This is a genomic window from Methylobacterium sp. Leaf108, assembly GCF_001423265.1.
Taxonomy (GTDB): Bacteria; Pseudomonadota; Alphaproteobacteria; order Rhizobiales; family Beijerinckiaceae; genus Methylobacterium.
Genome location: NZ_LMND01000012.1, coordinates 402,015 through 456,699 on the forward strand (window position 1 = coordinate 402,015; position 54,685 = coordinate 456,699).

56 protein-coding genes (2 of these 56 only partly in view) are annotated in these 54,685 nt (G+C 71.2%); 30 read left to right on the plus strand and 26 right to left on the minus strand.

Going from position 1 to position 54,685, the window contains the following annotated elements:
* The 3 genes from ASF39_RS10080 to ASF39_RS10090 all read left to right on the plus strand — a co-directional run.
* Positions 1 to 167, plus strand: partial view of a hypothetical protein gene (locus ASF39_RS10080; protein WP_056283303.1) — the 3' portion only. It extends 616 nt beyond the left edge of the window; 167 of the gene's 783 nt are visible here — the last part of the coding sequence; its start codon lies off the left edge, out of view; the stop codon is at positions 165 to 167.
* 10 nt (positions 168 to 177) lie between these two features.
* Positions 178 to 1,506 carry a hypothetical protein gene (locus tag ASF39_RS10085; protein ID WP_056283307.1) on the plus strand — a complete coding sequence of 443 codons (1,329 nt, stop codon included), beginning with the start codon at positions 178 to 180 and terminating at the stop codon, positions 1,504 to 1,506.
* A gap of 109 nt (positions 1,507 to 1,615) precedes the next feature.
* Complete coding sequence (locus ASF39_RS10090) at positions 1,616 to 2,899, plus strand: MFS transporter (RefSeq protein WP_056283310.1); 1,284 nt, start codon at positions 1,616 to 1,618, stop codon at positions 2,897 to 2,899.
* A 109-nt stretch (positions 2,900 to 3,008) separates the two neighbouring features.
* Here ASF39_RS10090 and ASF39_RS10095 read toward each other — a convergent pair whose 3' ends face one another.
* The gene (locus ASF39_RS10095; RefSeq protein WP_056283314.1) at positions 3,009 to 3,584 is read right to left on the minus strand and encodes a L,D-transpeptidase family protein; all 576 of its coding nucleotides are present in this window, start codon (positions 3,582 to 3,584) and stop codon (positions 3,009 to 3,011) included.
* 383 nt (positions 3,585 to 3,967) lie between these two features.
* Here ASF39_RS10095 and ASF39_RS10100 point away from each other — a divergent pair, with 383 nt between their 5' ends.
* From ASF39_RS10100 to ASF39_RS10115, 4 genes are all read left to right on the plus strand, one after another.
* Positions 3,968 to 4,654 carry a response regulator transcription factor gene (locus ASF39_RS10100; RefSeq protein WP_055886899.1) on the plus strand — a complete coding sequence of 229 codons (687 nt, stop codon included), beginning with the start codon at positions 3,968 to 3,970 and terminating at the stop codon, positions 4,652 to 4,654.
* 110 nt (positions 4,655 to 4,764) lie between these two features.
* On the plus strand, positions 4,765 to 5,217 hold the full coding sequence (locus tag ASF39_RS10105) for a cyclic nucleotide-binding domain-containing protein (protein ID WP_056283580.1): 453 nt from the start codon (positions 4,765 to 4,767) through the stop codon (positions 5,215 to 5,217).
* 294 nt (positions 5,218 to 5,511) lie between these two features.
* Positions 5,512 to 6,366 carry a 2,3,4,5-tetrahydropyridine-2,6-dicarboxylate N-succinyltransferase gene (dapD, locus tag ASF39_RS10110; RefSeq protein ID WP_055886902.1) on the plus strand — a complete coding sequence of 285 codons (855 nt, stop codon included), beginning with the start codon at positions 5,512 to 5,514 and terminating at the stop codon, positions 6,364 to 6,366.
* 191 nt (positions 6,367 to 6,557) lie between these two features.
* Positions 6,558 to 7,436, plus strand: coding sequence for an alpha/beta hydrolase (locus ASF39_RS10115; protein WP_056283318.1), 879 nt, complete (start codon positions 6,558 to 6,560; stop codon positions 7,434 to 7,436).
* Between the two features lie 42 nt (positions 7,437 to 7,478).
* On the opposite strand, the gene ASF39_RS10120 is transcribed toward ASF39_RS10115, so the two are convergent.
* The gene (locus ASF39_RS10120) at positions 7,479 to 7,823 is read right to left on the minus strand and encodes a hypothetical protein (protein ID WP_244472341.1); all 345 of its coding nucleotides are present in this window, start codon (positions 7,821 to 7,823) and stop codon (positions 7,479 to 7,481) included.
* A 265-nt stretch (positions 7,824 to 8,088) separates the two neighbouring features.
* On the opposite strand from ASF39_RS10120, the gene ASF39_RS10125 reads away from it, so the two are divergent.
* The 7 genes from ASF39_RS10125 to ASF39_RS10155 all read left to right on the plus strand — a co-directional run bounded on the left by ASF39_RS10125 (position 8,089) and on the right by ASF39_RS10155 (position 14,480).
* On the plus strand, positions 8,089 to 8,556 hold the full coding sequence (locus tag ASF39_RS10125) for a DUF2948 family protein (protein ID WP_055886906.1): 468 nt from the start codon (positions 8,089 to 8,091) through the stop codon (positions 8,554 to 8,556).
* Complete coding sequence (gene hisD, locus ASF39_RS10130) at positions 8,553 to 9,848, plus strand: histidinol dehydrogenase (RefSeq protein WP_056283322.1); 1,296 nt, start codon at positions 8,553 to 8,555, stop codon at positions 9,846 to 9,848. Before ASF39_RS10125 ends, hisD begins: the two co-directional genes overlap by 4 nt.
* Positions 9,849 to 9,855: 7 nt before the next feature.
* Positions 9,856 to 10,380, plus strand: coding sequence for a UPF0262 family protein (locus ASF39_RS10135; RefSeq protein ID WP_244472342.1), 525 nt, complete (start codon positions 9,856 to 9,858; stop codon positions 10,378 to 10,380).
* 144 nt (positions 10,381 to 10,524) lie between these two features.
* Positions 10,525 to 10,989 carry a low molecular weight phosphatase family protein gene (locus ASF39_RS10140; RefSeq protein ID WP_055886911.1) on the plus strand — a complete coding sequence of 155 codons (465 nt, stop codon included), beginning with the start codon at positions 10,525 to 10,527 and terminating at the stop codon, positions 10,987 to 10,989.
* Positions 10,990 to 11,313: 324 nt separating this feature from the next.
* Complete coding sequence (locus tag ASF39_RS10145) at positions 11,314 to 12,495, plus strand: acetyl-CoA C-acetyltransferase (protein WP_055886914.1); 1,182 nt, start codon at positions 11,314 to 11,316, stop codon at positions 12,493 to 12,495.
* Positions 12,496 to 12,685: 190 nt separating this feature from the next.
* Entirely contained in the window at positions 12,686 to 13,414 is a 729-nt protein-coding gene (gene phbB, locus ASF39_RS10150) for an acetoacetyl-CoA reductase (protein ID WP_055886917.1), read from the plus strand.
* A gap of 148 nt (positions 13,415 to 13,562) precedes the next feature.
* On the plus strand, positions 13,563 to 14,480 hold the full coding sequence (locus tag ASF39_RS10155; protein WP_056283324.1) for an EamA family transporter: 918 nt from the start codon (positions 13,563 to 13,565) through the stop codon (positions 14,478 to 14,480).
* On the opposite strand, the gene ASF39_RS10160 is transcribed toward ASF39_RS10155, so the two are convergent.
* From ASF39_RS10160 to ASF39_RS10170, 3 genes are read right to left on the minus strand one after another with little or no spacing between them, the layout of a single operon-like run.
* On the minus strand, positions 14,422 to 14,862 hold the full coding sequence (locus ASF39_RS10160; protein ID WP_056283326.1) for a cupin domain-containing protein: 441 nt from the start codon (positions 14,860 to 14,862) through the stop codon (positions 14,422 to 14,424). The genes ASF39_RS10155 and ASF39_RS10160 overlap by 59 nt on opposite strands.
* Positions 14,863 to 14,876: 14 nt before the next feature.
* On the minus strand, positions 14,877 to 15,608 hold the full coding sequence (locus ASF39_RS10165; RefSeq protein WP_244472343.1) for a hypothetical protein: 732 nt from the start codon (positions 15,606 to 15,608) through the stop codon (positions 14,877 to 14,879).
* Complete coding sequence (locus ASF39_RS10170; RefSeq protein ID WP_055886925.1) at positions 15,605 to 15,895, minus strand: hypothetical protein; 291 nt, start codon at positions 15,893 to 15,895, stop codon at positions 15,605 to 15,607. The genes ASF39_RS10165 and ASF39_RS10170 overlap by 4 nt, the downstream gene beginning before the upstream one ends.
* 230 nt (positions 15,896 to 16,125) lie before the next feature.
* On the opposite strand from ASF39_RS10170, the gene ASF39_RS10175 reads away from it, so the two are divergent.
* The gene (locus ASF39_RS10175) at positions 16,126 to 19,014 is read left to right on the plus strand and encodes a phosphoenolpyruvate carboxylase (protein WP_056283329.1); all 2,889 of its coding nucleotides are present in this window, start codon (positions 16,126 to 16,128) and stop codon (positions 19,012 to 19,014) included.
* 433 nt (positions 19,015 to 19,447) lie between these two features.
* Here ASF39_RS10175 and ASF39_RS10180 read toward each other — a convergent pair whose 3' ends face one another.
* The 7 genes from ASF39_RS10180 to ASF39_RS10210 all read right to left on the minus strand — a co-directional run bounded on the left by ASF39_RS10180 (position 19,448) and on the right by ASF39_RS10210 (position 28,763).
* Complete coding sequence (locus ASF39_RS10180; protein WP_056283331.1) at positions 19,448 to 20,683, minus strand: HlyD family secretion protein; 1,236 nt, start codon at positions 20,681 to 20,683, stop codon at positions 19,448 to 19,450.
* 3 nt (positions 20,684 to 20,686) lie between these two features.
* Complete coding sequence (locus tag ASF39_RS10185; RefSeq protein WP_055886931.1) at positions 20,687 to 21,154, minus strand: hypothetical protein; 468 nt, start codon at positions 21,152 to 21,154, stop codon at positions 20,687 to 20,689.
* 383 nt (positions 21,155 to 21,537) lie between these two features.
* Positions 21,538 to 22,596, minus strand: a complete 1,059-nt coding sequence (locus tag ASF39_RS10190; protein WP_210168664.1) for a substrate-binding domain-containing protein — start codon at positions 22,594 to 22,596, stop codon at positions 21,538 to 21,540.
* An 844-nt stretch (positions 22,597 to 23,440) separates the two neighbouring features.
* Positions 23,441 to 25,810 (minus strand): EAL domain-containing protein, encoded by a 2,370-nt coding sequence (locus ASF39_RS10195; protein WP_056283334.1) that lies wholly within the window; start codon positions 25,808 to 25,810, stop codon positions 23,441 to 23,443.
* 421 nt (positions 25,811 to 26,231) lie between these two features.
* A complete protein-coding gene (locus ASF39_RS10200) occupies positions 26,232 to 26,666 on the minus strand; it encodes a SufE family protein (protein ID WP_056283336.1) in 435 nt (144 codons plus the stop codon).
* Positions 26,667 to 26,833: 167 nt separating this feature from the next.
* On the minus strand, positions 26,834 to 27,874 hold the full coding sequence (locus ASF39_RS10205) for a PAS domain S-box protein (RefSeq protein WP_056283339.1): 1,041 nt from the start codon (positions 27,872 to 27,874) through the stop codon (positions 26,834 to 26,836).
* Positions 27,875 to 28,187: 313 nt separating this feature from the next.
* Entirely contained in the window at positions 28,188 to 28,763 is a 576-nt protein-coding gene (locus ASF39_RS10210) for a glutathione peroxidase (protein WP_056283590.1), read from the minus strand.
* Positions 28,764 to 28,930: 167 nt separating this feature from the next.
* Between ASF39_RS10210 and ASF39_RS10215 the strand changes: the two genes are divergently transcribed.
* A complete protein-coding gene (locus ASF39_RS10215) occupies positions 28,931 to 29,485 on the plus strand; it encodes a PRC-barrel domain-containing protein (RefSeq protein WP_056283341.1) in 555 nt (184 codons plus the stop codon).
* Positions 29,486 to 29,605: 120 nt separating this feature from the next.
* Here the strand turns inward: ASF39_RS10215 and ASF39_RS10220 are convergent, their stop codons facing one another.
* A complete protein-coding gene (locus tag ASF39_RS10220; protein WP_055887424.1) occupies positions 29,606 to 30,043 on the minus strand; it encodes a hypothetical protein in 438 nt (145 codons plus the stop codon).
* A gap of 249 nt (positions 30,044 to 30,292) precedes the next feature.
* Here ASF39_RS10220 and argJ point away from each other — a divergent pair, with 249 nt between their 5' ends.
* The 3 genes from argJ (at position 30,293) to ASF39_RS10235 (ending at position 32,282) form a co-directional block, all read left to right on the plus strand.
* The gene (gene argJ, locus ASF39_RS10225) at positions 30,293 to 31,543 is read left to right on the plus strand and encodes a bifunctional glutamate N-acetyltransferase/amino-acid acetyltransferase ArgJ (RefSeq protein ID WP_056283345.1); all 1,251 of its coding nucleotides are present in this window, start codon (positions 30,293 to 30,295) and stop codon (positions 31,541 to 31,543) included.
* A 22-nt stretch (positions 31,544 to 31,565) separates the two neighbouring features.
* Positions 31,566 to 31,970, plus strand: a complete 405-nt coding sequence (locus tag ASF39_RS10230) for a (deoxy)nucleoside triphosphate pyrophosphohydrolase (RefSeq protein ID WP_056283348.1) — start codon at positions 31,566 to 31,568, stop codon at positions 31,968 to 31,970.
* Positions 31,971 to 32,084: 114 nt separating this feature from the next.
* Positions 32,085 to 32,282 (plus strand): DUF2283 domain-containing protein, encoded by a 198-nt coding sequence (locus ASF39_RS10235; RefSeq protein ID WP_056283351.1) that lies wholly within the window; start codon positions 32,085 to 32,087, stop codon positions 32,280 to 32,282.
* 63 nt (positions 32,283 to 32,345) lie between these two features.
* Here ASF39_RS10235 and ASF39_RS10240 read toward each other — a convergent pair whose 3' ends face one another.
* Both ASF39_RS10240 and ASF39_RS10245 read right to left on the minus strand, forming a co-directional pair.
* Positions 32,346 to 32,696, minus strand: coding sequence for a DUF427 domain-containing protein (locus ASF39_RS10240; RefSeq protein ID WP_055886947.1), 351 nt, complete (start codon positions 32,694 to 32,696; stop codon positions 32,346 to 32,348).
* Positions 32,693 to 33,592 (minus strand): methyltransferase domain-containing protein, encoded by a 900-nt coding sequence (locus tag ASF39_RS10245; RefSeq protein ID WP_056283355.1) that lies wholly within the window; start codon positions 33,590 to 33,592, stop codon positions 32,693 to 32,695. Before ASF39_RS10245 ends, ASF39_RS10240 begins: the two co-directional genes overlap by 4 nt.
* A gap of 124 nt (positions 33,593 to 33,716) precedes the next feature.
* Here ASF39_RS10245 and ASF39_RS10250 point away from each other — a divergent pair, with 124 nt between their 5' ends.
* The 11 genes from ASF39_RS10250 to ASF39_RS10300 all read left to right on the plus strand — a co-directional run bounded on the left by ASF39_RS10250 (position 33,717) and on the right by ASF39_RS10300 (position 42,890).
* Complete coding sequence (locus ASF39_RS10250; RefSeq protein ID WP_056283359.1) at positions 33,717 to 33,938, plus strand: hypothetical protein; 222 nt, start codon at positions 33,717 to 33,719, stop codon at positions 33,936 to 33,938.
* Between the two features lie 102 nt (positions 33,939 to 34,040).
* Positions 34,041 to 34,805 carry a ComF family protein gene (locus ASF39_RS10255; RefSeq protein ID WP_056283363.1) on the plus strand — a complete coding sequence of 255 codons (765 nt, stop codon included), beginning with the start codon at positions 34,041 to 34,043 and terminating at the stop codon, positions 34,803 to 34,805.
* A gap of 160 nt (positions 34,806 to 34,965) precedes the next feature.
* On the plus strand, positions 34,966 to 36,420 hold the full coding sequence (locus tag ASF39_RS10260) for an ATP-binding protein (RefSeq protein ID WP_082494472.1): 1,455 nt from the start codon (positions 34,966 to 34,968) through the stop codon (positions 36,418 to 36,420).
* Between the two features lie 88 nt (positions 36,421 to 36,508).
* Positions 36,509 to 37,381: a flagellar motor stator protein MotA gene (gene motA / locus ASF39_RS10265; protein ID WP_056283366.1), complete on the plus strand. Its 873-nt coding sequence runs from the start codon at positions 36,509 to 36,511 to the stop codon at positions 37,379 to 37,381.
* Positions 37,378 to 38,319, plus strand: a complete 942-nt coding sequence (locus ASF39_RS10270; RefSeq protein WP_056283369.1) for a FliM/FliN family flagellar motor switch protein — start codon at positions 37,378 to 37,380, stop codon at positions 38,317 to 38,319. Before motA ends, ASF39_RS10270 begins: the two co-directional genes overlap by 4 nt.
* Entirely contained in the window at positions 38,303 to 38,620 is a 318-nt protein-coding gene (locus ASF39_RS10275) for a hypothetical protein (RefSeq protein WP_055886960.1), read from the plus strand. The genes ASF39_RS10270 and ASF39_RS10275 overlap by 17 nt, the downstream gene beginning before the upstream one ends.
* 76 nt (positions 38,621 to 38,696) lie before the next feature.
* A complete protein-coding gene (fliN, locus tag ASF39_RS10280) occupies positions 38,697 to 39,068 on the plus strand; it encodes a flagellar motor switch protein FliN (protein ID WP_055886962.1) in 372 nt (123 codons plus the stop codon).
* Positions 39,069 to 39,084: 16 nt separating this feature from the next.
* Positions 39,085 to 40,131, plus strand: coding sequence for a flagellar motor switch protein FliG (locus tag ASF39_RS10285; RefSeq protein WP_055886965.1), 1,047 nt, complete (start codon positions 39,085 to 39,087; stop codon positions 40,129 to 40,131).
* 62 nt (positions 40,132 to 40,193) lie between these two features.
* Positions 40,194 to 41,261 carry a flagellar biosynthesis protein FlhB gene (gene flhB, locus ASF39_RS10290; protein ID WP_055886968.1) on the plus strand — a complete coding sequence of 356 codons (1,068 nt, stop codon included), beginning with the start codon at positions 40,194 to 40,196 and terminating at the stop codon, positions 41,259 to 41,261.
* On the plus strand, positions 41,258 to 41,758 hold the full coding sequence (locus ASF39_RS10295; protein WP_244472344.1) for a hypothetical protein: 501 nt from the start codon (positions 41,258 to 41,260) through the stop codon (positions 41,756 to 41,758). The genes flhB and ASF39_RS10295 overlap by 4 nt, the downstream gene beginning before the upstream one ends.
* 448 nt (positions 41,759 to 42,206) lie before the next feature.
* Complete coding sequence (locus ASF39_RS10300; RefSeq protein ID WP_056283374.1) at positions 42,207 to 42,890, plus strand: response regulator transcription factor; 684 nt, start codon at positions 42,207 to 42,209, stop codon at positions 42,888 to 42,890.
* Positions 42,891 to 42,896: 6 nt separating this feature from the next.
* On the opposite strand, the gene ASF39_RS10305 is transcribed toward ASF39_RS10300, so the two are convergent.
* From ASF39_RS10305 to flgI, 11 genes are all read right to left on the minus strand, one after another.
* Complete coding sequence (locus ASF39_RS10305) at positions 42,897 to 43,454, minus strand: transglycosylase SLT domain-containing protein (protein ID WP_055886974.1); 558 nt, start codon at positions 43,452 to 43,454, stop codon at positions 42,897 to 42,899.
* Positions 43,408 to 46,278 carry a flagellar hook-length control protein FliK gene (locus ASF39_RS10310; RefSeq protein ID WP_056283376.1) on the minus strand — a complete coding sequence of 957 codons (2,871 nt, stop codon included), beginning with the start codon at positions 46,276 to 46,278 and terminating at the stop codon, positions 43,408 to 43,410. Before ASF39_RS10310 ends, ASF39_RS10305 begins: the two co-directional genes overlap by 47 nt.
* The gene (locus tag ASF39_RS10315; protein WP_082494473.1) at positions 46,275 to 47,519 is read right to left on the minus strand and encodes a chemotaxis protein MotC; all 1,245 of its coding nucleotides are present in this window, start codon (positions 47,517 to 47,519) and stop codon (positions 46,275 to 46,277) included. Before ASF39_RS10315 ends, ASF39_RS10310 begins: the two co-directional genes overlap by 4 nt.
* Positions 47,516 to 48,883, minus strand: coding sequence for a MotB family protein (locus tag ASF39_RS10320; RefSeq protein WP_055886980.1), 1,368 nt, complete (start codon positions 48,881 to 48,883; stop codon positions 47,516 to 47,518). Before ASF39_RS10320 ends, ASF39_RS10315 begins: the two co-directional genes overlap by 4 nt.
* 1 nt (position 48,884) lies before the next feature.
* A complete protein-coding gene (locus tag ASF39_RS10325; protein WP_056283379.1) occupies positions 48,885 to 49,535 on the minus strand; it encodes a hypothetical protein in 651 nt (216 codons plus the stop codon).
* A complete protein-coding gene (gene fliF / locus ASF39_RS10330; RefSeq protein WP_056283382.1) occupies positions 49,535 to 51,208 on the minus strand; it encodes a flagellar basal-body MS-ring/collar protein FliF in 1,674 nt (557 codons plus the stop codon). The genes ASF39_RS10325 and fliF overlap by 1 nt, the downstream gene beginning before the upstream one ends.
* 164 nt (positions 51,209 to 51,372) lie before the next feature.
* Positions 51,373 to 52,143, minus strand: coding sequence for a flagellar type III secretion system pore protein FliP (fliP, locus tag ASF39_RS10335; protein ID WP_056283385.1), 771 nt, complete (start codon positions 52,141 to 52,143; stop codon positions 51,373 to 51,375).
* Positions 52,144 to 52,290: 147 nt separating this feature from the next.
* A complete protein-coding gene (locus ASF39_RS10340) occupies positions 52,291 to 52,782 on the minus strand; it encodes a flagellar basal body-associated FliL family protein (RefSeq protein WP_056283386.1) in 492 nt (163 codons plus the stop codon).
* A gap of 113 nt (positions 52,783 to 52,895) precedes the next feature.
* Positions 52,896 to 53,630, minus strand: coding sequence for a flagellar basal body L-ring protein FlgH (gene flgH / locus ASF39_RS10345; protein ID WP_056283390.1), 735 nt, complete (start codon positions 53,628 to 53,630; stop codon positions 52,896 to 52,898).
* The gene (locus tag ASF39_RS10350; protein WP_056283393.1) at positions 53,630 to 54,148 is read right to left on the minus strand and encodes a MotE family protein; all 519 of its coding nucleotides are present in this window, start codon (positions 54,146 to 54,148) and stop codon (positions 53,630 to 53,632) included. The genes flgH and ASF39_RS10350 overlap by 1 nt, the downstream gene beginning before the upstream one ends.
* Positions 54,145 to 54,685, minus strand: the 3' portion of a protein-coding gene (flgI, locus tag ASF39_RS10355) for a flagellar basal body P-ring protein FlgI (protein ID WP_056283395.1). 560 nt of this gene lie beyond the right edge of the window; only the last 541 of its 1,101 coding nucleotides appear in the window; the start codon falls outside the window, past its right edge; its stop codon occupies positions 54,145 to 54,147. The genes ASF39_RS10350 and flgI overlap by 4 nt, the downstream gene beginning before the upstream one ends.

A 54,685-nucleotide genomic window follows, 5' to 3' on the forward strand; every position in this document is an offset into this window, starting at 1 on the left:
GCGCCCGCAATCCCGCCCGCGGCACCCGCACGCAGGGGGTCGGCGAACTGGTGCTGGAGATCAGCTTCGCCGACGACCGTCCGGTGATCGTGTCGGAATCGGGCCGCGTCCTGCGCCGGGCGGCCTCCGCGTCGCTGGTTGACGCGCGAACCAAAGCCGGCGCCTAAGACGGGGCTCATGTCCCTCGACGCCAACGACCCGGCCGACACCCGTCCCACCGACCCGCTCCTGCCGGAGCGGGATGCCGCTTGGGACGCCGACAGGGCCGCGCTTCGCGCGCGGATCGCGGCGGCGGTCGGTAACGCCCGCCCCCACCCCATCGCCCGCCATACCCTCGCGCTGCTGGTGGAGGCGCAACTCGCCCACGCCCCCGTACCGGCGGATGGTTCAGACGCGCACGACGGCAGTGTCGAGGTGGCCCTGGCGGCGATGCGCTCGCGCCACCCCGACCTGTTCCTGCCGCCCGAGCCCGAACCCGTACCGATCGCCGTCGAACCTACCGTGGCGGCGAAGGCGCCCGGCCCATCGATGCTGTCTTCGCTCGCGCCGTCCCCGGCCAGGCTCGCCGCCATGACGGAACGGGGCCGGGCGCTCGCCACGGCCGCCCGGAGCCGTCTCCTGACGATGGGTGCCGCGGCCAGGACGCGCCTGTCCCGCGAACGCCCCGCCCGGATGGGTCCGGAAGCGGCATCGGCCGAGCCGCCGTCGGTGGCTGCGGCGATGGCGGCCTCCACGGAGGTCTCGCCTTCGGCGATGTCGGCGCCCGCCCCGGCCGTGCCCCCGGTATCCTTGCCGTTGGCGGATCGCAGCCGGCGCCGGGGCGCGGGCGACCTCTCCGTCCGCGCGGCCGATCGCGGCCGCCGGACCTGGTACGGCCTGCGCGACGGCCTCGGCGATGCGGTCGGGCCCGGCGGAAGCCTGCGCCGCCCGTCCGCCGTCATGGCGCTTGCCGCCGTCGCCTGTGCCGGCCTCCTCGTCGTCCTGCTGCGGGGGGACGGCGACCGGCCTTCCCCGGCCCCGGCGGCGACGCCGTCCGTGCAGACGCCCGCCGCCGAGACTCCACCCGCCGCCGCGCAGACGCCGCCGGCCTCGCAGCCGCCCTCCGCTTCGGCCCGCCCCCAGGCCGCCCCGCCCGACGACGAGCCCGCCCCCGACGACGCGCCGATGCAGGCCGACGTGGTGCCCCAGGCCGGCGAGATCACCGGCCCGGCGGAGGTCGTCGACACCGCCACCCTGAAGATCGGCGGCCGGGTGGTGCGGCTGTTCGGCGTCGCCTTCGTACGCGGCGGCCAGACCGAGGAGCTGACCCGCTACCTCGGCAAGCGTTCGGTCACCTGCCGGCCCGTGGCGGGCAGCGAAGCGCACCTCTGCGCGGTGGACGGACGCGACCTCTCCGAGGTCGTCCTGTTCAACGGCGGCGGCCGCGCCTCGCCCGAGGCCACCCCCGACCTCGTGGCGGCCGAGGACAGGGCCCGCACCGAGCGCCTCGGCGTCTGGGCGCGCTGACGGCGGCCGGCCGCTCCTGCGCGATGGGTTCGTGCCGGGTCCGCTTGCGCCGGTCCGGTTCGGCGCTTACGCCCCTTGCGCTCAAGCCCGGCCGCGAGGCGCGATATCGATGACCGCTGCGTCCCCCTCCACCGCGCTCGCCGCGACGCTGGCCCGGCGCGGCGTGCACTACGGATGGGTGGTGGCCGCGGTCACCTTCCTCACGATGCTGGTGACCGCGGGCGCCGTCGGCGCGCCGGGGGTGCTGATCCTGCCGCTGCAGCGCGAGTTCGGCTGGGACACCGCCACGATCTCGGCGGCCCTGGCGATCCGCCTCGTCCTGTTCGGGCTGATGGGGCCGTTCGCCGCCGTCCTGATGAACCGATACGGGCCGCGCCGGATCGTGTTGTGCGCGCTCCTCCTCATCGCCGGCGGGATGCTGCTGTCGCTGGGGATGAGCCAGGTCTGGCAGCTGGTCCTCCTGTGGGGTGTGGCGGTGGGCGTCGGCACCGGGCTCACCGCCCTGGTGCTCGGCGCCACCGTGGCGACGCGCTGGTTCACGGCGCGGCGCGGCCTCGTGGTCGGCCTCCTCACCGCCAGTTCGGCCACCGGCCAGCTCGTGGTGCTGCCGGTGCTCGCCGCCCTCACCGAACATTGGGGCTGGCGCGCCGCCCTCCTCCTCGTCTGCAGCCTGCTGGTGCTCACGGGTCTGGCCGTCCTGCTCCTGATGCGCGACCGGCCCGAGGACCTCGATCTGGCACCCTACGGCGAGGCAGCAGCGGCCGGGGCGGCGCTCGCCCCCGTCGATGCCGGCGGGGCCATCGCCGCCCTGCGCGAGGCGGCGCGCACGCGGGTGTTCTGGGTGCTGTTCGCGACCTTCTTCATCTGCGGGGCCAGCACCAACGGCCTCATCCAGACCCACTTCATCCCCCTGTGCGCCGACTACGGCATCAGCCCGATCCAGGGTGCCGGGGTGCTGGCGGCCATGGGCGCCTTCGATTTCATCGGCACCGTCGCCTCGGGCTGGCTGTCGGACCGCTACGACAACCGCTGGCTCCTGTTCTGGTACTACGGCCTGCGCGGCATCGCCCTGATGTGCCTGCCGTTCTCGGATTTCACGCTGATCGGCCTGTCGCTGTTCGCGGTCCTCTACGGCCTCGACTGGATCGCCACGGTGCCCCCCACCGTGCGGCTCACCGCGGCCCGGTTCGGGCGCGAGAAGGCCAACCTCGTGTTCGGGTGGATCTTCTGCGGGCACCAGCTCGGGGCGGCCGGCGCCGCCTACGGCGCCGGCCTGTCGCGCGACGTCCTGGCGAGCTACCTGCCGGCCTTCTTCACGGCCGGAGCCCTGTGCCTGTTCGCCGCCGCCGCCATCATGACCCTCGACCGGGCGAGGCCCGCGAGCGCCCGGTAGGCCTCAACCCATTTCCGGTTGATCACGTCGTGATGCGGACATGGGCTTCGCTCAGGCGCCGCGCGGGCTCGGTGATACGGTCCACGCTTGATCCAAGCGGCAAACCGTATCAGCCGATGCGCAGCCGGGTCCTGGGGCCGAGCCGGCGCAACAGGCGCAGGAGGTCGGCCCGGGCCAGGGCGACGCAGCCCTCGGTGGGCGGATAGCCCGGCCGGGCCACGTGCATGAAGATCGCCGAGCCGCGGCCGGGGCGGATCGGCCCGCGGTTGTAGTCGATGTCGACGACGAGGTCGTAGAGCCCGTCGCCGCGCCACATCTCCTCGGCGCTCACCCCCGGACAGGGCAGCGTCAACGGCCGGTTGTAGCGGCGGTGGGACGGAGCATCGCACCAGCCGTCGTGCGAGCGCGTCGCGCGGATCGGCAGCAGGGTGGCCGGACGCACCGTGAGACGGTCGGGCCGGTACGCGGCCGCACGCAGGCGGAACCGCCCGCGCGGCGAGGCGCCGTCGCCTTCGCGCTTGACGGTGCCGATCCCGCTCCGGCCCAGGGCGCAGGGAATGACCGAGGGGCCCACCAGCAGGTGGCCGCGGCGGCGGTCGCCGACGAGCGGACGCACCCGGATCACGGCGAGGGCGACGGCGCGGACGGCCTTCGGGTGCGGGATCGACCGGACAGGAGGGGACATGACGCGTCGGAGTGCCATCGGGGCCGGATTGCGGGGCGGCCGGGCGGTTGAAACTTGCACCCGGCCGTTCACGTATGGAAGACAACGAAGGCTGTGGGCAACCGCTGCGCTCGACGCATCCGGGATGATTTCCTGCTGGGCGAAACGCGCTAGTGTGGGATGCGTCGAGGGGTCCGTGAGGCGGGGCGGCACCCTTGGGCAGGGCATCTACCCTGGGCGGGGCATCTCCCTCGAGCGGGGTGACACGCCCGGCCAGGATGTCCGACCCCGGCTCGTTGTCGTCGTCGCGGCCGTTCGGCCCGGCCATTTTCGATCGACCCGTCCTCGCGCCCCGTTCCGTGCGCGGATCTTCGCCTGTCGCGTGTGGAAGAGTGTTGCAGCCGATGCCGAACGCCTATCGCCTCCTGGTCTGCGACGACGACGCCTCGCTGCGGGAGACGCTCACCGAGCAGCTCGACCTGTCCGAGGAATTCGTGGTGCTACCCGAGGCCGACGGGGCGGGCGCCATCGCCAGGGTCGCCTCGGACCGGATCGATCTTGCGGTGATGGACGTGCGGCTGCCGGACATGGACGGACGCGAAGCGGTCCGGGCGATGCGGCGCAACGGCTATCGCGGGCCGGTGATCATGCTCACCGCCCAGGTCTCTGAGGAGGATACCGTCGAGGGGCTCGAGGCGGGGGCCAACGACTACGTCACCAAGCCGTTCAAGTTCGCCGTGCTGCTCGCGCGCATCCGCGCCCACCTGCGCAGCCACGAGGCGAGCGAGGACGCGGTCTTCCAGATCGGCCCCTACACCTTCCGCCCCGGCGCCAAGCTCCTGGTGGGCGACCGCGGCTCCAAGCTCAAGCTCACCGAGAAGGAGACCGCGATCCTGCGTTTTCTCTACAGGGCGGGCCGCGAGGTCGTGGGCCGCGAGACGCTGCTCGCCGAGGTCTGGGGTTACAACGCGCAGGTCACGACCCATACGCTGGAGACGCATATCTACCGCCTGCGCCAGAAGATCGAACCCAACCCGGCCCTGGCCGCGATCCTCGTGACGGAATCCGGCGGCTACAAACTGTTGCCTTGACGTTTGCACACGGTCCCGGACCTTCGCGCGTGGCGGTCCCCATCGCGGTGCGGAATGGGCGGGGCGGCGAGATCGGCCTGCGGGCGAGACGGTGAAGGGACCGCGTGACGGTGGGACTCGACGACGACATCGCGATCCTGTCCGCCGCCCCGCTGTTCCGGTTCATGGGCCGGGATGCCCTGCGGCTGCTGTGCTTTGCGGCCGAACGGCGCAGCCTGGCCGCGGGCGACGTTCTCTACGCCCGCGACGAGCGCGCCGACGGCGGCTTCGTGGTGCTGGCCGGTGCCATCGCGGTGGCGCCCCGCCGGGCCGGCGGCGAGCCGGTGGTGGCCGGCCCCTCGGCGCTGATCGGGCGCCTTTCCCTGTTCCTGCGCGGCGAGCGGCCGAGCGAGGCGCGGGCGAGCGTGCCCTCGGAGGTCCTGCGCATCACGCCGACGCTGATGCGCCGGGTGCTCCAGGAGTTCCCCGACGCCGCCGCCGCCATCGAGGCCGACCTCACCGAGGATCTCGTCGCCTTCACGCGGGACCTCGACGGGGTGCGGCCGCGGTTCGAGGGGCCTTGAGACGCGTCCCATGCCTGGAGACGCGTCCAGGACAATCGGGTGAAACACGATTGTCGACCCTCCGGGCGCGAAGAGCGCCCCGCGGAGCGGGCTTTGCAGGACATCCGTCCTGCAAAGCATCGAGCGGAGCGATAGCCAAGGCCGCGGAGGCGGCCGCCGGCGCTTGAGGCCCGGCAAAAACACAGGGCCATCGGGTTCACCCGATTGGCCTGGAGACGCCTCCTGCGGCGGGTGACAGGGCCGACCGGCTTTTGTAAGCACGGGCTCGTCTGCCGCCACCCGGAAAATCCCGACATGTCCGCCCCCAGCGCCCACGCCGACCTCGCCGCCACCATCGAGACCGCCTGGGAGGACCGGGCCGGGATCGACGCGGGCACCAAGGGTGCCGTGCGCGACGCCGTGGAGACGGCCCTCGAACTCCTCGATTCCGGCAAGGCGCGGGTGGCCGAGAAGGCCGGCGAGGAATGGCACGTCAACCAGTGGCTCAAGAAGGCGGTGCTGCTGTCGTTCCGCCTCAACGACATGGAGATCATCCACGGCGGCCCCGACGGCGCCAACTGGTGGGACAAGGTGCCCTCCAAGTTCGAGGGCTGGAAGAAGAAGCAGTTCCGCGAGGCCGGCCTGCGGGCGGTGCCCGGGGCGATCGCCCGGCGCGGCGCCTACATCGCGTCCGGCGTCGTGCTGATGCCCTCCTTCGTCAACCTCGGCGCCTATGTGGACGAGGGCACCATGGTCGACACCTGGGCCAGCGTCGGCTCCTGCGCGCAGATCGGCAAGCACGTCCACCTCTCGGGCGGCGTCGGCATCGGCGGCGTCCTGGAGCCGATGCAGGCGAGCCCCACCATCATCGAGGACAACTGCTTCATCGGCGCCCGCTCCGAGGTGGTCGAGGGCGTCGTCGTCGGCGAGGGCAGCGTGCTCTCCATGGGCGTCTACATCGGCGCCTCGACGAAGATCGTCGACCGCACCACCGGCGAGGTCTTCTACGGCCGGGTGCCGCCCTATTCGGTGGTCGTCTCGGGCACCATGCCCGGCAAGAAGCTCCCGGACGGCTCGGCCGGCCCCGGGCTATACTGCGCGGTGATCGTCAAGCGCGTCGATGCGGGCACCCGCGCCAAGACCGCGATCAACGAACTCCTGCGGACCTGACGGGACGCCGGCCGCCCCGCGCCTCGGCGCGGGACTGTCCGGGGATCGCGGACGGGCCTGCGATCCCTTTCGACGGAATCGTCGTGACCGACCTCGCGACTGTCCGCCGACGCTGTCGACGATCGCTTCGTCATTCATCCCGCCAACCGAATGCCGCGTCGCGGACCGGTGCCTCAGCCATCCGAGGGGTCATGATCGAGCCGGCACGTTCCGCCCGCAGCTTCAGCCTGACCATCGACGGGCGCACCCTGTCGATGCCCTGCGACGTGGTCGGCAGCGGCCCCGACGCCCTGCTCCTGCCCGCCCTGTCGTCGATCTCGGCCCGCTCCGAGATGTGGCCGCTGGCGCGCGACCTCGGGCACGACTACCGCTGCCTGATCCCCGACTGGCCAGGGTTCGGCAACCAGGCCCGCGTACCGCTGCCCATGAACCCGGGCACGATGCACGCCTTCCTCGACGCGTTGTTCGTGGCCAAGCCCGGCCCCTACGCGCTCGCCGTGGCGGCGGGCCATGCCGGCCCCTACCTCATGGCGGCGGCCCGCCGGCATCCCGGCCTGTTCAAGCGCATCGTCCTGGTCGGACCGACCTGGCGCGGGCCGCTGCCCACCGCCATGGGCCAGGAGCGGCGCGGCCTGTTCAAGGCCCTGCGCCGCCTCGTCGAGGTACCCCTCGTCGGCGACGCGATCTACCGCATCAACATCAGCCGGCCGGTGATCGGGCGGATGATGCGCGCCCACGTCTATGCCGACCCGGACCACGTCACCCCCGGCGTCATCGCCGACAAGCACGCCATCACCCGGCAGATCGGCGCCCGCTTCGGCACCGCCGCCTTCGTCACCGGCGGGCTCGACCCCTGCGCGAGCCGCGAGGCCTTCCTGTCGCTGTTCGAGGGGCCCGGCCTGCCGCCGGTGCTGGTGCTGCGGCCCGAGCGGGCGCCGCGCCGCTCGGGCGCGGAGATGGACGCCCTCATCGCCACCGGCCGGGTCAGCCGCGAGACGGTCCCGGGGGCGCTCAGCGCCCACGAGGAATATGCCGGCGAGGTCGCCGAGGCGATCCGCGGGATCGGGTGAGGCGGGATCGGGGCAGCTCCTCTCCGCCGGACCGCGTCGGCCTCAGCCGCCGATGGCGCCGCGCTTGAACCCGAACCCCGGGACCTCGCAGCCGCAGGGCGCATTGATCGGCGCCGGCCGCGTCATGCAATTGCCGCGGGCGGTGACGCAGATGCCGCCGCCGCGCGGAGCCCGGTCGAACCGATCGTCGTCGTAGCGCGACCGGCGCCGCTCGTAGCGATCCTCCTCGTAGCGCGGACGGCGGCGCTCGTAGCGGTCCTCGTCGGAGCGCCGCTCTTCGTAGCGGCGGGGCCGGTCGTCGTCGTAGCCCCCGCCGTACTGGGCCTGGGCGCTCACGCCGCCGGCGAGGGTCAGGGCCGTCGTGGCCGCCAGGAGGATGCGCTTCACCGTCGTCGTCTCCGGATCTCGTCGGCGGGTCTCGCCGCCGTATGTCGACGGTCACGGTGGTAGCGCGGGCGAGATGAACGCGTGATGAGGCCGCCGGGCGGCACCACATGGGGTCAGCCCCCCGCGCCCCGGCGAACCATGACGGTTGCCGTGGGCGGGTGGCCTCGCTACCTACCATGGCCGTCATCGGCGCGGCCCCTCGTCCCGTACACCCGCGTCGTCCCGAAAATCCCATCGACTTTTGCAAGAGCGCGACACCCCCGCCATGGAGCTTCTCAAGCTCGCTGCCCTCGACACCGAGGACCTCGCGGTCGTCTCGGCCCACCTCCAGGATGCGATCCTGCGCTCGGGCGACCTCGCCTATCTGGCGGGCGCGCATCGCTTCGTGCTGGTGGCGCGCCGGTTCGACTGGTCGGCGGCGCCCGGCGAGGCGCCGCGCCGGCGGCTGACGGGGGTGCATTTCGAGCGGGTGTTGGGCGTGCGCGGCCGCGGGATCGTACCGGGCGCGGATTCGGACGCGACCCTGAGCCTGCTCGCCGTCACCTTCGAACCGGGCGAGGCGCCTTCCGGCACCGTGACCCTGGTCTTTGCCGGCGGCGCCGCGATCCGGCTCGACGTCGAATGCATCGAGGTGCGGATGAAGGACCTTGGCCCGGTCTGGGAGGCGGAAGGGCGCCCCGACCACGAGGCGGCCGAGGCCGGCCGCGCCGCCATCGAAGGACGCACCCCATGATCCGCCTCGATTCGTCCCAGGACGGGTTCGCCGAGGAGTTCCGGCGCCTGCTCAGCGTCAAGCGCGAGATCTCCGAGGAGGTCGACGACACCGTGCGGGCCATCATCGCCGGCGTGGTGGCCAGTGGCGACGACGCGCTCGTCGACTACACCCGCCGCTTCGACCGGCGCGGCGAGGAGTTCACCGCCGCCTCCCTGCGCGTCACGCCCGCCGAGGTCGATGCGGCGATCGCCGCCTGCCCGGCCGAGACCCTCGACGCCCTGGCCCTCGCGGCGGAGCGGATCGAGACCTTCCACCGTCGCCAGGTGCCGCAGGACCACCGCTCCACCGACGAACTCGGGGTGATGTCGGGCTGGCGCTGGACGGCCCTCGAATCGGTCGGCCTCTACGTACCCGGCGGCACCGCGAGCTATCCCTCCTCCGTCCTGATGAACGCCATCCCCGCCCGCGTCGCCGGGGTGCCCCGCGTGGTCATGGTGGTGCCGATGCCCGAAGGGCAGATGAACCCGCTGGTGCTGGCCGCCGCCAGGCTGGCCGGCGTCGACGAGATCTACCGAGTCGGCGGCGCGCAGGCGGTGGCGGCGCTGGCCTACGGCACCCCGACCGTCGCGCCCGTGGCCAAGATCGTGGGGCCCGGCAACGCCTGGGTCGCGGCCGCCAAGCGCCGGGTGTTCGGGCAGGTCGGCATCGACATGATCGCCGGCCCCTCCGAGGTGCTGATCCTGGCCGATGCCCACGCCAATCCGGACTGGATCGCGGCCGACCTGCTGGCCCAGGCCGAGCACGACGTCGCGGCGCAGGCGATCCTGATCACGGATTCCGCCGGCCTCGCCGATGCCGTGGAGAACGCGGTGGAGCGCGCGCTCGTCACCCTGCCGCGCGCCGGGATCGCCCGGGCGAGCTGGCGCGACTACGGCGCCATCCTCGTGGTGCGCGACTTTGACGAGGCGGTGCCGCTGGTCGACCGCCTCGCCCCCGAGCACCTGGAGATCGAGACGCAAGACGCCGAGGCCCTGGCGGACCGCATCCGCAACGCGGGCGCGATCTTCCTCGGCAGCCACACCCCGGAGGCGATCGGCGATTATGTCGGCGGCCCCAACCACGTGCTGCCCACCGCCCGCTCGGCGCGGTTCTCCTCGGGCCTCGGCGTCCTCGACTTCATGAAGCGCACCACGATCCTGCGCTGCGACGCCGCCGCCCTGCGGGCGCTGGGCCCCGCCGCCATCGCGCTCGGACGCTCGGAGGGCCTCGACGGCCATGCCCGCTCCGTCGCCATCCGTCTGAACCTGTGAGGCGGCCATGTCGGACGAAGCCAAGGTGGCGCAAGAGCGCGACGATGCCCGTGACCGCAAGACCAAGGGTCTCGACCGCCTCGCGTCGGTGACCCTCGACGAGGATTCGATCGGTCGAGGCAACCCCGACCAGGAGCACGAGCGCGCCATCGCGATCTTCGACATCCTGGAGGACAACCACTTCTCGATTCCCGGACGCGAGGGCCCCTTCGCCCTCACCCTCGGCCTCGTCGAGAACAAGCTCTCCTTCGCGATCCGCCACGAGAGCGGCGGCCCGGCGATGACCCACCTCCTGTCGCTGACCCCGTTCCGGCGGGTGATCCGCGACTACGAGATGATCTGCGAGAGCTACTTCAACGCCATCAAGACCGCCTCGCCGACCCAGATCGAGGCGATCGACATGGGCCGGCGCGGCCTCCACAACGAGGCCTCCGAGCTGCTGCGCCAGCGCCTCGAAGGCAAGGTCGACCTCGACCACGACACCGCGCGCCGGCTGTTCACCCTGGTCTTCGCCTTGCACTGGAAGGCTTGAAGGCGAGGCCCTCGACCGCACACGGTCGAGGGCCTCGCCCACGCGCGTGGCGACGCACAGTCGCGCTTTGCACCCGCGTCGACCGTCGGGGTCGTCGGCTCACAAGGACCGGTCTCCCCATCGAGACCCAAGGCAAGGCAGCGGATGGCGGACGAGGGCGGCCCGGGCAAGAAGAAGCGCGTGCAGTCGGTGCTGTTCATGTGCAACTACAACGCTGTGCGCTCGCTGGCCGCCGAGGCGATCGCCCGCCACTACTTCGGCAAGTCGACCTACGTGCAGTCGGCCGGGGTGCGCACCGGCGAGCCGGCCGATCCGTTCATGGTGGCGGCGCTGGACGAGATCGGCATCGACGCCTCGCGCCACAAGCCGCGCACCCTCGAACAGCTCGAGGAGTGGGAGGGGCTGAACTTCGACCTCATCATCACCCTGGCGCCCGAAGCCCACCACGCCGCGCTGGAGCTCACCCGCACCAACGCCGTCGAGGTGGAATACTGGCCGACCCCCGACCCGACCATCCTGCAGGAAGCCTCGCGCGACCAGCGTCTCGACGCCTATCGCGATGTCCGCGACGGGCTGATCTATCGGATCAAGACGAGGCTGAAGCCATGAGGGCCCTCCCGCGACGGGCGATGGCGACACCCTCGTGGCAACGAGCCATGGCTTTGCAGAGATGTCCTGTGAGGTGTTCATAATACCAGCGGCCTTCGACCAAGATCGGTTGCAAGATCGATCGAAGGAATGCGTCACCCGCTGGACGTGCCGCCGTGCCTGGACCAGTGGCGAACCGACAAAAGAGTCGACGACGACGACTGCTGGTCGGTGCAGGCGCTTGACTTCAACAGGTCGAGGCCTTTCATCCGAGGAGACGGCACAAGCGCGCACGCCCTCGACGGCGGCCAGGCATTGCCGACAGGCATCGAGGAGACACGCACCATGGCAGCAGAAGACATCGTCATCGTCGGCGCGGCGCGCACCGCCGTCGGCTCGTTCGGCGGGGCCTTCAACACGGTCCCGGCCCACGACCTCGGCGCCGTGGCGATCAAGGCGGCCCTGGAGCGGGCCGGCGTCTCCCCCGACGACGTGGACGAGGTCATCTTCGGCCAGGTCCTCACCGCCGGCGCGGGCCAGAACCCGGCCCGCCAGGCCGCCATCAAGGCCGGCATCCCCGAGAAGGCCACGGCCTGGGGCCTCAACCAGGTGTGCGGCTCAGGGCTTCGCACCGTCGCCATCGGCATGCAGCAGATCGCCAACGGCGACGCCACCGTCATCGTGGCCGGCGGCCAGGAGTCGATGTCGCTCTCCCCCCACGCGCAGTACCTGCGCGGCGGCCAGAAGATGGGCGACGTCAAGCTCGTCGACACCATGATCAAGGACGGCCTGTGGGACGCCTTCAACGGCTACCACATGGGCACCACCGCCGAGAACGTGGCCCAGGCCTTCCAGCTCACCCGCGAGCAGCAGGACGCGTTCGCGACGGCCTCGCAGAACAAGGCCGAGGCCGCCCGCAAGGAAGGCCGCTTCAAGGACGAGATCGTCCCCGTCACGGTGCCGGGCCGCAAGGGCGACACCATCGTCGACACCGACGAGTACATCCGTGACGGCGCCACCGTCGAGGCCATGGCCAAGCTGAAGCCGGCCTTCTCGAAGGACGGCACCGTCACCGCCGCCAACGCGTCTGGCCTCAACGACGGCGCGGCCGCCATCGTGCTGATGTCGGCCTCGGAAGCCGAGCGCCGGGGCATCACGCCGCTGGCCCGCATCGTCTCCTGGGCCACCGCCGGCGTCGACCCCAAGGTGATGGGCACCGGCCCGATCCCCGCCTCCCGCAAGGCGCTCGACAAGGCCGGCTGGAAGGCGTCCGACCTCGACCTGATCGAGGCCAACGAGGCCTTCGCCGCCCAGGCGCTCGCCGTGAACAAGGACATGGGCTGGGACACCGACAAGGTGAACGTCAACGGCGGCGCCATCGCCATCGGCCACCCCATCGGTGCCTCCGGCGCCCGCGTCCTCGTCACCCTGCTGCACGAGCTCAAGCGCCGCGACGGCAAGAAGGGCCTCGCCACCCTCTGCATCGGCGGCGGCATGGGTGTCGCCATGTGCATCGAGCGGGTCTGAGCCACCCGCCAAGGCCACCCGCCAAGGCCACCCGCCAAGTCGCGGCGCCGGTTCGGGAATTCTTGACGGCGCCGCAAATTTAAATGGGTCGCGTGACGGCTGCCTCGCCCGCTAAAGCCCCACGCGACACCGGCTTTCATCAGCCTGCCAACTTCATAAACCTGCCAAGAAACAACAATCGGAGGATATCATGGCTCAGGAACGCGTCGCCCTCGTCACGGGTGGAACGCGCGGCATCGGCGCCGCGATCTCGAACGGCCTCAAGGCCAAGGGCTACAAGGTCGCCGCCAACTACGGCGGCAACGACGAGGCGGCCGCCGCCTTCAAGGCCGAGACCGGCATCCCGGTGTTCAAGTTCGACGTCGGCGACGCCGCCGCCTGCGAGGCCGGCATCAAACAGGTGGAGGCCGAGGTCGGCCCCATCGACGTGCTGGTCAACAACGCCGGCATCACCCGCGACGGCGCCTTCCACAAGATGACCTTCGACAAGTGGCAGGCGGTCATCAAGACCAACCTCGACTCGATGTTCACCTGCACCCGCCCCGTCATCGAGGGCATGCGCACGCGCGGGTTCGGCCGCATCATCCTGATCTCGTCGATCAACGGCCAGAAGGGCCAGGCCGGCCAGACCAACTACTCGGCCGCCAAGGCCGGCGTCATCGGCTTCGCCAAGGCGCTCGCCCAGGAAAGCGCCTCCAAGGGCATCACCGTCAACGTGATCGCGCCGGGCTACATCGCCACCGACATGGTGATGGCGGTGCCGGAGGACATCCGCAACAAGATCATCGCCACGATCCCGGTCGGCCGTCTCGGCGAAGCCGAGGAGATCGCCCGCGCGGTGGAATACCTCGCCGCCGAGGACTCGGGCTTCATCACCGGCTCGACCCTGACCATCAACGGCGCGCAGTACATCGCGTGATCGCGCAGTGCGGGGCGGCTGCGCCGCCTCGCACCCTGACACGAGACAGGACATCGAAGGCGGCGACCAAGGGCGCCACCGCGGCGGTCATCGGCATCGTCGATGACACCGCGCCGTTGTTCCGGGGCGCCGGCGTAGTCGGCCACGGATGACCTTAGCCTCCGCCACCCTCGTCGGCTCGGGTGCGATCCTGCTGTGGTCGCTGCTGGCCCTGTTCACGGCCGCATCGGGCGATGTCCCCCCGTTCCAGCTCGCGGCGATGACCTTCGCCATCGGCGGGCTCCTCGGTTGCGCAAGCTGGCTCGTGCGGCCGTCCGGGCTGAAGGCCCTGGTGCAGCCCTGGCCGGTCTGGCTGCTCGGGGTCGGCGGCCTGTTCGGCTATCACGCCCTCTATTTTACCGCCCTGCGGCTGGCCCCGCCGGCCGAGGCGGGGCTGCTCAACTACCTGTGGCCGCTCCTCATCGTCCTGTTCTCGTCCGGACTGCCCGGCGAGGCGGGCCTGCGCCGTGGTCATGTGGTCGGCGCCCTCCTCGGGCTTTCGGGGGTGGCCGCCCTTTTCGCCGGGCGGGGCGACCTGCAGTTTCCGGCCGGCGCCCTGCCGGGCTATGCCGCCTCCTTCGCCTGCGCCTTCGTCTGGGCCGGATATTCGGTGCTGTCGCGCCGGTTCGGGGCCGTTCCCACAGATGCGGTGGCCGGGTTCTGCCTCGCGACCGCGGCCTTGAGCCTCGCCTGCCACCTGGCCTTGGAGCGCACGGTGTGGCCGGCGGGTGCGGGACAATGGGCGGCGCTCGTCGCCCTCGGGCTCGGGCCCGTGGGCGCAGCCTTCTACCTGTGGGACGTCGGCATGAAGCGGGGCGACATCCGGCTTCTGGGCGTCTGCTCCTACGCCGCGCCGGTCCTGTCGACGCTGATCCTCGTGGCCACCGGATATGCCGATGCGACGCCGGCGCTGGGCCTCGCCTGCCTCCTCATCGTCGCCGGCGCCGTCGTGGCGGCGCGGGCCGCCGTCACCCCCGCGGCGTCGGGCGCCAGTCCGGCGGGGCCATCTCGAACCCCTCGAAGGTGAAGGCCGGGGCGACGGTGCAGCTCACCAGGGTCCAGGCGCCGAGACTCGTCGCGGTCTGCCAATGGCCCTTGGGCACCACGATCTGCGGATGCTGGCCGCGGGCGAGGTCGGGACCGAGGTGGCGCGCCTCGGCGTCATGGCCGTTGGGGCTCACCGTGATCACCATCGGCGCGCCCGCGTGCCAGAACCAGATCTCGGCGGCATCGACCCGGTGCCAGGCCGAGGTCTCGCCGACATCGAGCAGGTAGTAGATCGCGCTGCCCACCGCGCGTCCCCCCACGGCCTCGGCATCGCGAAACGTCTCGCGGTAATGGCCGCCCTCGGGATGCGGCGCGAGGCCGAGCCGGGCGATCACCTCGGCGGCGGCGAGCGTTGACGTCATGACCTTGGTCGCTCCTATGGATTGCCGGGGATCGCCCCTTGCGGGATCTGCAAGCCCTTGGGTGCCGTGGCTTCGCCCTCGGGCTTCGCCCGACGCGGCTTCGGGGGGGATTTCGACGCGGGCTTGGCCGTGACCGGATCGGCCTTCACGGCGGGCGCCTCGGCGCAGTCCTTGAACGGCAGGCGGGCGACCGTCTCGCCGGCCTCGGAGACGACGACGAAGGCATCCGGCAGGAGCGGCAGCACCTCGTCCCAGCGGATCGCGGCGCCCAGACGCGCCTCCAGCGAGGCCGGCGTGCCGCCCCGGCGCAGGGCGGCGAGATCGGGGCCGTAGGCGGTCGCCGCCCGGTCGCCGACCACCACCTGCAGCACCCGCGTCGTGTCCGGGGTCAGCGGCCGCAGCGGGTTGTCCACCGAGACGACGCCCGAGCGCGTCACCCACACCGCCGCGCCGGTATCGGCCGTGTAGCGGGCGGATTTTCCTTCGCACAGCACCGTGAGGTTGGGCGGGGCCGCCGGTTCCGGCATGGGCTGGGCCGCCATCGGCGTCGCGGGTTCGGCCGGCACGGGAGCCGGCTTCGCCGCCGCCGGCTTGCGCCGCGGCTTCTTGGGCACGGGCGTATCCTGGCCGGGCGCCTCGGGCTGTGTCGCCGGCTCGCCATCCTGCGCCGGCACCGGAGCCGGCCGAGCGAGCACGAATCCCCCGACGAGGACCGCGAGGGCGGCCGTCCGTATCCGATCGATCATCGCTCGGCGTCGTCCCGGCGTCGCGGCGCCTCGGCCCGCCGGGAGGCCGCGATCTGCAGCTGCGACTCGATCGGCTCGAGGTCGAGCACGGCGCCGCTGCGCCGGTCGATCGGGCTCGGCAGGGGTGCTTCGATGTCGTCCATCAGCCCGTCGTCGCTGGCCTGTTCGATCCTGTGCTCGTTCGGCAGGCGCAAGGGCGGGCGGCGAGAGCGTGCCGCCATCGCCCCCACCGTCACGCCGGAAATGGCAAGGGCCACGACGGCGACGAGGATCAGAACCGTTTCCATGCCGGGGACAGCGTTACCCCAGGACAGCGTCCGTTGCACGCACGGAACCGCAAGCGGCCGAACCCGACCGCCCGGCGCGCGGCGGAACGGTCCTTGCGTCACGCAGGCCTCGGGTCGGGCCGTCGCCGGGGTCGCCACACGGATGTCGCCGACGCCGTTCCATGGTTCCCGTCGCGTTCCGGCCCCGCTCACCCTATGCGTGGTGACGACGCTCTCTTCCAAGGTTCTCGATGCGCATGCTCGACCGCAGCCCAGCCGCCCCGCACGCCCCCGACGCGCTGGAGCGGGACCTCCTCGCCCTCATCGAGGATTCCCGCGAGCAGGCCAGCGACGATCCCTTCCGCAACCCGGTCCTGGCGGTGACCCTGGCGATCACCCGGATGCTCGACCGGGACGAGATCGGCGAGGCCGACCTCGACGGGTTGTTCGCCCGCCTGCGCGAGCAGTCCCTGGCCGAGCGCGCCGCCCGCCTGCGCGGCTACGTCGGGCTCGACCGCCACGCTTCGGATGCCGGCATGCCGGCCCGGATCGTCGGCGCCGTCCCCAGGGGCGCGAACGATTTCGAGACCCTGCGCGGCCTCGTGGGCCGCACCGCTTTCGCGGTGGTGTTCACGGCCCATCCCACCTTCGGCATGCCCAAGGCCGTGGCCGGCCTGATCGCCAGGGCCGCCTCCGAGCCCGATGCCGGCGCGCGCAGGCCCCTGGTGGCCGAGGCCGCCGCCCTCTCGACCCGACCCGACGCCAGGATCAGCCTCGACGACGAGTTCGAGCAGGCCTGCATCGCCGCCAACCACGGCCGCGAGGCGCTGGACGCCTTCAACGGCGCGCTGCTCGACGCCGCCCGGGCGCGCTGGCCCGACCGCTGGACCGAACTCGTGCCCAAGCCCTTCGCCATCGCGAGCTGGGTCGGCTGCGACACCGACGGGCGCACCGACATCGGCTGGTGGGACACCCTGCGCTACCGCATCGAATCCAAGCGCATGCAGCTCGACCGGCTGATGCGCGACCTGCCCGACGTGCCGGCCACCAAGGTGGTACGGACCCTGGCCCAGGGCGCGCTGGCCGCCGTCAACCGCCAGCTCGCGGTGGCGCCGCGGCTGGGCACCAAGCCGACCCTGGAGGCGGTCCACCGCTTCGCCCTCGCCCTCATCATCGAGCGCGAACGCGCCCAGACCGATGCCGGGCCGATCCTGGCGGGGCTCGCCGGCGCCGTCACCGTGGCCGAGAGCGACGCGGACCGGCGCGCCATCGCGGTGCTGCGCTCGGGCATCGCCGCGCACGGGCTCTCGAACGCCCTGCCCCACTTCCGGCTCAACGCCAGCCAGATCCACAACGCCGTGCGCCGGGTGATCGACCTCGAGGGCGAGCCCACCGACGCCGCCCAGCGCCGGTCGCACCTCGCCACCATCCACGCGCTGCTCAACGACGTGCAGCCGGTCGACGTGGACTTCGGGGCGCTGGCCGCCGAGCGCGCCTCGGCCGCCCGGCTGATGATGACGATCACCCAGATCCTCAAGCACGTCGACGGCACCCACCCGGTGCGCTTCCTCATCGCCGAGACCGAGACCGGCTACACCCTGCTCGCCGCCCTCTGGCTCGCCCGCCACTACGGGATCGCCGACAAGGTCGAGATCACGCCGCTGTTCGAAACGGCGAGCGCACTGGAACAGGGCATCCGCGTCCTCGACGACGCCCTGCGCAATCCCCATTGGCGCCAGTACCTCAAGCGCATCGGGCGGCTGACGGTGCAGTTCGGCTACTCCGATTCCGGCCGCTACGTCGGCCAGCTCGCCGCGAGCTTCTGGATCGAGCGGCTGCGGCTTCGCCTGTCCGAACTCATGGCGCAGAACGATCTCTCCGGCATCGAGCTCGCGATCTTCGACACCCACGGCGAATCGATCGGCCGGGGCGCACACCCGAGCTCCCTGCGCGACCGCCTCGCCTATCTCGCCCCCGAGGACGCGCGCCGGCGCAACCGGGCCAACGGCATCAGGGTGCGCCTCGAATCGAGCTTCCAGGGGTCGGACGGCTACCTGATGTTCGGCACCCCGCCGCTGGCGCAGGCCACGGTGGAGCGCATCGCCGAGCACGTCTTCGCCCTCGACATCGCCGACGAGGACGCGTTTGCCGACTACGTCCTCAGCGATGCCCCCGACGGCGCCGACGAGACCGACGACCCGATCTACGCCGAGGCCGATTTCGCCACCGAGTTCTTCACGGTGGTGCGCCAGGACATGGAGACCCTCGTCGACGACACCGGCTACGCGGCGCTGCTGGGCACCTTCGGCCCCAGCCTCCTCGACCGTACCGGCTCGCGCCCGGTGGCCCGCCAGAGCGACGGCGGCGGGCCGGCCATGATCACGCATCCGCGCCAGATGCGGGCGATCCCCAACAACGCGATCCTGCACCAGCTCGGGTTCCTCGCCAATTCGCTGCACGGCATGGGCCGCGCCGCGGGCCGGGCGCCGGACCTGTTCCGCGACATGCGCCGCGATTCGGTGCGCTTCTCGCGTGCCTTCCGCATGGTCCAGCACGCGGCCGCGGTCAGCGACCTCGACGTGCTGCGCGCCTACATCGACACCCTCGACCCGGCCGTGTGGCTGGAGCGGGCCCGGCGCACGCAGCGCGACGCGCGGCGCGACGAACTCGTGGTGATCGCCACCGCCCTCGACCGCCTCGACCTGGCGCCGAAGCTGCGCCGTCTGTTCGGCCGCCTCACCTGCGACTGGCTGAGCCTGCAGACCGCCGCCCCCGACCTCGGCAAGATGTCGCCGCGCCTGACCCTGCTCCACGCCATCCGCCTCGCCCTGATCCACCGGATCTGGTTCCTCGCCGTCCACATCCCCGGCTTCCGGCCGCAGTCGGGCATCACCCGCGAGGCGCTGATCGAGCGCTTCCTGCGCCTCGACGTGGAGGGCTGCCTCACCCTCCTGGAGGACGTGTTCCCCGTGACGCCGGACCCGACCCTGGGCCTCAACTTCGGCGAGCCCGCCGGCCCGCGCGACGTCGGCACCTACGAGGCCGAGCACACCACCCTGTTCGCGCCCATCGGCCGCTCCTTCGCGCGGGTGCGGGAACTGAGCGGGATGATCCAGCACGAGGTCGGCGCCTTCGGGTGAGCGGTCGCCCCCGGAAGGCCGCCATGCTTTGATCCCTCGCGCCCCGTGCGAGGCGAAACGTCACGAAGAGCAGCGGCTTCCCGTAACGGGCTCAGGCAGGATGAACGGACCCGACCCCGAGGTCCGGACTGCATGAGGAGCCGCGCTTCATGTGATGAAGACCGTTGTCGTCGCTGCCATGACGGCCTTCGTCCTCGGCGTCGTCCCGAGGTCGTCCGCCATGGCCTTCGAACGCCGCTCTTCGTCTTTCAAACCCCGTCCCTTGGGATCGGAACCCTATCAGCTCAACCGGCGGAAGGCCCGCTTCCGACCCGTTGCAGAAGGTCGGAAGGTCCGCTTCCCGGCACGCGATGCGACAGAGGTATCCGGTCGGGTCGGATGGAGAACAGACGACCAGTTGGTGACCGACCGGCGGCTTCCGTCCGTTCCTGCGTCAATGTCCGCTCAGCACGAGGGTTTGGATGGGTAGCATCAGCGCCTGGATCCGCAGGATCATGGCGTGCACGATACCGGTGGCATCGACCGCATGGAGGACCAAGCTCCTGGTGGTGCCGAGCTTGCCCGACGCGATCAGATCGTGGTTGCTGGTATAGGCATTGGCGATGCAGCTGCTTCCCGGTGTCACGCCTTCGAGCCCGCCCGTGTAGAGCGGCTCGAGAAACACCGTGATCGTTCCGGGGCGAACCACCTGTTGCGCATCGACGAGTTGCTCGCCGCCACGAAACTGTCCGGCTGCGATGAAGTCCTGCACGCTCGTTACCACCATGGGGATGACGGTCCAGGGTTTCGAGACACAGGTGACCTCGGCCAGCATGCCGACCTTCATCACCTGAGCTTCGATCTGCCCGAACCCCGCCGTAATGGCTTTACGTCCTGCACCGTCGGGGATCAGCACGCCTGCCGGTCGCATGATCGGATTGACGATATCGCCGACCCGCAGGGTGAACTGCTCCACGCGTCCACCGACACCGGCCCGGATGGTGGTCTTCGCGATCTCGACGGCGGCTTGGGCGAGAGCAGCTTCCGCACTGGCTTTCTGGGCGGGGAGAAGGCTGCTGACCTGTGCTTCGGCCGTCTGCTTGGCCGCCGTCGCCGCCGCGACCGAGCCGCGCCGGCCGTTCACGACGTTCTGGAGCCGCTCGATCTCGCGAAACGCGACGATCCCAGCGCCTCGCCGGTTCAGCTCCTGCTTTGTTTCCAGTTCGTCGATGGCCTGCTGCAGGCCGCTCCTCGCCTCCTGAGCCTTGCCTTCGGACGCCGCAATCTCGGATCGCGCCGCCACCATGGCCGCCTCGACCTCAGCGATCTTGCGCCGAGCCGCCTCGGCTGCCGCCTCCTGGGTTGCGCTGTCCAGGCGGAAGATGGGTTCGCCCTGCTTGACCTCGCCGCTGATGCTGTTGACGTAGATCTCGGCTACACGTCCGCTCGTCTCCGAGACGATGGGAACGGTCCTGTAGTACAGGGTCGCGCTTTTCGTGGATGGGTGATAATAAAAGATCACCGTGATCAGACCCACGGAAAGCATCAGGCATGAAACGATACCCCACCTCAACTCGAACCAAACCGAGTAGAGCGTGATCTCCCTGCCGAACCGCTTGCCCTGGCCGAAGCGTCGGAAAAGATAGTCCGGCAGGATTGTCAGCACCGAGCACAGCAAGATCTCAAGCATGGATCAGGTCCTCGTTGTGCGTGACGGGACGATCCTCGGGATGGGCCGTGAGACAGGCGGGAGGTCTTCGTCGCCAGCACTGACCGACGCGATGTCCTCTGACACCGCCGCAGCTCCCGTTTCTGGAGGGAGACCCGCGATCCGTTCGAGCGCCCCCGCCATCCGGCTGAGCGTTCCTCCGAAGTTCGGGATGTCGATCAGGGCGAGCAGGAGGCCCATCACCCAGAACAGATGGATATGCGTGAAGAGGGCGAGCAGCCCCAGCACGGCGACGATCTCGAATTGCAGCTTGTGGCTCTTGTGGGCCATCCGTTCGGGCAAGGTGTGCAGGCGCAGGAACAGAAGCCCCGCTGCCATCACCACGACGACGAGGACAACGGCCATGACCGACATGAACACGTCGGTCCCATCTGCCGCTGGCACGAACATCGGCAAATGATGCGGTGCAGCCGGATGAATCGCGTCGGACATGTTGGCCCCCGACAGAAATGGTGACGCAATCGAAACGCGGCTTCGCATAGTTCCACGGCGTATCAAACGCCAGAACCGCCCTCTGGAGGAGCCAAGATACACTCGGGTATTGAATTTGTCGCCCGTATAATTGATTTCCGCCGTTGGATGCTGGTGTTCCGAAGGCGGCGGATTTTTCCCGTCAGCTGCCGATAAGCATCCGACCGGATTGCCGGTTGCATCCGAGGCGCCGCGCAGCCCGACATAAGGGCGATGGCCGTCCGGTTACGAGGACCGCTGAGGGTCTGGACTCGATCGGCACCACAAGGCGATTGCGACGGCTGAGGCACGGTTGCGAGCGAGTTTGTCGTAGGGCGTCGCGGTGCGTCGGCCCCTGTCCGGATTCACGGCTTCGATCGGAGCAGGCGATCCTCGTCCTCCATGAGAAACCTGCGGCGCTCCGCTTCCTGCCCGGCGTAGCGGGCGATGTTCTCGCGGGTGACGAGGATGTGGGGCGTTTCCACGACGCGCGGGACGGTGCCCCCGACCGAGAGGCGCTTGGCGACGTCGAGGCCGATCTCGCCGATCATCGTGGGGAAGATGTCGACCGTCCCGGTCAGCTCGCCGGCCGCGATGGAGGCATAGGCCATGGCGGTACCGTCCGTGCCGAAGACGCGGATGCGCTCGAGCGCGCCCGCGGCCTTCACGGCCTCCACGACGCCCAGCGCCATGGTGTCGTTGTTGCAATAGATCCCGATCAGGTCGGGCGTCCCCGCGATGATCGCGCCGGCCGCATCCAGCGCCAGGCGCCGGTCCCACTGCCCGGAGACGCTCGCCACCACCGAGAAGGTCTTCACCTGCCCCAGGGTATCGCGGAACCCGGCCGAGCGATGGATGGTGGAGAAGACTCCGGGCTGACCCTCGATGACCGCGACCTTGCCCCCCCTGGGATAGTGCGCGATGAACCACCGGGCCACTGCGACGCCGAGGTCGCGGTTGATCGGCCCCACGAAGTGCCGGACGCTGTCGACCACCGCTCCGTCCACGTCGACCACCGGCACCCCGGCCGCGATCGCCTCGTCGATGGCCGGCTGCAGGTTGAAGGTCGAGATCGGCGAGATCATCAGCGCCCTGTAGCGGTTGCCGATCATCGACTGCATCAGCGCGAGCTGGCGCGTCTGGTCGGTCTCGTCGCGGGCGGCCTGGATATCGAGCTTCACCCCGTCGACCAGGGCACGCTGGCGATAGCCGGCGGCCATCAGGCGCCAGTACTCGTTGGCGGGCGTCTTCAGGATGACGCCGAACCGCTCGCCGCGCACGTCGGGCGCGGGCCCGAGTTCGTCGACGATACGGCTCCACCGGATCCGGCTCGGATCGGTGTCCGGATTGAAGCGAGGCTGCTGGGCGAAGGCGCCGGCCAGATGAAGCCAGAACAGAACAGCCGCCAGTCCGAGCCGTGCCATCATCGTCCTTCCCCGAGGGCGACGTCGCAGTCGCAGCGGCCCGGTGGATCCACCGACCCTCCGGTCTTGACGCCGTCCGCCACGCGACCGACGGGGCCGAGTCGCGACGATCGGCGGTGCCAAAACCGCGACAGGCTGCACCGAACCGCCCTGTGGCGATAGCCTAGCGTGATTGCGCTTCGCGGTGGAAGGTTAATCGACGAGGCGGGGGCGACCACGCGCCTGCCTTTAAATTCGGGCCGACAGATCATCGCCAGTATCTCATGGATCGATGTCGGCCTATTTCCGTCGATATTCTGCTTTTATCACCGCTTTATACAAAATATTTAACACCCATTAGCGGATTTCTATTCAAGAGCGGACAAAAACAGGAAAACAACCCATCGTATTTTCCACTTGTTCACTTCGGCTGCCACGGGTCCCCCCCTCCACGGCTCTCGAGCTTGCCCGAGAGCCGCACCCTCGAGTGCCCGAGGCGGTCGGGCCCGACTTGGGTGCGGGAAGGAGGCAGGGAGGTGGGGATGCCTGGTCGACCCGGCTGCCGAGGCCGGCGGAACCACGCCGACCCCTCCCCCTCCCCGCAAGGGCGACGGGACGCGTTTCACCGGCCCCATCGAGCGGGCGACGTCTCGTACGGAGGCCATTTGATGGCTTCGCCATGCGGATGGCGGTCATCCTCAGGCGCGGCGCGGGCGCCGTGATACGGCTGCCGCTGGCATCGGGCGGAAACCGGATCAGGTCTCGGCGACGATTCTCCCGACGTGTCGCTTGCGCTCGCGCCGGTCGGATCGAGCCGGTCCGACGCTCCGGACGTCCTGCGGACAGGCGGGCGGGGCCGGCAGCCTCAGGCCGCCGCCACCATCGACATCGTCCGAATGATCTCCGCGACCTCGCTCACCGGCTGCGGCCGGCTGAAGAGGTAGCCTTGCAGCTCCTGGCATCCGGCCTGGCAGAGGAGGGTCTTCTGCTCCACCGTCTCGACGCCCTCGGCCACCACGTCCATGCGCAGGGACTGGCCCAGACGGATGACGGCCTTGACGATGGCGAGGCCGTCCTCGCTCTCGACCACGTCGCGGATGAAGCTGCGGTCGATCTTGATCTTGTCGAAGGGAAACCGGCGCAGGTAGCTCAGCGACGAGAATCCGGTGCCGAAATCGTCCATGGCGATGCGCACCCCGAGGGCACGCAGGGCGTGGAGGGTCGCCAGGGTGGCGTCGGAATCCTGCATCATCAACGATTCGGTGATCTCGAGATCGAGCCGCGTCGGCGGCAGTCCCGACCGGCGCAGGGCGCCTTCGACGTCGGCGACGAGATCGCGGTACTGGAACTGCAGGGGCGAGAGGTTGACGGCGACCTTGACGCCCACCGGCCAGGCGACGGCGTCGCGGCAGGCCTGTTCGAGGACCCAGCGGCCGATGTCCGGGATCAGTCCGGCCTCCTCCGCCAGGGGGATGAAGTCGCCGGGCGGCACCACGCCCCGCTCGGGATGGTGCCAGCGCAGCAGCGCCTCGAAGGCGACCACGGCGCCGGATCGCGCGTTCACCAGCGGCTGGTAGTGCAGCAGGAACTGACCGTCCGCGATGGCGACGCGCAGGTCGAGTTCCATCGTGCGCCGGCCCTGCACGCGGGCTTCCATCTCGGGTGCGAAGAACCGGTAGGTGCCGCGGCCCTCGCCCTTGGCGGCATAGAGGGCGAGGTCGGCGTTCTTGAGGAGTTCGTCGGGGGTCTCGCTCCCGTCCACGGTCTGGGCGATGCCGATGCTGACGCCGATGGCGATGTGGTGGCCCTCGATATGGACGGGCTGGCTCAGGGTCGCGATGATCCGTTCGGCCAGCGCGCCGGCGTCCGCCCCCGGCGCATCGCCCCCCAGGACGACGGCGAACTCGTCGCCGCCGAGCCGGATCACCATGCCGGCGTCGCCGGTGGTCCCGACGAGCCGTGTCGCGGTCTCGCGCAGGAGCGCGTCCCCGACGGGATGGCCGAGGGTGTCGTTCACCGACTTGAAGCGGTCGAGGTCGAGGCACAGGACCGAGACCCGGGCGGGATGCCGAACGGCGGCGACCTCAGATTGGAGGTGCTCGCGAAACAGGATGCGGTTGGGCAGCCCGGTCAGGGCATCGTGGCGGACCATCCGGTGCAGGCGGGCTTCGGTGCGCTGGCGCTCGGTGATGTCGTCGTAGGTGACGACGCGGCCGCCGCCGGCCATCGCCTCCTGCGAGACCTCGATGGTGCGTCCGTCCGCGAGCCGGCAATGATACGTGCCCGACCCCGCCTCGGGCCGGTGCGAGGTGGCCCGGCGCTCGGGCAACGCCGCCGCGAGACTCGCCAGCACGTCCTCGCCGTCGAACATCTCGGAGAAGCGGCGGTTCTGGACCAGGAGCCGGTCGTCGCCGTCGTACATGCGCAGGCCCAGGGTCATGTGGTCGAGGGCGGTCTCGAACCGGGCGTTCTGCGAGGCGATCTCGACGTCGTGGCTCGAGGCCTGCTGGGCCATCAGCATTTCGATGAAGCCGATCTTCTCGGCGATGCTGCGCTGCATGGTGGCGAGCGCGGTGAGCAGCAGCCCGGTTTCGTCCGATCTGGCGCCGTCGATGCGGTTGTCGAGCTTGCCCCCGGCGATGGCGGTGGCGATCCCCACCGCCTGGCGGATCGAGGGAACGATCGCCCGGCTCAGCAGCAGGGTGATGAGGAAGGCCGCCACGATCGACCCGGCCATGGCGACGAAGGTCTTCAGCCGGGTCTCCGCCACCAGGGCCTCGGCGGATTGCCGGAGCCGGAAGCCGTCGCTGGCGTAGACCCCGACCGCGCTGTCGAAGGTCCGCTCGATGGCCTCGAAGTCGCGGCGCCCGGGCGATGCCCCGGAGTCCCGCAAGGTCGCCTGAAGCTCGGACACCGCGGCCTGGAGTTGCCGGGCGAGGGCCGCCCCGCGTTCGGACATCGCCCGTTCGCGGGCGACGTCCAGCGCGTCGAGGGTCGATTGCAGTTGGTCGACGAACACCGCCGTGTTGGTCCCGCCCACCGCGATCTCGCGCGAGATGCCGAGGATGATCGCCTGCGCCGAGCGCAGGTAGCTCATCGACTGGAAGGCGTTGTCATAGATGCCGAGTGCGGCGGCGTTCAGCTTGGACTGGGAGTTCTGGGCGAGGAACCCGACGAAGATCGTCACCAGGGTGAGGCTGATGCAGCCGAAAAAGATCTTTGTCCGGATCGACATGATCCACGCTGTCGTCACACTCTCGACTCCATCCGTTCCGCGCTCTGACGCACCGTCCACTCGCGACGCCAGGCCTCGTCGTGCCCACCGTCGGTTCGCGTCCGCGGACGCACAGGCCCGCCCGCCGACCCGCCGTTCGCCAGGGGAGCCGATCGCGGATCCGGCCGGCGCGCACGCGAAACCCGTATCGTACCCCTAAGGTTGCAATACAACTTCAAAGAGCGGAGGCCACGGCCGATGGCCATGGCCGGGCGAGGCCGGCCGTGATCGGGCCGGCGACGCGCTCGCCGCGCGGGACGAGGCAACGCGATCCGGCCCGACGAGACCTCGTGGGCCAAATACCTGCACGCCCTCCTCGGGGGCGGCAAGCCTCTCGCGGTTCATTTCAAGGGCGGGCAGGCGATTTTCGCGGCGCGGGCCGTCATCGGGCATCGGCGGCGGCGAGGCGGACCGCGTCGCGGTGGATGCGGTCGGCCATGGCGCGCACGCCGTTGGAGCGCTGCGGCGTCAGGTGCTCGGCCAAGCCCAGTTCCGTGTAGAGCGCGAAGGCGTCGGTGGCGGCGGCCTCCGACGGGGTCTTGCCGTCGAACAGCGCCACCATCAGGGCCACGAGCCCACGCACGATGTGGGCGTCGCTGTCGCCCCTCACCGACAGGCGGGGTGGCGAGGCCGAACGATCGACCCCGAGGTCGAGCCAGACCTGGCTGGCGCAACCGTGGACCTTGTTGCCTTCGGTCTGCAGATCCTCGCCGCCCGGCGGCAGCGCCCGGCCGAGCTCGATCACGTAGCGATAGCGTTCTTCCCAATCCTCGATGAAGGCAAAATTCTCGACGATGGTCGCGATGGGGGGAAGCATGACGGGCGACACCGATTGTCGACGGGAACGGGGCCGGTCGCGCCGGCGTCCCGGCGCATATAGGCGGCATCGTCGGCGAGGCGAACCCCGTTGCGATGAGGCCGGGCGCCTCAGGGCCCTCCGGGGCGTCTCGGCAGGTTCACGATGGCCGCTTTTGCGAAAGCTGCCTAGTCCGGCACGATCCGGGTAAGCACCTCCGGCAATTGCAGCTCCAGCGGCTCGTCCGGGCCGACCGGACCGCGCACCGCGATCTCGGCCTGGGCGGCATAGGCGGCGATCAGCCGTGGCCCCAGGTTCGGCACGGCTCCGGCCGCACTCCCGCCCGCGCCGTTGCGCGAGGCGATGGAGAGGCGTACCGGCGCGCCGGCCGCCGCATCGATGCGGATCGTGATGGCGCAGGCCACCGAATCGGCGGTGGTGTCGAGGCATTCGGCCACGACTTCGGCCACGATCATGCCCAGGGCGTTGGCGGTGCGCGGCTCCACCAACGTGGTGCCCGTCCCGTCGATGGTGACGCCGATGCGCCCGGCCCGCCGCAACTGCCCGAGGCCGGAGGCGAGGCGGTGGAGATAGTCGCGCAGGTCGATGGAGGCGATGTGGGGGGCCTCGTGCAGGTGCTGCTGCACCAGGGCGATCGCCCTCACCCGCTGCCCGAGGGCCTCGAAGCTGCCGCGGCAGGCGGGCGGGGCGGCGCGGCCGTAGAGGCCGATCAGGCTCACCATCACCTGCAGGTTGTTGCGCACCCGGTGGTAGACCTCCGCCAGAAGCGTCTCCTTCTCGACCAGGGCCGCCTCCGCATGCGCCTCGGCGTTCTTGCGGTCGGTGATGTCGAAGCAGGTCCCGAGGTAGCCGGCGAAATGTCCGTCGTGCTCGATCGGCCGGGCGGTGTCGAGGAGCCAGCGATAGGCGCCGTCGTGGCGGCGCAGGCGGAACTCGGCGGTGAACGATTCCCGCAGGGTGAAGGCCTCTGCCACGAGGGCGAGGAAGCCGGGCGCGTCGTCGGGGTGGATGTTGCGCCGCCAGCCGTGCCCGGCCTCGTCATCGGCGGACCGCCCGGTGAACCGTAGCCAGCTCTCGTTGTGATGGACGGCACGGCCCTCCGTGTCCGAGCGCCACATCATCAACGGCACGTCGTTCGCGAATTGCCGGAAGGCGTCACCCACAAGGCTCTCCGAGGCCATGCCGGTCGCCGATGTGTCCGCACTCATTCTCAATCCGATCCGCCCGTCGCATGCCGTCCGTGTTCAGAGACTCCCGACGGCGGTTCAACGTGTCCCGGATGGCGCCGTTCCAGGCCCGCGCCGGTGACGGACACGGCACAGGTTCCAGGGCGGCGGGCGGTCCGTCGCGGCGGGATGTCCCCACCGGGACGGGGCTGGTTCGCGGGGAGGGTCATGGGCGAGCGCCAGTGGTTCCGACTCCGGGTCGCCGGGCGCCGATCGAAGGCGTCGCCGACCCCGTTTCGGGCGCCTACCTCGCCCAGGTGCCCGCCGTGCGCAACCCCGGGGTCGTGGGCGACGCCTATCCCAGGGCACCGGCGATGGCGGTGACGATGCGCGGATCGTTGGGCTCGACGAAGGAGGGATAGGCGCCGAGGATGTCGCCGTCGCGGCCGATCAGATATTTGTGGAAGTTCCAGTTGGGAACCGTGCCCGGCTTCTCGGCCGCCGCCCAGCGATAGAACGGATGCGCCTTGGGTCCCCGCACATGGGTCTTCGACACGACGGGGAAGGTGACGCCGTGGTTGGCGCGGGCGGCCTCCGCGATGGCCATCCCGTCCAGGGGCTCCTGGTTGCCGAAATCGGGCGAGGGCACCGCGATGACGGTGAGCCCCCTGTCGCCGAACCGGGTCCACAGGGCCTGGAGACCCGAGAACTGCCCGGCATAGCCGCAGGAGGTGGCGGTGTTGACGATCAGGATCGGCTTGCCGGCGTGAGCCGACAGGGGGAGCGTGCCGCCCTCCGGCCTGTCGAAGCCGAAGCTGGCGGCTGTCTCCCCGGCCGCGCGGACGGGGCGGGCGGCGAGGCAAAAGCCGAGGAGGAGGAGCGCCTGGCGGCGGGGAATCGACGGCGAGGAGAACGACGCTGAGGACGACATGGACGCTCCATAGCTGGCAAAGCCGGCGGCCGTTGCCGCCACGGCATCGACCAGCAAGATAGGCCATCGGGGCGGAGCCGCCATCGTAGCGTCGCCGCAGGGGGAACCTTTCCCACGGGGTCGGCTTGTGCGTGAGCCATTCACGAACAACGGATCAGACACACGCCATGCGCAACCTGCTGCTGGGAACGACCCTCCTCGTCGCGAGCACGACGCTGGCCCTCGGCCAGGCGCCCACTGCGCAGGCCCCGGCGCCGGCCGCCCCCGCGACGCTCGCCAACGACCTGCGTCCCACCTTCGTCGCCCAGGCCGCGACGGACAGGGTGACCTCGAAGCTGATCGGCCTGACGATCCAGAACGGCGCCAACGAGACCATCGGAGAGATCGCCGACATCGTCCTCGACGAGTCGAGCACGATCAAGGCCTGGATCGTGGGCGTCGGCGGCTTCCTCGGCATCGGCACGAAGTACGTCGCCATCGACCCGAGCGCCCTCAAGCTCACGCGCGTCGACGACAAGACGATGAAGGCGTCCATCGAGACGACGAAGGACCAGATCCGCGCGGCACCGGAATACATCTATCTCGGCGCCGCCAAACCGAACGAGGCCAAGCCCGCGGCTAGCGACGTCAAGCCCACGGCCGGCGACGGCAAGCCCGTGACGACCGACACCAAGCCGGCCGCCGCCGACATGCCCGCCACCACCGAGACCAAGCCCAACTGACAAGCCGATCGACATGGGATGCGGGGCGAATCGGGGTGACCCGCACCGCCCCGCGAGCCCGCATGTGTCTGCCGACCGTCCCTCTGGCGGCCCGAATCGGCCCGACACCGTCAGTAAGGTTCAGTCCCGACTGGCCAAGGCTTCGCGCACGGTGGACGCCACCGCGTCCGCCCGCGGGTCGGGGGCCACGAACATCGCGCGCGGGGCGATTCCCGCGGCTTCGCACCACGCCGTGTCGGTGAGGTCGCTGGCGAAGACGATGCGCAGGTCCGGCCGCAGGGCGCGTGCCTCGACGGCGAGCTTGGCCGAGCAGAGCTCGCCCTGAAGCGTCACGTCGGTGACGAGGACGTCGACGGGCAGGCCAAGCGCCAGGACGGTCATCGCATCGACGCCGCAGTCGACGGTGGTCGCGGTGTAGCCCGCCCGCCTGATCTGGCAGGCGACCTCGTCGCGCCAGTGCTTCTGCCGTCCCGCGATCAGGACCTGGACCCCGTAGGCGCCGCCCTGGTTGCCAGAGGCCGGCCGGGAAATGGTTCGCGGCGAAACGGATCGCGGCATGGAAACGTCCCGGGCGTTCTGCGACATCCGCGTGCTCGTCACCTCGTTCGCGTTGCGTTGCAGCATGCTACGTCACGATGCATTCATGAGACAAGCCTGCGAGGCGCCGCGAAACGGAACCCGCATGGTGAATTCTTGAGCAGCCTCCCGCGTTCCACCGGTTGACGCGCGAACCCGAGGCGGGGCAACTCCGGCCGCGCCAGCCACCGCCAGAATCGCCGCGTGGCGAACAGCCGGAGTCGCTCCACGATGTCGTCAGGCAAAGCCGTTCCCGTCTCGCCCCTGGCCCCCGAGACGATCCCCGACCTGCCGGCCCTCGACGGCGTCGGGATCGCCACGGCGCAGGCCGGCATCCGGTATGCCGGGCGCACCGACGTGCTCTACCTCTCGCTGGCCGAGGGCACGCAGGCGGCGGGCGTCTTCACCCGCTCGAAATGCCCCTCGGCACCGGTGGACTGGTGCCGCGCCGCTCTCGAGAGCCCCGGCGCCCGCGCCCTGGTGGTCAACTCGGGCAACGCCAACGCCTTCACCGGCGCCCTCGGCCGCGATGCGGTGGTGCTCACCGCCGCCATCGCCGCGCGCGCCGCCGGCTGCCGGCCCGAGGACGTGTTCATCGCCTCCACCGGCGTCATCGGCGAGCCGCTGGACGCCAACAAGTTCGAGGGCGTGCTGGCCGATTGCGCCGGCCGCACCGAGGCCGGCTCTGCCGCCTGGGCGGCGGCGGCGCAGGCGATCATGACCACCGACACCTTCCCCAAGCTCGCCACCCGCCGCGCCGAGATCGACGGGGTCAGCGTCACCATCAACGGCATCGCCAAGGGGGCGGGCATGATCGCCCCCGACATGGCGACGATGCTCGCCTTCGCCTTCACCGACGCGGCGCTGCCGCAGGCGGTGCTGCAGGCGCTGCTCTCGGCCGGTACCGCCAGGAGCTTCAATTGCGTCACGGTGGACGGCGACACCTCCACCTCCGACACGCTGATGCTGTTCGCCACCGCCAAAGCCGGCAACCCGGCGGTCGCTGATGCCGCCGACCCGCGCCTGTCCGGCTTCAAGGCGGCCCTCGACGACCTCCTCATCGAGCTCGCCCAACTCGTGGCCAAGGACGGCGAGGGCGCGCGCAAGTTCGTCACCGTCGAGGTCGGCGGTGCCGCGGACGACGCCTCCGCCCACCGGATCGCGATGTCGATCGCCAACTCGCCCCTGGTCAAGACGGCCATCGCCGGCGAGGACGCCAACTGGGGCCGGGTCGTCATGGCGGTGGGCAAGGCCGGCGAGCCGGCCGACCGCGACCGGCTCTCGATCTGGTTCGGCGACATCCGCGTCGCCCACCAGGGCGCGCGCGATCCGGCCTACAGCGAGGAGGCCGCCAGCGCGGTGATGCGCGAGCCCGACGTGACCGTGCGGGTCGACATCGGCCTGGGCGACGGCACGGCCCGCGTGTGGACCTGCGACCTCACCTCCGGCTACATCGCCATCAACGGGGACTACCGGTCGTGAGCGTCTTCGTGAGCGCCACGGCATGAGGCTCCTCCTCGTCGTCGCGGTGGCCCTCGTCGACACGGACGGCCGGGTGCTGCTGGCGCAGCGCCCGCCGGGCAAGCAGCTCGCCGGGCTCTGGGAGTTCCCCGGCGGCAAGGTCGAGGCCAACGAGCGGCCGGAGGACACGCTGATCCGCGAACTGTCCGAAGAGCTCGGGATCACGGTCGCCGAGCCGTGCCTGGCGCCGCTGACCTTCGCGAGCCACGCCTATCCCGATTTCCACCTGCTGATGCCGCTCTACGTCTGCCGGCGCTGGGAGGGTACGCCCGCCCCCCTCGAAGGCCAGGCCCTGGCCTGGGTGCGCCCGCGCGACCTCAGGGACAAGCCGATGCCCCCGGCCGACGCGCCGCTGATCCCGGTCTTGGTGGATCTGCTGGGACCGTAAGGTGAGGACGACCGCCGAGTGCCACGGCAGGGTGCCGCGCATCAAACAGGTGCCGACGAACGGTGGCGCCCCCATCGTGACCGCCTTCCTCGACCGTCGTCGGAGACGCCTCCCGTGAAGTCGCGGTACGATGCGGAGACGGACGCGCTGTCCGTGTGCTTCGCCGATGCTCCCGTCGTGGAGAGCGAGGAAGTGCGGCCCGGCCTCGTGCTGGATTTCGACGCGACCGGGCGGATCGTGGCCGTCGAGATTCTCGACGCGTCGGAGCATTTGGCCATCGGTGCCGACCTCGAGCATTTCACGGCAGCTTGAAGGCCGTTCCGCTCTGCGATGAGGCAATCGATCCGGTCTCAGGGAAAGACGTAGAGCATCGCCTCACCCCCTCGCGACCTCCTCGATGGCGTCGACCCGGCTGGGATAGAAGGCGAGGTGGTCCTTGATCGCGGCGACCTCCGCCTTGGGGTCCTCGTAGCTCCAGACCACGTCGGGCCGGAGCGTGCCGTCGACGGTCACCGCGTAGTAGCTGGCGTCGCCCTTGTGGGGGCAGTGGGTGCGGGTGGCGGTCCTGGTGAACAGCTCCCAGCGCACGTCGGCCCGCGGAATGTAGAGCACCGGACTCGACCGGCCCTCCACCAGCCGCAGGGCGGCGTCCGATTCCGCCAGGACGATACCGCCGAGGGTGACGCGGACGCGGCTCGGGTTCGGGGCGATGCTGATGGCGCTCATGGCTCTCTCGACGGTTCGGTGACGGGGATGTGTTCGGTGGTGCCGAGCGCGTCGGCGAGGCGGGTGCGGGCGCTGCCGGGCCTGAGCGGCTTCTGCTGGCTGTCGTGCGGGGCCCATCCCGAGACCCAGACGATCTCGAAGCTCGCCCGCAGCCGCCCGTCCGCATCCGCGAACCGCTCGGCGTAGAGGGCGGCTGCGCGCAGCAGGGTGGCGCGGCGCAGCGGCGTGCGGCGGCGCTCGGTGAGGGCGTTGGTCATCCCCATCGCCCTCAGGTCGCGCATCAGGGCGAAGGGGTCGGCGTAGCGAACGGTGACGAGGTCGGCATCGGTGACGGGAAGGGCAAAGCCCGCCCGCTGCAGCAACCCGCCGATCGCGCGCACGTCGGCGAAGGGCGCCACCCGCGGGCTGACCCCGCCTTCGAGCTCGGCCTCGGCCTCGCCGAAGACCTGGCGCAGCTCGGTGAGGCTGCGCCCGCCCAGGAGGCAGCCGACGAAGAGCCCGTCCGGCTTCAGGGCCCGGCGCAGTTGCACCAACGCGCCGGGCAGGTCGTTGACCTGATGCAGGGCCAGAAGCGACACCGCGAGGTCGAAGCGGCCGGGCGCCAGCGGCAGCGCCTCGGGGTCGCCCACCGCCGCGAGGTCGCCCGAACCGTCCGCGACCGGGGCGATCCGCACCACCGTCCCGGCCCGGCCGGAGGCACGCAGCCGCACCGCGGCGGCGGGGGTCGGCGTGGCCAGGTCCACCGCGAGGTCGAAGCGGCGCAGCACGGCGCCGAGCCGGTCGTCGAGATCCTCCGCCGCGCGGTCCACGAGGAAGCCGGCATAGCCCCCACGGTGCGCGCGGATCAGGCGAGCGCGGATCAACGCGGTGTCGAACAGGGGCGGCGGAACGGACATGATCCTCTCACATGGAGCAGCGGCGGCGGGCGGCCAGCCTCGCCGCGGTGGCGATACCACCAGGAACGTTCGTACGAACGACGGCGTTCTTTCATCCGTCGATCCAGCAGTGGGACATCGTCACATGACATCCACGATCATCAGACACACGGTCCTGGGGTTTGCCATGGCCCTCGCCGTCCTCGGCGCCGCGCCGGAGGCACAGGCCAAGGGCTGCATCAAGGGCGCCATCGTCGGTGGCGTCGCCGGCCACATGGCCGGCCACGGCGTGATGGGTGCCGTCGCCGGCTGCGCCGTCGGCCGCCACCAGGCCAACAAGCAGGACAAGCAGACCACCACGCGCTGACCGAGCGCGACCCGCCCCGGCGGAACTCGCTCCCGCCGGGGCGCCGGCTTGCCAATGCATGCGTGCCGGGTAGGATCGCGGTCGTGCCGCGGACCAGCCTCGATGCCCACCGCCCTCCGTCATCTGCGTTCGGGCCTCGCGACCGCCTGGACCGCGACCCTCGGCATCGTCTATCCGCCGACCTGCGTCGGCTGCGGCGGCGCCACCGCCGATCCCCACGCCCTGTGCCCGTCGTGCTGGTCGCGGCTGCGGCTGATCGAGGAGCCGGTCTGCCCGCGCCTGGGCACGCCCTTCCCCGTGGATCTCGGCGTCGGCCCTCTCCTGTCGCCGCGGGCCATCGCCGACCCGCCGGTGTTCGACCGGGCGCGGGCGGTGGCGATCCACGACGACGTCGCCCGCCGGCTCGTCCACCGCCTGAAGTACGAGGACCGCCTCGACCTCGCCGCCGCCATGGCCGGCATGATGGCGCGGGCGGGCGCGCAGCTGCTGGCGGAGGCCGACGCGGTCGTGCCGGTGCCGCTCCATCGCCTGCGCCTGTGGCGGCGGCGCTTCAACCAGGCCGCCCTCCTCGCGCGTCCGTTGGCGCGTCGGCACGGGCTCGCCTACGATCCCGCCTGCCTCGCCCGCGTCCGTGCGACCCGCTCGCAGGTCGGCCTGAGCCGCACGGCGCGGGCGACCAACCTCCAGGGGGCCTTCGCGGTCCCCAAGGACGCCAGGGCCCGGCTCCAGGGCCGGAGAATCCTCCTGATCGACGACGTCAGCACCACCGGCGCCACCGCCAATGCCGCCGCCCGCGCCCTGATCCGCGGCGGGGCGGAGGCGGTCGACCTCCTCACCTTCGCCCTGGTTCCGGGCGGGGCCGACTAGAGATCGTCGCAAGCTCGCAGAGACACCCGAGAAACATCGGCGTGGTCGATGGGGGTGCCAGCGGACGACCGGGCTCGCGCGTTCCACGTGGAACACCGCGTCCGGCCACCGGCAGGGCCGGAACCGCCGGGGACCGCACCGCGATGGAACGGAGGACGCCATGGCCCGTCTCGTGAGCCGCATCCTCGGGGCGGGTGCCGAGGGAACGCGAGCGATCGGCTCGCGGCCCCGCAGCGTCGGCGCCCAGCTCGCCCTGCTCGTGGTGCTGACGGTGGTCGTCACGCATGTGCTCATCGCGGCGGCCTTCTTCCTGATGGGGCCGGCGAGCTTTGCCGGGGGCGACACCCCGGGCGGCAACACCAACCGGTTCGCCGTCATCCTGCGCATGATCGAGGCGACGCCCGAGGACAGGCGGCGGGCGATCTTCACCCTCGCCAAGGAGGTCGAGCCGGCCCTCGCCCTGACCTGGGAAGAGAGGACGGGGGAGGACGATCCGGCGGCGCAAGGGTCGGCGGCCTCGACGAACCATCCGCAGGGGCCGCGGCTGCTCCAGATCCTGGGGCCGGGCTATCGCCTCGTGCCGATGCCGTGGCGCGCCGGCGACGGCACCGAGGCCGGGCGCGTGGCGGTGGTCACCCCCGCCGGCCTGCGCATCTCGGCCACCCTGCCCTTCCGCCTGGGGCCGCTGCCGACGCGGTGGGGGCCGGTACTGGGCACGACCATCTTCCTCGCGATCATGCTCGTGGTGCTGTCGCTGTGGGCGGCCCGCGCCCTGGCGGCTCCCCTCAGGCGGCTGGCGGAGGCCGCCGAGGCCTTCGGCAACGTCGACGATTCCACCCCCCTGCCCGAGCGCGGGCCGGCGGAAGTGCTCACCGTCTCGCGGGCGCTCGGGCGGATGCGCGACCGCGTCAAGCGGCTCATCGACGACCGCACCCGGATGCTGGCGGCCATCAGCCACGACCTGCGGACCCCGATCACCCGGATGCGCCTGCGCGCGGAGTTCATCGAGGACGACCACGCCCGCGCCATGACCCTGCGCGACCTCGACCAGATGAACGCGCTGGTGGAGGCCGCCCTCTCCTACGTGCGCGACGGCCGCACCGACGAGCGCATGGGCACCCTCGACCTCGCCGCCCTGGTCCAGACCGTCTGCGACGGCTTCGCGGACGTGGGTGCCGACGTCGAGGCCGAGACCCTGCGCCACGTCCTCGTCAACGGCCGCTCGGACGACCTCTGCCGGGCGCTCACCAACCTCGTCGACAACGCCGTCAAGTACGGCGGGCGGGTGCGGGTGGGGATGTCGGCGACGGCGACGGGGGCGAGCGTATCGATCGCCGACGAGGGGCCGGGCATCCCGCCCGAGGAGCATGCGGCGATGCTGCGTCCCTTCGTGCGCGGCGACCGGGCGCGCAACCTCGACGGCACGCCCGGCTTCGGGCTCGGCCTGTCGATCGCGGTCGCGATCGCGGAGGCGCACGGTGGCAGCCTCGACCTGTCCGCCCGCGCGCCGCACGGCCTCGTGGCCACCCTCCACCTGCCGCGGGCCGGCGGGATGGCGCGGGTGGCCGAAGCGCCCTCCCCCCGGGTCGGCGAGGCGGCGGCGGCCGGGGCGTGAACCGGGCCCGGGCACGGTCCAGCCCCGCACAAGCGTCTCGCCCTATCCCGGCTGCGATCTTGAACGTCCCACCAGGGAGACAGCAGCCTTGAGCGTCCTCGTCGGCCTCGTCATCGCGATCGGTTCCATGCTCGGCGGCTTCGTCGCCATGGGCGGCCACCTGATCGTCATCTGGCAACCCTGGGAATACGTCATCATCTGCGGCATGGCCGCGGGCACCTTCGTCATCGCCAACCCGATGAAGACGGTGGTGGATTCCGGGCGCGCCTCCCTGGAGGCCCTCACCGGCAAGGTGCCCAAGCGCAAGGACTACCTCGCCCTGCTCGGGCTCCTGCACGCGCTGATGCGCGAGCTCAAGAACAAGCCCCGCAACGAAGTCGAGCCCCACCTCGACGACCCCGCCAATTCCGAGCTGTTCAAGGCCTATCCCGACGTCGCCAAGAACACCGACCTCGTGATGTTCATCTGCGACTACGCCCGCCTGATCCTGATCGGCAACGCCCGCTCCCACGAGATCGAGGCCCTGATGGACGAGGAGATCGGCAGCCAGCGCCGCGACGCGCTCAAGCCCTACGGCGCCATCACCACCGTGGCCGAGGCGCTGCCGGCGCTCGGCATCGTCGCGGCGGTGCTCGGCATCGTGAAGGCCATGGGGGCGCTGGACCAGTCGCCGCAGATCCTCGGCGGCCTCATCGGCGCGGCGCTGGTGGGCACCTTCGTCGGCATCTTCCTGTCCTACGGCATGCTCGCGCCCTTCGCGATCAAGGTGAAGACCACCCGCGAGAAGCAGGGCCGCGTCTACGTCATCGTCAAGCAGAGCCTGCTCGCCTACATGAACGGCGCCGTGCCGCAGATCGCGGTGGAGCACGGCCGCAAGGGCATCTCGTCGGGCGACCGGCCCACCATCGACGAGGTCGAGAACGCGACCGTCACCGGCGGAGCCCAGCGGGAGGCCGCATGACCGATCGACCGACCATCGAGCCGGGGCGCATCGACCTCAAGACCCGCCTCAAGGAGGCGGGCGACCTCTCCCTCGAACGGCTGCCGATGCTGGCGGTGGTGTTCGACCGCCTCACCAGCGCCTGCACCGACAACCTCAAGCACCTCGTCGCCTCCTCGGTGTTCTTCTCGTTCAGCGGCGTGCGCAGCGGCCCCTTCGGCGAGATGCTCGACGCCTACGAGGACAACGCGGTGGCGGGCATCTTCCACGCCGCCGAGTGGGACAGCCACATCCTGGTGGCCCTCGACCGCGACTTCATCTTCACGATGGTCGAGGCCCTGTTCGGCTCGGACGGCGGCGAACCGCCGGTGGAGGACGAGCGGCCGTTCTCGGCGATCGAACTGCGGCTGGCCAACCTCGTGTTCGAGCAGATCGGCAAGGCGCTGGAATCCTCGTTCTCCCTGGTCTCGGCCACGACCTTCCGCATGGAGCGCGCCGAGACCCGGATGGAGTTCGCGGTGATCGGCGGGCGCACCAACAAGGCCGTCGAGGCCAAGTTCATGATCCAGTCGCTCAACCGGGGCGGCGAGATGTGCGTGCTGTTTCCGCAATCGGTGCTCAACCCGATGCGGCCGAGCCTGTCCAAGGTCCTCACCGGCGAGTCCGCCGCCCGCGACCCGCACTGGACCCGGCAGATGGCGGCGGAGGTCCAGAAGGCGCAGGTCACCCTGCGGGCGGTGCTCGAGGAGCGCACCCTGACGCTGGGCGAGATCGCCGACCTCAAGGTCGGCCAGGTGATCGGCCTCGACGCCACCCCGAGCACGCGGGTGATGCTCGAGGGCAACGACAGGCCGCTGTTCTGGTGCCATATGGGGCAGGCGCAGGGGTCCTACGTCCTGCGCGTCGACGAGGCCATTGCGCAGGGAAAGGAAGCCACCGAAGATGACGCCGCTCGTTGACACCGTCCTGCTGCTGGCCCTGATCGCGACGAGCGCCTGCGTGGTGCCGATGTATCTCAAGCTCAAGCGCCTCGACCGGACGCAGGCCGAGTACGGCCGCATCTTCGCCCAGTCGGGCCAAGCGCTCCACAGCGCCGGCGAGGCGGTGCGCGGCTTCAGCACCGAGGGTCGCGAGATCCTCGAGGCGCTGACCGTGAAGATCGACGAGGCCCGCCGGACCCTGTCCGACCTCGAGGAGAGCCGCCGGCGCCTGACCTCGGAGGCCGCCACCTCCCGGGACGGCCACGCCCGCGGGGGCTAGACCCCTCCCGCGCCCCCTCCCGCGACCCCTCACCCGTCCCGCCTAGACCCCACACGACAACCCCCCAGAGCGGCCGATGACCGACAGCCCCTTCGACCGAGCCGGCACCGCCCCCCCGGGTGCAGCGCCGGCCTTCCCGAACATCCCGCCGGCCGCCACGGGCGAGCCGCGGGTCGGCGACGGCCGCAACCTCGATTCGATCCTGCGCATCCCGGTCCTGATCCAGGTGGTGCTCGGCTCGGCGACCATGCCGGTGGCCGACCTGATGAAGCTCGGCCGCGGCGCCATCGTCCCCCTCGACCACCGGGTCGGCGAGCCGGTGGACATCACCGTCAACGGCCGGGTCGTGGCCCGCGGCGAGATCGTGGTGGTGGAGGAGGACAATTCCCGCTTCGGCGTGTCGCTGACCGAGATCGTCGGCCCGGCCGACGCCGGCCAGAACGGCTGAGGCGGGACACGCGGCGATGGCCACTCTCCCCGCCAAGGTCGAAGCCGGCAGCAGCAAGGGCGGCCTGCGCCAGCTCAACGCGGTCGACGAGGTCGCGGCCCTGCTGCTGGCCATGGGCAAGCCGGCCGCGGGCCGCCTGCTCAAGTACTTCGAGCCCGACGAGATCCGCCTCATCACCCGCTCCGCGACCCAGCTCGGCGCGGTGAGCTCGGTGCAGATCGACAGCATCGTCGACACGTTCTCGGGCGAGTTCTCGGCCGGCGGCAGCCTGATCGGCACCCTGCAGGAGGTCGAGAAGCTCCTGACCGGGCTCCTGCCGGCCGACCAGCTCTCCGACATCCTGGCCGACCTGCGCGGCGACGTCACCCGCTCGGTCTGGGAGCGGATGTCGGGCGTGTCCGAGAGCGTGCTGGCGAGCTACCTCGTCAAGGAGCACCCGCAGACGGCGGCCCTCGTGCTGTCACGGATCAAGCCGGCGGCGGCCGCCAAGGTGATGGCCCACCTGCCCGAGGCCCTGCGCAACACGATCATGCGCCGGATGCTCACCTTCAAGCCCGTGGTCGACGAGATCCGCCAGACCATCGAGAAGGCGCTGCTGGAGGATTTCCTCATCAACGGCTCGCGCAACTCCGGCGCCGACACCCACGCCAAGATGGCCGACATCATCAACAAGATGGAGCGCAACCAGATCGACGCCGTGCTCACGAGCCTCGGCGAGACGCAGCCCAAATCCGTGGAGATCCTCAAGGGCCTGCTCTTCACCTTCGACGACATCGCCCGCCTGGCGCCCCGCGCCCGCACGACGCTGTTCGACGTGGTGCCGAGCGACCGCCTGATCCTCGCCCTGAAGGGCACCGACGCGGAGTTCCGCACCGTGGTCCTCAGCGCGCTCTCCGCCCGCGTGCGCCGCATGGTCGAGCACGAGCTGAACGGCGGCGAGCCGGCCGCGCAGAAGGACGTGCTGGAGGCGCGCCGCAGCATCACCGACCTCGCCATGGAGATGGCCGGGCGCGGCGAGATCGAGATCAACGCGGGAGGCGAGGTTGAGGAGCTCGTCCGCTGAGGGATCGGCTCCGGCCCGCCGTGTCCCGACGGCAGCCCTGACCGCCTGGCCGGACCCCGTCCGTGTCGGATGACAGCGATCCGGAGAGCAAGACCGAGGCGGCGAGCGAGCGCAAGATCCGCGACGCCGTCGAGAAGGGCAACGTGCCGTTCTCGCGCGAGGCCCCCATCTTCGCCTCGATCCTGGGCCTCCTCATCGCCCTGAGCTTCGTCGTGCGCGACGGCATCGGCCCGCTGGTGCGGGAGATGCTGCCGCTGTTCGACCATCCCCGCGGGTTCACCCTGGAGAACAGCCAGGACGCGGCGATGCTGTTCCAGGCCACCGCCTTCGCGGTGGCGAAGTTCCTGATCCCGATCCTGGCGATCCTGGCCGTGTGCGGCCTGTCCGCCTCCCTCCTCCAGAACGTTCCGAGCCTGGTGGGCGAGCGCATCCGCCCGCAATGGTCGCGGATCTCACTGGCCAAGGGCTGGGGACGGATCTTCGGAAAGGAAGGGCAGGTCGAGTTCCTGAAATCGGTCCTTAAATTCTTATCGGTTTCTCTGATCGCCCTGCTCCTCCTGCGCTCGGAGGGCAACAAAGCCATGAATGCCATGTTCTCCGATCCGAGCCAGATCCCCGACCTGATCCTGACGGTGGCGATCCGCCTGATCTCGGTGGTGAGCATCGCCACCATCGTGATCGTGGCCGCCGACCTGGTGTGGTCGCGCCTGCGCTGGCAGAAGTCCCTGCGGATGTCCCACCAGGACCTCAAGGACGAGCACAAGCAGAGCGAGGGCGACCCCCTCGTCAAGAGCCGCCTGCGCTCGCTGGCCCAGGACCGCTCGCGCAAGCGCATGCTCGCCGACGTGAAGACGGCCACCGTCGTCATCGCCAACCCGACCCATTACGCCATCGCGCTTCGCTACAACCGCGAGGAGCAGCCCGCCCCCCTCGTGCTGGCCAAGGGCAAGGACCTGCTGGCCCTGCGCATCCGCGAAATCGCCGAGGCGAACGGCGTTCCGGTGGTGGAAGACAAGCCTCTCGCAAGGTCCCTGTACGACAGTGTCGAGGTCGATCAGATGATCCCGGCGGAGTTCTACAGCGCAGTGGCCCAGATCCTGTTCTTCCTGTTCGCAAGGAACCGCTCATGACCGCAGCTTCCCGCTGGGCCGCCGGCGATTCGACCCGAGGCCGTTCCGCCCGTGACGGGGACGCCCACGACGTCGGCTGCGCCACCGAGGACGTGATGGGCGCGGCCGAGCGCGTGTTCGCCACCGCCATCCGGGACTTCATCGCCGAACTCTGCCTGCTCGACGGCGGGATCCTGATCGGCTGGGTCAAGGGCGAGCGCCACGGCAACATCGCCGACCTCGTCGCCTCCTCGGCCGAACCGTTCTTCAAGGAGGCGACCATCGCCTACGCCGACGGAGCCGACATCCGGTTCGACTGGGGCCGTTCCCTCACCGTCGTCCTCGACATGGAGTTCGTGACCAAACCCGTGACGGTGTTCTTCAAGCTCATCCTCGACGGCGTCTACGTCGGCGTCGCGATCCAGCGCATCCTGGCCGACCAGCCCCCGACGACGTTCAACCTCGATGGGTTCGCCACCGCGCTGGCCGATGCGAGGCTGCGTCCGAACGCCGCCTGACCACCCCGGGAGACGGCGGGTCCTCGCGCGCCGCGCTCCGCGCCGCAGGCGGGTCGCGACACGATCCTATGTTAATGACGCGGTGGAGTGCAAAATCCATTGACCGTCCAACCGCCGACCGACAAAGGTAGGCGGCAGGATCGAATCGTGGACCGGACAGGTGAGCGGATGATCAGCCGCCGACCGATAAGATTTCCAGACGTGCAAGGATTAAATCGGGGCGGACCTGTTCTGTCTTCGAGCCGGAGAGACGCGCTCGTCTGACCGGATCGATTTTGACGGAACATCCGAGCCGCGAATCCGATCCACGCCGCGATCACCGATTGTGGACGCGATCCTCCGGCGCCGGGGGCGCCCGGCGATCCAGGGAGGTCGTGGGAAAGGGGGGTCGATCCGGCCACGCGACGCCCACCGACAGACGGTCGAGAAGAACCGGAGAGGTCCCGCGATGTACATACTGGTCGACGCGCGCGAGTCGGTGAACGCCGCGTACAAGGCCAGGTTCGACCAGGAAGGGATTTCCTCGCTCGGGCTGGCACCCGACGAGTTCACCCACTGGTTCCAGGCCTCCTCGCGCAGCGACCGCGAGGCGATCCAGGGTTTCCTGCTGGGCGACTTCGAGGACCGCGCCAAATGCGCGAGCGCGATCCGCCGGATGTCGCGGGCCCCGATCATCGCCCTGTCCGACGTGCGCAGCCTCGACGACACCCTGGTCCTGTTCGATGCCGGCATCGACGACGTGCTGCCCAAGCCCGTCCACGTCCGCGAGATCCTGGCCCGGTCCGAGGCGATCTGGCGGCGGGTGAACGGGGGCGCGCCGCAGCCGGGCGAGGCGCCCCCCGCCCCCGACCGCCTCAGGGTCTATTTCGACGGTCGCGACCCGGAGATCGACGGGGTCGTGCTGGCCCTGCCGCGGCGCGAACGCCACATCCTCGAATGCCTGGTGCGCAACAAGGGCCGCCGCATGACGAAGTCGCAGATCTACAACGTGGTCTACGGCGTCTATAGCAACGGGGTCGAGGAGAGCGTCATCGAGGGGCACGTGAGCAAGCTGCGCAAGAAGCTGAGCACGCGCCTGGGCTACGACCCGATCGAGGCCAAGCGCTTCATCGGCTACACCTTTAACGGCTGAACCGCCCTACTTGCAGAAACCGCGGGCGTTGGGCGTCCACTGGCCGAAGCCCGTGGCGACCATGTTGGCGATCACCCGGCAGACGTACTGCTTCTGGGCCGGGTTGTTGTTGGGGCCGGCGTGATAGCGGGCCACCGCCAGCGTCCAGCTCCCCTCCCGCGCCTTGAGCTCCTTGAGGAAAACCGAAGCGTATTCCACGTTCTGGCGCGGATCGATCATGCTCTCCAGCGAGGCGAACTTCGCCCGATGGTAGTGGTGGTTGATCTGCATGCAGCCCAGATCGACCAGCTTGATGCCGCCGGTGCGCGCCTGGGCGAGGCGCGACACCACATCGGCGGCGTTGGCGCCGAAATAGGCCTTGCCGGCGATGTTCATCGCATAGGGCTGCAGCGAGCCGCGGTTGCCGCTCTCGGTGAGGCCGACCGCGTAGAGCACGCCCAGCGGCACCCCGTGCTTGGCCGAGGCGCTCGCCATCTCGCGCTCGCAGACGTTGGTGGCCGCGGCCGGAGCCGCGAAACTAGAGATAGCGGCCGCTACGGCCAGGACCGGCAGACGTGGCGTCATCGCTCTGGGACTCCCCTCGGTGGGCGGACCGTTCGGTCTCGCGCGGATCGGACTGGCGGCGGCCGGACTGGCCCGGCGCGGCATCGCCGCCCCTGCCGCCCTGCGCCGCGGCATCGGCCCCGCCGCCGTGGCGGGCGGCGTCGCCTGATGCGGTGTCGGGGCGGCCCGAGCCGATGGTGACAACGTCGGGCTGGTAGCCGGCGCTGCGCAGCACCTCGCGCAGCGCGCCGTCGTCGCTGCGCAGGAGCGCTGCCGTCTCCTCGCGGCTGGCGTGCAGGCTCACCTCGAGGGCGTCACCGCGCAGGCGCATCCGCACCACGACGGTGCCCATGTCGTCCGGCCGCAGCTGGATCGTCAGAATGCGCAAGGGCCCGTCGAGGCCACTCGCCGGGCCGGTGGTCGCGGCGGGCGCATGCAGCCGTCCGGCCTCGGCGACCACCGCGTCCGCGACCTGACGCGCCGGATCGGCCGCCGCCGGCATCGCCACGGCCGGCATCGCCAGCGCCGCCACGGGCGTGACCGGCTGGGCCCCCTCGCGTCGGCCCTCGGCGGAGACGCCCGGCTGCAGCACGTCGCCGATGGGCGAGGACGCAAACGACACCGGCGACATCCGGCTCGCCGCGCCGGATGGGTCGGTGTCGGACGCAGCGGCCTCCGCCTCGGGCTCCGCCACAGCGCGAGTGATGATCGGCTGCGGGCGCGCCGGGACGACCACCGGGGCCGGAGCCTGCGCGGGCGGCGACGGGGAGAGGGAGCCGGCCGGGGCAGGCGCTTGGGCGGAAACTTGGGCAGAAACTTGGGCAGCCGCTTGGGCAGGCGGCGGGACGGGGCGTCCGCCATCGACGGCGACCGGCGGCGAGGGGGCGACCGGCGGAGCGATCGAGGCGGTGGCGGCCGGAGGAACCGGCGTCACGGAGGGGGCGGATCCGGGCAGGGCCGCTGATGGCGGGGTCGGGGCGATCGCGTCGGGCACGGCGGATGGCACGGCGGCGGAGGGAGCCGCTTGCACCGCCGCGGTGACGGCCGCGCGCGGGCGCTCGACTCCGGGCGGGGCGACGATGGGCTCGCCATCGGCCTTCGAGGCAGCGGGTTCGACATGGATCGCGGCGGCCTCAGGCGGGGCGTCGACGACCGCCTTGGAAACGGTGAGGGCAGCAGCGGGGGGCGACCCGGCAGCCGTTGCGGGCGGCGCCACGGCGGTCGGGGCCGCCTGCCGCGCGGCCTCCCCGACCGCATCGGACGCGGTAGGCCGTTCCGCCATGGCGGGATCACGCGGAACGGGCACGGCCACCGGCCGATGCTCGGTCACGGTCGGGTCAGCCACGGCAGGCGGCGCGGCAGCCGTGGCAGATGGCGCGGAAGCCACGGCAAGAGACGCGGCAAGAGACGCGGCAGCCGTGGCAGGCGGCGCCACCGGAACCGGGGCGGCCTGCGGCCGACCGTCGAGCGAGACGGGCCGCTCGGCCTCGATCGCGCGAGCCGGAGAACCGGACGCGATCTCGGCCGCGAGGGAGCGGTCGGTTCCGGCCTGGGGGAGCATGGGAGTTGGATCGGACACCGGGGCGACCGGCGCCACACCGGCCGGAATGGCGCTCGCCAGCGGACCGGGACCGGCCGGGGGTGCGTTCGCGGGACGCGCTGTGGCGGTCGGGGCGACATCCACTGGCGGGCGGGCAGAGTCCGGGGTGGCCGTGACGGCAGCTGACCGCTCGTGGCTGTCGGGATCGACGCCGGGCGCAGGCGGCGTGCCCGTCGCGCCCGGACCGCGCCGTGCTTGAATGCCAGAGGGCTCGGCCGGCGCGGGAGCGCCGGTGGAGGGCGTTCCGGCCGGCGCCGGCGGCTCGCCGTCCGCAACGGCGCGCGCGACGACGGGCATCTCGGAGGCGGCCGGTCCCGGGACCGGCGTCGAGGATACCGGCCCGTCGAGCGGGGAGCGCACCGTGGCGACGGCTTCGGTCGCGACGGGCGGGAGCGAAGCCGCAGCGGTGTCGGACGTGGACGGCATCGAGAGCCGGGACGGCGCGGCGGCCTCATCGCCCGCGACCCGGTCCGCCCCAGCGCGCGCGACCACGGGAGCCTCGCCGGGGCCGGTCGGAGCGGACCGGCCGGCGGCGGTCCCGACGCCCGGAATGGCAACGGTCGCCAGGGCGGCGGCCGGCCGCGGTGTCGCCGGGGCCGCGCCCGGCACGATGGCGGTCTCGGGCCGCGCGGGGGCCGGAGCGGCCACGCCGGAGGTGGGCGCGGAAGTGGGCACGGTCGGGACGGGTCCGGCCGGCGGTGTCGCCGGCAGCGTGCCCAAGAGGCTGACGGGATGCGGCTTGACCGGGGCGAAATGGGTCTCCTGGGCGATCACCGTCACCTGCAGCCGCCCGGCCGGGACCGGGGCGCCGGGAAAGGCCGGCATCGCCCGGTCGGCGGAACGCCCGACGACACTGCGGTCGGCCGCGCCGGGGGTGACCCCGCCGGCGGCAGGCGCGGCAGCGGGCAGCGCCCTGGCGATCCAGGTCGCGATGGATTCGGGGTGGGCCCCGGCCGGCCCTGTCCGGGCCGCCGGCGCGGCGCCTGCCGACTCCAGCGCCGCCAGGATGGTCAGGGCCGAGGCGGCATCGCCCGTGGTCGAGGGGATGGACGGTGGCGCCTCGGACTCGGCCGGTGCGGGCGACGCCTTGGCCTCCCGCTCCGGGTCGCCCGTCACCGCCTCCCCGGCCAGGGACCCGAGCAGGGTTCCGAACGCGGCCGCCGCATCGTCATCGCGGCCGGGCCGGCCGGACGCAGCCTCGACGGCCGGACGCAGGGAAGCGAGAGTCGCGCCGAGGGTGTTCACCGGTCACTCCTGGTCATCAACGCGTCGATCTGCCCGATCGCCCCCTGGGCACGGGCGATGGCGGGTGTGGTGGGAAGGGACCGCTTGGCCGCCGGGGCCGCCTCCGGCGGCTTGGCCCCGAGCGCGGGGACCGAGCGGATCTGCGCGGCCATGGCCAGCGCGGAATCGAGCAGCGCCGCGTCGGCCTCCGCCAGGACCGAGCGGTCGGTCGCGCGCAGGGTCTCGAGGCTGGCCTCGAACTGGCCGTCGACGGCCACCAGCGCCGCCGCGCGGTAGAGCCGCGCGCGCACCGACCAGGCCGAGGCCGCGTCCACCAGGGTGATCGCCCGCTCGGCGGCGAAGACCGCCGTCGCGGTCTTGCCCTGGTCGAGCCCGGCACGGGCCACCAGGAGGTAGAGGTCGCGCCGGCCCTCCGGCTCGATCTCGTCGAGCATCGCCTGGAGCTTGGCGAAGCGGGCGCCGTCGCTGGCGAAGTCGAGGCGGGTCAGGGCGGCGGCGAAGCGCTGGCGGAAGTTGCCGGCGTAGACCGAGTGCCGGAACCGGCGCAGGTACTGGATCGACAGGGCCTCGAACCTGGCGAGGTCTCCCACATGGGCGAGCACGAAGATCTCGCGGCGCAGGGCGCCCTCCTCCACGAGGGTGCCGGGCGCGATGAGACGGGCGAGATCGAGGAGCCGGATCGACTGGGCCGGGTCGTCGCGCGCCGCCAGCGCCGCCTGGGCGAGGGCGAGCTGGGCGCCCAGGCCCACCGGCACGGCGTTCGGGTCGAACTTGGCGAGCAGCGTGCGCGCCTCCTTCTCGCGGCCTTCGAGATAGGCGAGCGCCCCGAGGACCAGGGGCGTCTCCCCCTCCCCGACCTTGCCCGAGCCCATCACCTGGCGCAGCAGGCCGGGGCCGCCGCCGCTCAGGGCGAAGGTCACCGCCGCGCGGATGTTGACCGCCTCGGCCCAGACCTCTGGGGGAAGGGCGACCATGCGCTCCTCGGCGTGCTGCATCAGGGCGCGCTGGCCGTGGAAGGCCTGGGTCTGCCCCTGCGCGATCCGGTCCTGCAGCAGCTGGAGGGTGCGCACGAGTTCGACCGGCACCGTGTAGGGCACGATCGGCAACGGCGCGATGGGCGCCGACCTTACCGAGCCGCCCCCGTGCGAATCGCCGCCGTGGGACTCCGCCGCCACGGCCGATGTCGCGCAGAGGGACAGGACGACGGTCGCGGCGAGGAGGCGACGCGGGCGCGCACTCACTCGGGCCGCCCCCGCAGCAGGATCTCGATGCGGCGGTTCTCGGCCGCCTTGGGGTCGGCCGGGTTGCGCGGCAGGCGGTCGGCGTAGCCCTCGATCCGCTCCAGCCGGGCATCGGCGACGCCGCCGCGCACGAGCATGTAGGACGCCATCTGGGCGCGGGCGGAGGACAGGCGCCAGTTGTCGTAGGTTTCCGACCGGAACGGGCGCGCGTCGGTATGGCCGCGTACCACGATGCGGCCGGGCCGATCCTTGAGGATCCCGGCGATCCGCTCCAGGGCCTTGACGACCTTGGCCTGCGGCTCGGCCGAGCCGACCCCGAACATGCTGAAGTTCGCCTCGTCGGTGAGGCTGATCAGGATGCCCTCGCCGGTGCGCCGCACCTCGGTGCGCGGCGCCGGGCTGGCGGTGCCCAGGCTCGCCAGGGCCTTGGCGATCTCGTCCTTGATCTGCGCCGCGGCCAGGGTCTCGGCGGCCTCGGCCGCATCCCTGGCCCGGTCGGCGGCGAGGGGGGCGGCCTTGGAGAGAGCAGGCTTGACGGGCTCGGCCCTGACCGGTTCGGCCTTGACCGGTTCGGCCTTGGCGGGCTCGAGGGCCGTCTCGCGCTTGACCTCGGGGGCGGCCGCCGGCGGAGCGGCCACCATCTCTGCGACCGCCGCCGGTTCGGCCGGCGCGACCGTGGTGGCGGCCTTGACGGGAGGCGTGACGGGGGCGGTCCGAAGCGGGTTGACCGAACGGGCGTCGAGGCGGCCGTCCTGGGGCAGCGGCGCCACGGTGTTGGGCGCGCCGGGCGCTTCGGCGCGCATCTTGGCCACCGGCGCCACCTGCCAGTAGAGCGGATCGAACGGGTCGCGCGCGGCCTCGCCGCCGTTGATGCCGGGCTGACCGGCCTCGGTGATGACGCCGTCGGCGGAATCGTTCCGGTCGGGGTCGGCCTCGGCGGCGAGCTTGGCCAGCACCGCGTAGGGGTCCTGGAACAGGGCGGCCTCGCGGGCGCGACTTCCCGGCCCGCCCTTGGCGTCGCCCTTCGCGTCGCCCTTGGCGCCTTCCCCCTTACCCGTATCGCCCTTGCCACCCTCCATCTTGCCGAGTTCGCCCTCGCTCGGGGCCTCGCCGGGGGTGTTGGTCGGGTCGCGCAGGCCGCGACGGTCGAAGGTGACGTCGGCGAGCTTGACCGGGTTGAAGTACTCGGCGATCGCGGTCTTCGTCTCCTTGGTGGTGGAGCCGATCAGCCACAGCACCAGGAACAGCGCCATCATCGCGGTCATGAAGTCGGCAAGCGCGATCTTCCAGGCGCCGCCGTGGTGCCCCTCCTCCTCGTCGCCGCGACGCTTGACGATGATGATCTCGTGGACGCCCTCGGCCATGTCAGCGCGCTCCGACGGCGGCGGCGAGGCGATCGGCCCAGGCCCCGAGTTGGGTCTCGATCAGGGTCTGGTCGGCCCGGACGGTTACGTCGACGGCCTGCGCCGGCGTGAAGGCGACGGTGGCCGACAGGGGCCCCAGCCGCTCGGCGATGGCCTCGAGGAGGTCGCCAGGGCCCTCGACCCGGATCGGGTCGCCGTTCGTCCCCTCGGTGAGGAGCTTTGCGAGCACGCCCGAGAGTTCCTCGACCGCCCGGACGCGCAGGGACGCGGTCACCACCGGCACCAGCAACCGGCCGATGCGCTCGCTCAAGGCCGTGGCCAGGGCCTCGACGGCGCCATTGAGGCCGGCGGCCAGCGCCTCGGCCTCGTGGCGGCACCAGTCGCGGCGGGCGGTGTCGAGGCGCCCGTCGAAGTCCTCGCGGGCCCGGGCGAGGACGGCGGCGGATTCGGCCTGGGCGTCGGCCCGGCCCTGCTCCCAGCCCTTCGCCTCGGCGGCGCGAAGCAGGGCCTCGCGGTCCTCGACGGGAGCCGGCGGCGCGACCGGGGCCGGGGCGGTGCGCAGGAGGAGGGCGAGCCCGTCCTGGGCGCGGGGCGGGGGGGCCGCCGGCGCCACGGAGAAGTCGGGGAGATAACGGGCGATCACCGGTGCCATCACGCGGCCTCCTCACGCAGGAGCCAGCGCTTGAGGATCTGCGCGGCCTGCTCCTCGTCGGCTTCGATCATCTGCTCGAGCCGCTTCTGCGGCGAGCGGTTGAGCTTGTCGGCGAGATCCTCGATCAGGCCGGCGACCCCCGTGGCGGCGGCGGGCGCCGCCAGTTCGGGCAGGCCCGAGGCCGCCGGTCCGGTGAGGGCGCCGGCCGGCGTGCCGTCGGGGTCGAGCCCGCCGGCGGCCAGTGCGGCCACCTGCTCCTGCTCGGCGGCCGGGATCGCCAGGATGGCGCGCATGGCCGGGCGCAGGCCGAACCAGATCAGCAGGCCGGCCACCAGCAGGATGGTGGCGGCGTTGATGAGGGTGGCCGACTGGCGCAGCAGCACGTCGGTGAGGCTCAAGGGCGCCACCGGCTCCAGGGCCTGGCCGTCGTTGACGAAGCCCACGGCGGCGACCTTGACGTTGTCGCCCCGCTCCTTGTTGAAGCCCGCGGCCGAGCCGATCAGCTGCTCGATCTCGGCGATCTGGGCGTCGATGGCGGCCTTGCCGCCCTCGGGACCGGCCAGCGCCGCCAGGCGCGAGCGGTTGACCAGCACGGCCACCGAGAGCTGGCGGATGGCGTAGCCGTCGCTCACCGTCTGGATGGTCTTGGTCGAGATCTCGTAGTTGGTCAGGTCCTCGCGCTTCTGGGTCTCGTTGCTCGAGGTGTCGTTGCCGTCCGAGCGGACGCGCTGGTCGGGCAGGTTCTGCTGGGCCGTGGTCGGTCGCTGCGAGGCGCGGTTCTGGGCGTTCTCGGTCTCGCGCACCGCCCGTGTCGAGCGTTCGACGCGCTGGTCGGGATTGTAGATCGTCTCGTTCTGGACGGTCTTGTCGGTGTTGAGGCGGGCCGCGACGCTGACCTCGAAGTTGCCGACGCCGAGGTAGGGGGTCAGCGTCCGGCGGATGTTGTCCTGGACCTCGCGGCCGAGCGTCTTCTCCAGGCTCGCCATCTTGCCGGTGGCGGCGGTGTTGGCCTCGTCGCCCGAGAGGATGAGGGCGCCGTCGGTGCCGATCACGGTGACGCGGTCGGGCTTCATGCCGGGCACGGCCGAGGCGACGAGGTGGCGGATCGACTGGGCGCCGCTGACGTCGTCGGCGGGCTCGGTGCGCACCACCACGGAAGCCGAGGGCGGCTGCTGGTCGCGGCGGAACGAGCCGCGGTCGGGCAGGACGATGTGGACGCGCGCGGCACGCACGCCCTTCATGCCCTGGATGGTGCGGGCGATCTCGCCCTCGAGCGCCCGGACCCGGGTGACCTCCTGCATGAACGAGGTCATGCCCAGCGAGCCGAGGTCGTTGAACAATTCGTAGCCGGACTTGGAGCTCTGCGGCAGGCCCTTCTCGGCGAGCAGCATGCGCGCCTGCGCGGTGTGGCCGTAGGCCACTAGGACGGAGGCGCCGTCGGCGGCGACGTCGAAGGGGATGTTGGCGTCCTTGAGCACGCCGCCGATGCGGCCGACGTCCTCGCGGCTCAGGCCGGTGTAGAGCGTCTCCTGGGCGGGACGGCTGAGGTAGAGGGCGCCCAGCCCCACCGACAGAAAGACGACGAGGCCGATCAGCCCGAGGGCCGCGATCCGCCGCCCGCCCAGGGCGACGATGTTGTTCCAGAGCCTCTCGGCGTGTTGGCGACCGGACATTGACGGGACTGCTCCTGACGGGCACGCGGCCTGTGCCGCCCTTCTTGCCCGTCAGCCTTGCGCGGAGATTGCGTGGCCCGCCGGGGCCTTTCCGTCGCGTTTCGGCGCTGCCGGCGACGTGCGGGTTCGACCCCGTCCCGCGACCGGTCGAGAACCGAGAAACCTCAGTAGAACGATCGCACCAGCCCGCTCACCAGCATGTTCCACCCGTCGATCAGGACGAAGAACAGCACCTTGAACGGCAGCGAGATCACGGTGGGCGGCAGCATCATCATGCCCATCGACATCACCACCGTGGACACGATCATGTCGATGACGAGGAACGGCAGCGCGATGAGGAAGCCGATCTCGAAGCCGCGCCGCAGTTCGGAGATCATGAAGGCGGGGATGAGGATGCGCAGGTCGATCTTCTCGCCCTCCTCGGCCGCCGGGAAGGTGCGGCTCGCCAGATCCCGGAAGGTCTGGAGGTCCTTGGGGCGCACGTGCGTGGTCATGAACTCGCGGAACGGCTCGACGATCTTGGGGAAGGCCTCCGCCTCCGTCATCCGGTTCTCGCTCAGCGGCTTCACGCCCTCGTTCCAGGCCCGGTCGAAGGTGGGCGCCATCACGTAGAAGGTCAGGAACAGCGACAGGCTCACCAGGAACAGGTTGGCCGGCGTGCTCTGGAGGCCGAGCCCGGAGCGCAGGAACGAGAACGCCACGGCGAACCGCGTGAAGCTCGTCACCATCACGAGGAGGCCGGGCGCCAGGGACAGCACCGTCATCAGCGCGACGAGTTGCAGGATGCGCCCGCTCGCCGCTCCGTTGCCGGCCGGCAGCAGGGCGTCCAGCGCCGGCACGCCGGTGGCGGACTGGGCGGAGGCCGCCGCCGTGAGGAGCGGCAGGGCGGCGAGGGCGAGGAACGCCGGTTTGAGATGTCTCATGAGGCTTTCCATCGATCGACCCCGGTCGATGCCGGCGATTCTCCTCCCCCTCGTGGGGAGGAGTCGGAGGTGGGGGTTGTGCCGCTTGCCGGAGGCGGAGGATCACCCAGCCACCCCCACCCGTCTTCCCTCCCCACGAGGGGGAGGGAGGGTGGCCCGCTACTGGACCACCAGCGATTCGACGATCAGCTCGCGGACCTGGCCCTTGGTGCGCAGCGCCACGCGCTCGTTGAGATCTTCGCGCAGGTGCTGAAGGCCGCTCGGGCCCTCGATCTGGCGGGTGGTGACCGAGCGCAGGTAGGCGGTGATGTCGGCCCGGATCTCGGCGAGCGCCACGTCGGGGCTCGGCACCGCCGCGGTCTTGAACACCACCGAGGATTCGAGCCGCACCCAGGCCTCGTTGGCGTCGGCGAGGTTGGTCACCACCGAGCCGACGCTGCGCAGCGAGAGGTCGCCGGTGTACTTGAGGACCTTCACGGCCTTGTCCTCCTCGTCCTTCTTCTTCTGGTCGACCGCCTTCTCCACGGTGGACTGCAGGTAGAGGCCGAGCCCGCCGCCGGTGCCGATGGCGATCACGCTCGCCACCGCCACGGCGCCGATCAGCGCCATGGCGCCCTTCTTCTTGGGGGCCTCGTCGGTCTTGGCGGCCATCGCGTCGTCTCCCGAGCAGATTTCGCAAACGTGGTCGCCGGTTTTGCGTCGAAAATCTGCGATCCATCGAAGGTCTCAGCAGGTCGATGCGTCGGCGTGCCGAGTGTCAGCCGTCAGAACGGCGCGAGGGTCTCGAAGACCTGCTGGCCGAAGGTCGGGGCCTGCACCTCGCTGATGCGGCCGCGGCCGCCGTAGGAGATGCGCGCCTCGGCGATCTTGTCGTAGGCGATGGTGTTCAGGCGGGAGATGTCGCGCGGCCGCACGATGCCGGCCACCGTGAGGACGCGGACCTCGTTGTTGACCTGCACTTCCTGCGAGCCCGAGATCAGAATGTTGCCGTTGGGCATGACCTCGGTGACGACGGCCGCCACCGAGAGCCGCAGGCTCTCGGACCGGTCGATGTTGCCCGCCCCCTTGCTCTCGGTGGAGGAGCGGATGCCGGCATCCGCCGTGGCCGTGTCCTTGAGCGCCGAGACGCCGTAGCCGAAATCGAAGCCGAGACCCGAGCGCTGGCTGCGCGAGCGGTCGCTGGAGTTGCCGAACTGCGCCTTGTCCTCGATCTGGATCGAGACCGTGATGACGTCGCCGACGTTGCGGGCGCGCGGGTCCTGGAAGATCTCGACGGCGCCGGGCGCCCAGGTCGAATGATAGGTCTTGCGGTTGAGCGAGCCGAAGGTGGTCGGCAGCGCCTCGCGCGGGGCGGCCAGCCCGGTGCCGATGGGGCTGAGCACCGGCGGCTGGCCGAACTCCGACAGGCGGTTGGCGTTGCAGGCGCCCAGAGCCGGCGCGAGGGCGAGAAGGGCGAGGCCGAGGCGGGCTCTGGAGCCTGCGGGTGCCGGGCGGGTCATCAGGATTTCTCGCTTTCCCGGGCCTTCTTGCCCAGATCGGTCATGACGCGGGCGAGTTGCGAGGCGCGGGCGGCCTCCATCTCGCTGAGGATGGCGCTCGCGGTGCGGGCGTTCAGCTTGGTGAGGATCGCGGCCGCGGATTCCTCGGGCATGTTGGCGAGCTGGAGGGCGGCCGCGTCGGGACGCATCTTGGTGTAGATCGCCACCACGCCCTCGTCGGCCTTGGCGAGGAAGGCGTTGCGGCGGGTCAGCCAGGATTCGTATTCGGCGCGCTTCTCCTCGAGCTTCGCGATCCGCTCCTCGACCTGCTTCTCCAGGGTCGCGAGCTGCTCCTTCTGCCAGGCGAAGCGCGCGTCGGCGGCGGCATCGGCGATGCTGGCGCAATAGCCGGATTGCTTGGGTGCGGCCTCGGGCGCACGGGCCGCCTCGACCGGCGGCGGCGGTTCGATCGCCGCGGCCGACCCGGCGGCGAGGACGAGCGCGATGGCGGCAGCGAGGAGGGAGCGCCTGCCGGTCATTGGACGACGAGCTCCGCCTGGAGGGCGCCGGCGGTCTTCACCGCCTGCAGGATCGAGATGATGTCGGTGGGTTTCAGGCCGACCTGGTTGAGGCCGCGCACCAGGGTCTGGAGGTCCGAGCCGCGGATGATGGCGAGCCGGCCCGGCTGCTCGTTGACCGCGACCTCGGTGCGGGGCACCACCACGGTCCGGCCGTTGGAGAAGGGCTCGGGCTGCGACACCTCGGGCGTCTCGGTGACGCGGACGGTGAGGTTGCCGTGGGTGACCGCCACCGTGGAGACCTGGACGTTGCGGCCAATCACCACCGTGCCGGTGCGCTGGTCGACGACGACCCGGGCCGGCACGTCGGGATCGACGGACAGGTCGCCGATCTCGGCGATGAAGCGGGTCTGGGCGATCTGCGCGGGCCGGATCAGCACCACCGCGCGCTGGTCGCGGGGGATCGCCACGCGCTTGCGGAAACGCTGCAGGGCGTAGGTGTTGATGGCGTCGGCCACCAGGATCGCGGTCTTGAAGTCGGGGTTCTTCAGTTCCATC

What these genes read in the sequence shown, in the direction of transcription:
- argJ (WP_056283345.1), top strand. Translation starts at nt 30,293, where the DNA reads ATGTCGTCAGGCAAAGCCGTTCCCGTCTCGCCCCTGGCCCCCGAGACG.
- ASF39_RS10210 (WP_056283590.1), bottom strand. Translation starts at nt 28,763, where the DNA reads ATGTCGTCCTCAGCGTCGTTCTCCTCGCCGTCGATTCCCCGCCGCCAG.
- ASF39_RS10100 (WP_055886899.1), top strand. Translation starts at nt 3,968, where the DNA reads ATGCCGAACGCCTATCGCCTCCTGGTCTGCGACGACGACGCCTCGCTG.
- hisD (WP_056283322.1), top strand. Translation starts at nt 8,553, where the DNA reads ATGATCCGCCTCGATTCGTCCCAGGACGGGTTCGCCGAGGAGTTCCGG.
- ASF39_RS10230 (WP_056283348.1), top strand. Translation starts at nt 31,566, where the DNA reads ATGAGGCTCCTCCTCGTCGTCGCGGTGGCCCTCGTCGACACGGACGGC.
- ASF39_RS10085 (WP_056283307.1), top strand. Translation starts at nt 178, where the DNA reads ATGTCCCTCGACGCCAACGACCCGGCCGACACCCGTCCCACCGACCCG.
- ASF39_RS10185 (WP_055886931.1), bottom strand. Translation starts at nt 21,154, where the DNA reads ATGTCCGACGCGATTCATCCGGCTGCACCGCATCATTTGCCGATGTTC.
- ASF39_RS10215 (WP_056283341.1), top strand. Translation starts at nt 28,931, where the DNA reads ATGCGCAACCTGCTGCTGGGAACGACCCTCCTCGTCGCGAGCACGACG.
- ASF39_RS10200 (WP_056283336.1), bottom strand. Translation starts at nt 26,666, where the DNA reads ATGCTTCCCCCCATCGCGACCATCGTCGAGAATTTTGCCTTCATCGAG.
- ASF39_RS10205 (WP_056283339.1), bottom strand. Translation starts at nt 27,874, where the DNA reads ATGAGTGCGGACACATCGGCGACCGGCATGGCCTCGGAGAGCCTTGTG.
- ASF39_RS10155 (WP_056283324.1), top strand. Translation starts at nt 13,563, where the DNA reads ATGACCTTAGCCTCCGCCACCCTCGTCGGCTCGGGTGCGATCCTGCTG.
- ASF39_RS10320 (WP_055886980.1), bottom strand. Translation starts at nt 48,883, where the DNA reads ATGGCCGAGGGCGTCCACGAGATCATCATCGTCAAGCGTCGCGGCGAC.
- ASF39_RS10145 (WP_055886914.1), top strand. Translation starts at nt 11,314, where the DNA reads ATGGCAGCAGAAGACATCGTCATCGTCGGCGCGGCGCGCACCGCCGTC.
- flgH (WP_056283390.1), bottom strand. Translation starts at nt 53,630, where the DNA reads ATGACCCGCCCGGCACCCGCAGGCTCCAGAGCCCGCCTCGGCCTCGCC.
- ASF39_RS10135 (WP_244472342.1), top strand. Translation starts at nt 9,856, where the DNA reads ATGTCGGACGAAGCCAAGGTGGCGCAAGAGCGCGACGATGCCCGTGAC.
- ASF39_RS10305 (WP_055886974.1), bottom strand. Translation starts at nt 43,454, where the DNA reads ATGACGCCACGTCTGCCGGTCCTGGCCGTAGCGGCCGCTATCTCTAGT.
- ASF39_RS10295 (WP_244472344.1), top strand. Translation starts at nt 41,258, where the DNA reads ATGACCGCAGCTTCCCGCTGGGCCGCCGGCGATTCGACCCGAGGCCGT.
- ASF39_RS10190 (WP_210168664.1), bottom strand. Translation starts at nt 22,596, where the DNA reads ATGGCACGGCTCGGACTGGCGGCTGTTCTGTTCTGGCTTCATCTGGCC.
- ASF39_RS10245 (WP_056283355.1), bottom strand. Translation starts at nt 33,592, where the DNA reads ATGTCCGTTCCGCCGCCCCTGTTCGACACCGCGTTGATCCGCGCTCGC.
- ASF39_RS10255 (WP_056283363.1), top strand. Translation starts at nt 34,041, where the DNA reads ATGCCCACCGCCCTCCGTCATCTGCGTTCGGGCCTCGCGACCGCCTGG.
- ASF39_RS10125 (WP_055886906.1), top strand. Translation starts at nt 8,089, where the DNA reads ATGGAGCTTCTCAAGCTCGCTGCCCTCGACACCGAGGACCTCGCGGTC.
- ASF39_RS10275 (WP_055886960.1), top strand. Translation starts at nt 38,303, where the DNA reads ATGACGCCGCTCGTTGACACCGTCCTGCTGCTGGCCCTGATCGCGACG.
- ASF39_RS10165 (WP_244472343.1), bottom strand. Translation starts at nt 15,608, where the DNA reads ATGATCGATCGGATACGGACGGCCGCCCTCGCGGTCCTCGTCGGGGGA.
- ASF39_RS10140 (WP_055886911.1), top strand. Translation starts at nt 10,525, where the DNA reads ATGGCGGACGAGGGCGGCCCGGGCAAGAAGAAGCGCGTGCAGTCGGTG.
- ASF39_RS10285 (WP_055886965.1), top strand. Translation starts at nt 39,085, where the DNA reads ATGGCCACTCTCCCCGCCAAGGTCGAAGCCGGCAGCAGCAAGGGCGGC.
- ASF39_RS10115 (WP_056283318.1), top strand. Translation starts at nt 6,558, where the DNA reads ATGATCGAGCCGGCACGTTCCGCCCGCAGCTTCAGCCTGACCATCGAC.
- ASF39_RS10175 (WP_056283329.1), top strand. Translation starts at nt 16,126, where the DNA reads ATGCGCATGCTCGACCGCAGCCCAGCCGCCCCGCACGCCCCCGACGCG.
- phbB (WP_055886917.1), top strand. Translation starts at nt 12,686, where the DNA reads ATGGCTCAGGAACGCGTCGCCCTCGTCACGGGTGGAACGCGCGGCATC.
- ASF39_RS10160 (WP_056283326.1), bottom strand. Translation starts at nt 14,862, where the DNA reads ATGACGTCAACGCTCGCCGCCGCCGAGGTGATCGCCCGGCTCGGCCTC.
- ASF39_RS10300 (WP_056283374.1), top strand. Translation starts at nt 42,207, where the DNA reads ATGTACATACTGGTCGACGCGCGCGAGTCGGTGAACGCCGCGTACAAG.
- fliF (WP_056283382.1), bottom strand. Translation starts at nt 51,208, where the DNA reads ATGTCCGGTCGCCAACACGCCGAGAGGCTCTGGAACAACATCGTCGCC.
- fliN (WP_055886962.1), top strand. Translation starts at nt 38,697, where the DNA reads ATGACCGACAGCCCCTTCGACCGAGCCGGCACCGCCCCCCCGGGTGCA.
- ASF39_RS10090 (WP_056283310.1), top strand. Translation starts at nt 1,616, where the DNA reads ATGACCGCTGCGTCCCCCTCCACCGCGCTCGCCGCGACGCTGGCCCGG.
- ASF39_RS10195 (WP_056283334.1), bottom strand. Translation starts at nt 25,810, where the DNA reads ATGTCGATCCGGACAAAGATCTTTTTCGGCTGCATCAGCCTCACCCTG.
- ASF39_RS10170 (WP_055886925.1), bottom strand. Translation starts at nt 15,895, where the DNA reads ATGGAAACGGTTCTGATCCTCGTCGCCGTCGTGGCCCTTGCCATTTCC.
- ASF39_RS10250 (WP_056283359.1), top strand. Translation starts at nt 33,717, where the DNA reads ATGACATCCACGATCATCAGACACACGGTCCTGGGGTTTGCCATGGCC.
- ASF39_RS10340 (WP_056283386.1), bottom strand. Translation starts at nt 52,782, where the DNA reads ATGGCCGCCAAGACCGACGAGGCCCCCAAGAAGAAGGGCGCCATGGCG.
- fliP (WP_056283385.1), bottom strand. Translation starts at nt 52,143, where the DNA reads ATGGAAAGCCTCATGAGACATCTCAAACCGGCGTTCCTCGCCCTCGCC.
- dapD (WP_055886902.1), top strand. Translation starts at nt 5,512, where the DNA reads ATGTCCGCCCCCAGCGCCCACGCCGACCTCGCCGCCACCATCGAGACC.
- ASF39_RS10270 (WP_056283369.1), top strand. Translation starts at nt 37,378, where the DNA reads ATGACCGATCGACCGACCATCGAGCCGGGGCGCATCGACCTCAAGACC.
- ASF39_RS10095 (WP_056283314.1), bottom strand. Translation starts at nt 3,584, where the DNA reads ATGTCCCCTCCTGTCCGGTCGATCCCGCACCCGAAGGCCGTCCGCGCC.
- ASF39_RS10260 (WP_082494472.1), top strand. Translation starts at nt 34,966, where the DNA reads ATGGCCCGTCTCGTGAGCCGCATCCTCGGGGCGGGTGCCGAGGGAACG.
- ASF39_RS10325 (WP_056283379.1), bottom strand. Translation starts at nt 49,535, where the DNA reads ATGGCACCGGTGATCGCCCGTTATCTCCCCGACTTCTCCGTGGCGCCG.
- ASF39_RS10180 (WP_056283331.1), bottom strand. Translation starts at nt 20,683, where the DNA reads ATGCTTGAGATCTTGCTGTGCTCGGTGCTGACAATCCTGCCGGACTAT.
- ASF39_RS10350 (WP_056283393.1), bottom strand. Translation starts at nt 54,148, where the DNA reads ATGACCGGCAGGCGCTCCCTCCTCGCTGCCGCCATCGCGCTCGTCCTC.
- ASF39_RS10240 (WP_055886947.1), bottom strand. Translation starts at nt 32,696, where the DNA reads ATGAGCGCCATCAGCATCGCCCCGAACCCGAGCCGCGTCCGCGTCACC.
- ASF39_RS10220 (WP_055887424.1), bottom strand. Translation starts at nt 30,043, where the DNA reads ATGCCGCGATCCGTTTCGCCGCGAACCATTTCCCGGCCGGCCTCTGGC.